This is a genomic window from Cupriavidus necator A5-1 (genome assembly GCF_000744095.1).
Lineage (GTDB): Bacteria > Pseudomonadota > Gammaproteobacteria > Burkholderiales > Burkholderiaceae > Cupriavidus > Cupriavidus necator_A.
This window is the reverse complement of record NZ_JQLI01000004.1, coordinates 172,108-229,778: the sequence shown is the minus strand read 5'-3', so window position 1 is coordinate 229,778 and position 57,671 is coordinate 172,108. Positions and strand designations below refer to the sequence as shown.

Annotated in this window: 47 protein-coding genes and 9 pseudogenes (2 of these 56 only partly in view); 24 read left to right on the top strand and 32 right to left on the bottom strand. The window is 62.2% G+C overall.

Going from position 1 to position 57,671, the window contains the following annotated elements; all coding sequences use genetic code 11:
- Both K307_RS44860 and K307_RS22980 read left to right on the top strand, forming a co-directional pair.
- Nucleotides 1-781 (top strand): annotated as a pseudogene (locus tag K307_RS44860) (alginate export family protein); its annotated part reaches 299 nt to the left of the window's first position; the annotation flags it as partial.
- Nucleotides 782-907: 126 nt separating this feature from the next.
- The gene (locus K307_RS22980) at nt 908-2,236 is read left to right on the top strand and encodes an IS4 family transposase (protein WP_042875593.1); all 1,329 of its coding nucleotides are present in this window, start codon (nt 908-910) and stop codon (nt 2,234-2,236) included.
- A 1,189-nt stretch (nt 2,237-3,425) separates the two neighbouring features.
- Here K307_RS22980 and K307_RS22975 read toward each other — a convergent pair.
- A complete protein-coding gene (locus K307_RS22975) occupies nt 3,426-3,935 on the bottom strand; it encodes a PaaI family thioesterase (RefSeq protein ID WP_042883034.1) in 510 nt (169 codons plus the stop codon).
- 113 nt (nt 3,936-4,048) lie between these two features.
- Between K307_RS22975 and K307_RS46455 the strand changes: the two are divergent.
- Nucleotides 4,049-4,348: pseudogene (locus K307_RS46455) on the top strand (transposase); the annotation flags it as partial.
- Nucleotides 4,349-4,530: 182 nt separating this feature from the next.
- Here the strand turns inward: K307_RS46455 and K307_RS22970 are convergent.
- Nucleotides 4,531-5,637: a porin gene (locus K307_RS22970; RefSeq protein ID WP_042883032.1), complete on the bottom strand. Its 1,107-nt coding sequence runs from the start codon at nt 5,635-5,637 to the stop codon at nt 4,531-4,533.
- A gap of 304 nt (nt 5,638-5,941) precedes the next feature.
- On the opposite strand from K307_RS22970, the gene K307_RS22965 reads away from it, so the two are divergent.
- The 5 genes from K307_RS22965 to K307_RS22945 all read left to right on the top strand — a co-directional run bounded on the left by K307_RS22965 (nt 5,942) and on the right by K307_RS22945 (nt 10,127).
- Nucleotides 5,942-6,628, top strand: a complete 687-nt coding sequence (locus K307_RS22965; protein ID WP_042876013.1) for a hydrolase — start codon at nt 5,942-5,944, stop codon at nt 6,626-6,628.
- A gap of 81 nt (nt 6,629-6,709) precedes the next feature.
- On the top strand, nt 6,710-8,581 hold the full coding sequence (locus K307_RS22960) for an amidohydrolase (protein ID WP_042883030.1): 1,872 nt from the start codon (nt 6,710-6,712) through the stop codon (nt 8,579-8,581).
- A 16-nt stretch (nt 8,582-8,597) separates the two neighbouring features.
- Nucleotides 8,598-9,056, top strand: a complete 459-nt coding sequence (locus K307_RS22955; RefSeq protein ID WP_051975125.1) for a DoxX family protein — start codon at nt 8,598-8,600, stop codon at nt 9,054-9,056.
- A gap of 1 nt (nt 9,057) precedes the next feature.
- Nucleotides 9,058-9,354, top strand: coding sequence for a XapX domain-containing protein (locus K307_RS22950; RefSeq protein ID WP_042883028.1), 297 nt, complete (start codon nt 9,058-9,060; stop codon nt 9,352-9,354).
- A gap of 38 nt (nt 9,355-9,392) precedes the next feature.
- Nucleotides 9,393-10,127, top strand: a complete 735-nt coding sequence (locus K307_RS22945) for a YoaK family protein (RefSeq protein WP_042883026.1) — start codon at nt 9,393-9,395, stop codon at nt 10,125-10,127.
- Here K307_RS22945 and K307_RS22940 read toward each other — a convergent pair.
- The 8 genes and pseudogenes from K307_RS22940 to K307_RS22910 form a co-directional block, all read right to left on the bottom strand.
- Nucleotides 10,086-10,406, bottom strand: coding sequence for an amidase family protein (locus K307_RS22940; protein ID WP_042883025.1), 321 nt, complete (start codon nt 10,404-10,406; stop codon nt 10,086-10,088). The genes K307_RS22945 and K307_RS22940 overlap by 42 nt on opposite strands.
- Nucleotides 10,406-11,083: a DUF2848 domain-containing protein gene (locus K307_RS22935; RefSeq protein ID WP_042883372.1), complete on the bottom strand. Its 678-nt coding sequence runs from the start codon at nt 11,081-11,083 to the stop codon at nt 10,406-10,408. Before K307_RS22935 ends, K307_RS22940 begins: the two co-directional genes overlap by 1 nt.
- Before the next feature lie 83 nt (nt 11,084-11,166).
- Nucleotides 11,167-12,027 (bottom strand): annotated as a pseudogene (locus K307_RS22930) (MFS transporter); the annotation flags it as partial.
- 234 nt (nt 12,028-12,261) lie between these two features.
- Nucleotides 12,262-13,026: a YoaK family protein gene (locus tag K307_RS22925; protein ID WP_063771711.1), complete on the bottom strand. Its 765-nt coding sequence runs from the start codon at nt 13,024-13,026 to the stop codon at nt 12,262-12,264.
- A gap of 4 nt (nt 13,027-13,030) precedes the next feature.
- Nucleotides 13,031-13,330: a XapX domain-containing protein gene (locus K307_RS46450; protein WP_080745178.1), complete on the bottom strand. Its 300-nt coding sequence runs from the start codon at nt 13,328-13,330 to the stop codon at nt 13,031-13,033.
- Nucleotides 13,327-13,749 carry a DoxX family protein gene (locus K307_RS22920; RefSeq protein WP_042883024.1) on the bottom strand — a complete coding sequence of 141 codons (423 nt, stop codon included), beginning with the start codon at nt 13,747-13,749 and terminating at the stop codon, nt 13,327-13,329. The genes K307_RS46450 and K307_RS22920 overlap by 4 nt, the downstream gene beginning before the upstream one ends.
- Before the next feature lie 26 nt (nt 13,750-13,775).
- Nucleotides 13,776-15,090, bottom strand: a pseudogene (locus K307_RS22915) (amidohydrolase family protein).
- 162 nt (nt 15,091-15,252) lie between these two features.
- Nucleotides 15,253-15,936 (bottom strand): hydrolase, encoded by a 684-nt coding sequence (locus K307_RS22910; protein ID WP_042883023.1) that lies wholly within the window; start codon nt 15,934-15,936, stop codon nt 15,253-15,255.
- A 688-nt stretch (nt 15,937-16,624) separates the two neighbouring features.
- Here K307_RS22910 and K307_RS22905 point away from each other — a divergent pair.
- Nucleotides 16,625-16,855 carry a hypothetical protein gene (locus K307_RS22905; protein WP_042883021.1) on the top strand — a complete coding sequence of 77 codons (231 nt, stop codon included), beginning with the start codon at nt 16,625-16,627 and terminating at the stop codon, nt 16,853-16,855.
- Between the two features lie 79 nt (nt 16,856-16,934).
- Here K307_RS22905 and K307_RS22900 read toward each other — a convergent pair whose 3' ends face one another.
- On the bottom strand, nt 16,935-18,209 hold the full coding sequence (locus K307_RS22900) for an MFS transporter (protein ID WP_051975124.1): 1,275 nt from the start codon (nt 18,207-18,209) through the stop codon (nt 16,935-16,937).
- A gap of 51 nt (nt 18,210-18,260) precedes the next feature.
- Complete coding sequence (gene poxB / locus K307_RS22895) at nt 18,261-19,982, bottom strand: ubiquinone-dependent pyruvate dehydrogenase (RefSeq protein ID WP_042883019.1); 1,722 nt, start codon at nt 19,980-19,982, stop codon at nt 18,261-18,263.
- A 358-nt stretch (nt 19,983-20,340) separates the two neighbouring features.
- On the opposite strand from poxB, the pseudogene K307_RS49720 reads away from it, so the two are divergent.
- The 8 genes and pseudogenes from K307_RS49720 to K307_RS50670 form a co-directional block, all read left to right on the top strand.
- Nucleotides 20,341-20,520: pseudogene (locus K307_RS49720) on the top strand (IS5/IS1182 family transposase); the annotation flags it as partial.
- A 391-nt stretch (nt 20,521-20,911) separates the two neighbouring features.
- Nucleotides 20,912-21,421 carry a lecithin retinol acyltransferase family protein gene (locus K307_RS46445; RefSeq protein WP_080745177.1) on the top strand — a complete coding sequence of 170 codons (510 nt, stop codon included), beginning with the start codon at nt 20,912-20,914 and terminating at the stop codon, nt 21,419-21,421.
- Between the two features lie 155 nt (nt 21,422-21,576).
- A complete protein-coding gene (locus K307_RS22880; protein WP_042883017.1) occupies nt 21,577-22,218 on the top strand; it encodes a response regulator transcription factor in 642 nt (213 codons plus the stop codon).
- A gap of 151 nt (nt 22,219-22,369) precedes the next feature.
- Complete coding sequence (locus tag K307_RS22875; protein WP_042883015.1) at nt 22,370-25,309, top strand: FAD-binding and (Fe-S)-binding domain-containing protein; 2,940 nt, start codon at nt 22,370-22,372, stop codon at nt 25,307-25,309.
- 222 nt (nt 25,310-25,531) lie between these two features.
- Nucleotides 25,532-26,389, top strand: a complete 858-nt coding sequence (locus K307_RS22870) for a fumarylacetoacetate hydrolase family protein (protein ID WP_042883013.1) — start codon at nt 25,532-25,534, stop codon at nt 26,387-26,389.
- Between the two features lie 47 nt (nt 26,390-26,436).
- Nucleotides 26,437-27,270: an enoyl-CoA hydratase/isomerase family protein gene (locus tag K307_RS22865; RefSeq protein WP_042883363.1), complete on the top strand. Its 834-nt coding sequence runs from the start codon at nt 26,437-26,439 to the stop codon at nt 27,268-27,270.
- 648 nt (nt 27,271-27,918) lie between these two features.
- Nucleotides 27,919-28,179, top strand: a complete 261-nt coding sequence (locus tag K307_RS48585; protein ID WP_230626019.1) for an alpha/beta hydrolase fold domain-containing protein — start codon at nt 27,919-27,921, stop codon at nt 28,177-28,179.
- Nucleotides 28,067-28,408 carry an alpha/beta hydrolase fold domain-containing protein gene (locus K307_RS50670; protein WP_196251609.1) on the top strand — a complete coding sequence of 114 codons (342 nt, stop codon included), beginning with the start codon at nt 28,067-28,069 and terminating at the stop codon, nt 28,406-28,408. The genes K307_RS48585 and K307_RS50670 overlap by 113 nt, the downstream gene beginning before the upstream one ends.
- Before the next feature lie 108 nt (nt 28,409-28,516).
- On the opposite strand, the gene K307_RS51140 is transcribed toward K307_RS50670, so the two are convergent.
- From K307_RS51140 to K307_RS22825, 8 genes and pseudogenes are all read right to left on the bottom strand, one after another.
- On the bottom strand, nt 28,517-28,771 hold the full coding sequence (locus tag K307_RS51140) for an enoyl-CoA hydratase-related protein (RefSeq protein ID WP_419187173.1): 255 nt from the start codon (nt 28,769-28,771) through the stop codon (nt 28,517-28,519).
- Nucleotides 28,772-28,790: 19 nt separating this feature from the next.
- Nucleotides 28,791-29,078, bottom strand: coding sequence for an enoyl-CoA hydratase/isomerase family protein (locus K307_RS46425; RefSeq protein WP_051975122.1), 288 nt, complete (start codon nt 29,076-29,078; stop codon nt 28,791-28,793).
- 258 nt (nt 29,079-29,336) lie between these two features.
- Nucleotides 29,337-30,268 (bottom strand): annotated as a pseudogene (locus K307_RS22850) (hydroxymethylglutaryl-CoA lyase).
- 6 nt (nt 30,269-30,274) lie between these two features.
- Nucleotides 30,275-31,646, bottom strand: a pseudogene (locus tag K307_RS22845) (biotin/lipoyl-containing protein); the annotation flags it as partial.
- Nucleotides 31,628-32,196 (bottom strand): annotated as a pseudogene (locus tag K307_RS22840) (carboxyl transferase domain-containing protein); the annotation flags it as partial. The pseudogenes K307_RS22840 and K307_RS22845, both read right to left, overlap by 19 nt.
- A gap of 21 nt (nt 32,197-32,217) precedes the next feature.
- The gene (locus K307_RS22835) at nt 32,218-33,954 is read right to left on the bottom strand and encodes an AMP-binding protein (RefSeq protein WP_051975121.1); all 1,737 of its coding nucleotides are present in this window, start codon (nt 33,952-33,954) and stop codon (nt 32,218-32,220) included.
- Between the two features lie 252 nt (nt 33,955-34,206).
- Nucleotides 34,207-35,826, bottom strand: a complete 1,620-nt coding sequence (locus K307_RS22830) for an IS66 family transposase (RefSeq protein ID WP_042883011.1) — start codon at nt 35,824-35,826, stop codon at nt 34,207-34,209.
- A gap of 13 nt (nt 35,827-35,839) precedes the next feature.
- A complete protein-coding gene (locus K307_RS22825; RefSeq protein ID WP_042876292.1) occupies nt 35,840-36,058 on the bottom strand; it encodes a hypothetical protein in 219 nt (72 codons plus the stop codon).
- Between the two features lie 174 nt (nt 36,059-36,232).
- On the opposite strand from K307_RS22825, the gene K307_RS22820 reads away from it, so the two are divergent.
- Entirely contained in the window at nt 36,233-36,910 is a 678-nt protein-coding gene (locus K307_RS22820; protein WP_080745174.1) for a MarR family winged helix-turn-helix transcriptional regulator, read from the top strand.
- Between the two features lie 13 nt (nt 36,911-36,923).
- Here K307_RS22820 and K307_RS22815 read toward each other — a convergent pair whose 3' ends face one another.
- The 8 genes from K307_RS22815 to K307_RS22780 all read right to left on the bottom strand — a co-directional run bounded on the left by K307_RS22815 (nt 36,924) and on the right by K307_RS22780 (nt 47,478).
- Entirely contained in the window at nt 36,924-37,991 is a 1,068-nt protein-coding gene (locus K307_RS22815) for a maleylacetate reductase (RefSeq protein WP_051975120.1), read from the bottom strand.
- Between the two features lie 18 nt (nt 37,992-38,009).
- Nucleotides 38,010-38,894, bottom strand: coding sequence for an intradiol ring-cleavage dioxygenase (locus K307_RS22810; RefSeq protein ID WP_042883009.1), 885 nt, complete (start codon nt 38,892-38,894; stop codon nt 38,010-38,012).
- A gap of 76 nt (nt 38,895-38,970) precedes the next feature.
- On the bottom strand, nt 38,971-40,728 hold the full coding sequence (locus K307_RS22805; protein ID WP_042883008.1) for an FAD-dependent oxidoreductase: 1,758 nt from the start codon (nt 40,726-40,728) through the stop codon (nt 38,971-38,973).
- Nucleotides 40,729-40,929: 201 nt separating this feature from the next.
- On the bottom strand, nt 40,930-41,721 hold the full coding sequence (locus K307_RS22800) for an enoyl-CoA hydratase/isomerase family protein (protein WP_230626015.1): 792 nt from the start codon (nt 41,719-41,721) through the stop codon (nt 40,930-40,932).
- A gap of 40 nt (nt 41,722-41,761) precedes the next feature.
- The gene (locus K307_RS22795; RefSeq protein ID WP_080745173.1) at nt 41,762-43,525 is read right to left on the bottom strand and encodes a CocE/NonD family hydrolase; all 1,764 of its coding nucleotides are present in this window, start codon (nt 43,523-43,525) and stop codon (nt 41,762-41,764) included.
- A gap of 323 nt (nt 43,526-43,848) precedes the next feature.
- Nucleotides 43,849-44,979, bottom strand: a complete 1,131-nt coding sequence (locus K307_RS22790) for a porin (RefSeq protein WP_042883005.1) — start codon at nt 44,977-44,979, stop codon at nt 43,849-43,851.
- A 153-nt stretch (nt 44,980-45,132) separates the two neighbouring features.
- Nucleotides 45,133-46,056 (bottom strand): amidohydrolase family protein, encoded by a 924-nt coding sequence (locus tag K307_RS22785; protein ID WP_051975119.1) that lies wholly within the window; start codon nt 46,054-46,056, stop codon nt 45,133-45,135.
- Between the two features lie 39 nt (nt 46,057-46,095).
- Nucleotides 46,096-47,478 carry an MFS transporter gene (locus K307_RS22780; RefSeq protein ID WP_080745172.1) on the bottom strand — a complete coding sequence of 461 codons (1,383 nt, stop codon included), beginning with the start codon at nt 47,476-47,478 and terminating at the stop codon, nt 46,096-46,098.
- Nucleotides 47,479-47,819: 341 nt separating this feature from the next.
- Between K307_RS22780 and K307_RS22775 the strand changes: the two genes are divergently transcribed.
- The 6 genes and pseudogenes from K307_RS22775 (at nt 47,820) to K307_RS22745 (ending at nt 53,213) form a co-directional block, all read left to right on the top strand.
- Nucleotides 47,820-48,599 carry a TetR/AcrR family transcriptional regulator gene (locus tag K307_RS22775; RefSeq protein WP_051975118.1) on the top strand — a complete coding sequence of 260 codons (780 nt, stop codon included), beginning with the start codon at nt 47,820-47,822 and terminating at the stop codon, nt 48,597-48,599.
- 146 nt (nt 48,600-48,745) lie between these two features.
- Nucleotides 48,746-49,218, top strand: a pseudogene (locus K307_RS22770) (double zinc ribbon domain-containing protein); the annotation flags it as partial.
- Between the two features lie 538 nt (nt 49,219-49,756).
- Nucleotides 49,757-50,881, top strand: coding sequence for an ABC transporter permease (locus tag K307_RS22760; RefSeq protein WP_080745171.1), 1,125 nt, complete (start codon nt 49,757-49,759; stop codon nt 50,879-50,881).
- 2 nt (nt 50,882-50,883) lie between these two features.
- Entirely contained in the window at nt 50,884-51,642 is a 759-nt protein-coding gene (locus K307_RS22755; protein ID WP_042882999.1) for an ABC transporter ATP-binding protein, read from the top strand.
- A 30-nt stretch (nt 51,643-51,672) separates the two neighbouring features.
- On the top strand, nt 51,673-52,563 hold the full coding sequence (locus K307_RS22750) for an MlaD family protein (RefSeq protein ID WP_042882998.1): 891 nt from the start codon (nt 51,673-51,675) through the stop codon (nt 52,561-52,563).
- Nucleotides 52,564-52,565: 2 nt separating this feature from the next.
- A complete protein-coding gene (locus K307_RS22745) occupies nt 52,566-53,213 on the top strand; it encodes an ABC-type transport auxiliary lipoprotein family protein (protein ID WP_042882997.1) in 648 nt (215 codons plus the stop codon).
- Here K307_RS22745 and K307_RS22740 read toward each other — a convergent pair.
- From K307_RS22740 to K307_RS22725, 4 genes are all read right to left on the bottom strand, one after another.
- Nucleotides 53,194-54,435 (bottom strand): thiolase family protein, encoded by a 1,242-nt coding sequence (locus K307_RS22740; protein ID WP_042882996.1) that lies wholly within the window; start codon nt 54,433-54,435, stop codon nt 53,194-53,196. The genes K307_RS22745 and K307_RS22740 overlap by 20 nt on opposite strands.
- A gap of 66 nt (nt 54,436-54,501) precedes the next feature.
- Nucleotides 54,502-55,620: a saccharopine dehydrogenase family protein gene (locus K307_RS22735; protein ID WP_042882995.1), complete on the bottom strand. Its 1,119-nt coding sequence runs from the start codon at nt 55,618-55,620 to the stop codon at nt 54,502-54,504.
- Between the two features lie 60 nt (nt 55,621-55,680).
- Nucleotides 55,681-57,312 (bottom strand): AMP-binding protein, encoded by a 1,632-nt coding sequence (locus tag K307_RS22730; protein WP_051975115.1) that lies wholly within the window; start codon nt 57,310-57,312, stop codon nt 55,681-55,683.
- Nucleotides 57,312-57,671 carry the 3' end of an acyl-CoA dehydrogenase family protein gene (locus tag K307_RS22725; protein ID WP_042882994.1) on the bottom strand. The gene runs 924 nt beyond the window's last position, so the window shows 360 of its 1,284 coding nt (coding positions 925-1,284); its start codon lies off the right edge, out of view — the gene reads right to left on this strand; its stop codon occupies nt 57,312-57,314. The genes K307_RS22730 and K307_RS22725 overlap by 1 nt, the downstream gene beginning before the upstream one ends.

The window sequence follows — 57,671 nt, the reverse complement described above, 5'->3', positions numbered from 1 at the left end:
GACACCTAGGTCATCCAACGCGCGCAGATCAGCGCCGATTCGCGTATTGGCCCGTATTTGCAGGTCTTGCCCAGATCGAGGATGCGAGGCCGTTTGGCAAAGATGCGGTCACGCCCGTCGACAAGAATCCGGTGGACCTGGAGCAGGCCTTCGTGGCATGGGTCAGCCCGTTGGGTCCCGGCATATTCAAGTTTCGCGTCGGACGCCAGGAAATGGCGTTCGATCTGCAGCGGTTCATTTCCGTGCGCGATGGTCCGAATGTACGGCAGGCTTACGATGCGGTCTGGGCAGACTACGAATACGGAAAGTGGCGTTATATCGGCTACCTGACGCAGCCCGTTCAGTATCGCGATGCGGAGGTATTCGACGATGTCTCCAACCATCGCCTGACCTTTAGTGGCGCGCGTTTCGAACGCAGGGATGTCGGACCCGGCGACCTGTCCGGCTACTACTTCGCCTATAAACGCTCCAGCGCCAATTATCTGGATGCGGCGGGCGGTGAGCACCGCGATGTTTTCGATCTCCGCTACTCTGGAAAGGCCGGCCGCATCGATTGGGATGTCGAGACGATGTACCAGTCCGGTCATGTCGGAAACAAATCCATCAATGCGTGAGCCGTGGGCTCCATCGTCGGCTACACGCTTGACATGCCATGATCACCGCGCGCCTGGCGCTGCAGGTCGATGGGGTTTCGGGTGACAAGCATCCAGGAGACGGAAGCCTGGGCATGTTCAATCCCCTGTTCCCCAATGGCTACTACTCCACGCTTGCCGGCTATACGCATCTCCTTATACAGAAGTAGAACGGCCTCCGCAGCGGGGCGGGATAGCTGATGCCGCGAAAACTCTGGGGAAAGGGGTTGTAAACATCCGCAGACTCGCGTTTACTCTCGGATTTTCGAGCGGCAATGAGCAACGAGTCGGGGGCATGGGTGGACGAGGAATTTGAGAGTCTGGATCTTGGTGATCCGCGGCGGGATCGGCGCGCCAAGGAATTGCTCAAGCGGTTTGCGGCCCTGCCTACGGCGAGCATTCCCGGTGCGTGCGATGACTGGTCGCAAACCATTGGGGCGTATCGGTTTCTGGGCAATGAGCAGATCGATTGGCGGGACGTGATGCAGCCCCATTGGGAGCGCACTGCAGCGAGGGCCGCGCAATTTCCGGTGGTGCTGTGCATCGCTGACACCACCGAGCTGAACTTCAATGGCCAGGAAATGGAGGGGCTGGGGCCGTTGAGCTACGAAGCCCAGCGGGGAATGTATCTCCATCCGACCTACGCGGTGACGCCAGACCGGGAGCCGCTGGGGGTGATCGATGCCTGGATGTGGGCTCGGGAACTGAAGGACGCCGATGGCCACCGCAGCGGGATCAAGGAAAGCGTGCGCTGGATCGAGGGGTACGAACGGGTGGCGGAGCAAGCCGCGCTGCTGCCCCAGACAAGGCTGGTGTATGTGACGGACCGCGAGGGTGACATCGCCGAGCTGATGGCGCGCGCCCAGGAACTTGGCCAGCCGGCTGACTGGCTGATCCGCAGCCAATACAACCGCAACCTTGCTGAGGCGGGCAAGCTGTGGGATAGCGTTGACGCCAGCCCGGTGCTTGGGGAAATTACCTTTATCTTGCCAGGGCGTGCAGGCCAGAAAGCGCGCGAGGTCAAACAGGAGCTACGTGCACAACGTGTGCAGCTGCCGGGTACGATTGGAGCGGCGCTCACCTGTGTGGAGGCCAGGGAGATCGGAGCGCCCGCTGGCATCAAGCCAGTGGTTTGGCGCTTGTTGACGAACCGAGAAGCGCAGGACGCCGATGCTGTCATCGAACTCGTCGACTGGTACCGAGCCCGATGGGAGGTGGAGATGTTCTTCCATGTCCTGAAGACCGGCTGCAAGGTCGAAGCGCTACAGCTATCGCACATGGATCGCGTGGAGCGGGCCTTGGCGTTGTATATGGTGGTGGCGTGGCGCATTGCCCGCTTGATGCGGTTGGGCAGAACCTGCCCGGATCTGGATGCGTCACTGTTCTTCGACGCCGACGAGATTCGGGGGGCATACGTGCTCGCCAAAAAAGCCCGCCCGAAGGTACCAGTCACACTCAATCAGATGATTCGGTTGGTGGCTTCCCTGGGTGGGTTCCTTGGGCGCAAGAGCGATGGTGAGCCCGGCGCCAAGACGATCTGGATCGGCATGCAGCGAACCATGGATGCCGCGCTCACCATTCAGGCACTGCGGGAAGAGTCATGACTTCTGTATAAGGAGATGGGCTATACGGGCTATGCAAGCCTCCTTCACTTCAAGCCATCGATCACGGTCGAAGAGTAACCTGACAATCCTGGGGGCAGTCGGATTCCAGTGACGCTTCGGGCTACGCCCTCTGCGCCCTGTGCAGCGGCTCGGAAAACCAACCACGGTCAGGTTAAGTCTAGCCTTTCACAGCTTAACCGCTTAAGAACATCGCCATCCTTGGTGGCATGCTGGTTGTATTCTCGATCGAATTGGCGCGCGCGCAGGTCAAGACGTAGTGATTGGCCCAGCGGCCCAAGGGAACTGGCAATCCGAAGCCAATTCCATTTCTCCGCGACCGGCTATGCCCAGTCCGAGATGACGCTTATCCGGGGGCGCACGGCATCCCGCGCAGTGCCTGTATCCGAGGACCGCCAACGCAGCGGGCTATGGCATGAGCCCGCACGCCGTACGTCTCCCACTCGTCCGTCGGCTCTGCGGCAACCGGAGCCGCTAGCGGACAGTCGCGCTCGCCGCCGCAGACCGCCACATAATGTGCACACCGCACCCTGACATGGCTAGCCTGTTCCGACCTCCCTGCCATAGCCAGGCTCGCTTGACACCCCGCTTGCCCCGACGTCCCCGGACTCTGCGGATCTAGCGAACGCATCAATCGCCATAGCCCAACTCACGGCATCGCTGAACTCCGCGGTTTCCTCCCTTGAGCTTTGATCAACGCCTGCCCGCACGCGCCCCCCGGGCGTCCGGAGCCCAGCAGCCACGGGCACGCATCGAACAAACCTAAACAGAAGCGGAAGTCTGTGAGTTCTCGATCTGATTTGGGAATCCCTTTCGATCCACTCAGGACGGCGGATGCTCTAGCGACCAAGCAATCCATTCTTTGCGTTGGCGCGGAACGATGGATTGCGTAGCAGATCCTCTCATCCTCGAACGCGAACGTGAGCGGTCTCGCATCGGCGCCGACAACGGACATGGCGATCCTTCGTAACGTCGGCAAAGGCGCGTCAGCGCCGTGCCCACCATCATACGTCGTGCACGCAATGGTAGGCACGCTTCCGCCTTCGCTCCTCGAGTTACGGCGGAATAGCCGTTGTAGCGAAATGCAATCGGCCGCTCCTCGGCTATTCAAACTCTGGCGTTCTTGGCGCCAGCGGCATGAGAGTCGCTTTGCCTACCCTCCAATTCAACGTCAGCCTTTCGCGTTCCCCCTCGGAATCTCGAACACAAGGCACGTTGTCGTCGCATGCGCAAGCAGCCGGTCTTTTGCATCGGTGATGCGCGCCTCGGCGGTGGCGACGCGGCGGCCGGCGTTGAGCACGCGGCCCTCGGTGCGGATCACGCCGCTCGTCTCGCTCATGCCGCGCACGAATGAGATCTTGAATTCCAGCGTGGTGTAGCCAGTGCCCGCGGCAAGCGTGCTCTGCACCGCGAGCCCCATCGCGGAATCCAAGAGGATCGCGGAATAGCCGCCATGCACCGAGCCGATCGGATTGTAATGGCGCAGACCCGGCACGCTGTGAATCACGACGGCACCGGGCTCAGCCGTGCAGTCGAACGGCTCGACCGTCTGCATGATCGGCGGCTCCGGCAATCGTCCCGCGAAGATCGCGCGGACAAAATCGAGCCCCGACATCGATGCCATCACGTCGACAGGTACGATGCCGTATTCGATAGTCTGCTTGCCGGATTTATCGTCCATGATCTCTCAACACAACACGTCGTCATGCCGGACCTGATCCCGGCATCTATGATTATTCAGAAAGAGGATTGCCGGGTCAAGCGCGTGCAACTAGTGTCCTGAGTCTGAAATTCGGCACGCACAAGACGGCGTCGATCAAGGCTTGGTTCGCTCGCCATCCACGCTTCCATGTTCATTTCACACCGACCTCCGCCTCGTGGATCAATCAGGTGGAGCGCTGGTTTGCAACCATCACCGAACAATACATCCGCCGCGGCACGCATCGCTCAACCCGACAACTTGAGCAAGCTATCCGCCAATACCTTGACCTGAACAACGCCAACCCCACGCCTTTCGTGTGGACAAAGTCCGCCGATGACATCCTCGCCAGCATCAGACGATTTTGTCTACGAATTTCTGACTCGGGACACTAGGTGTACGCACGCGTACCGAAGCGGTTGTGGTGCGCGCAGGAAAGGACTGCTCTTGCTGGGTCCAGGCTCCTGTGGTTTGTCGCGTTGGATGGCATTCCTGGTATTGTCGTCTACGCTCGCATGACCGTTCCTCCGGCTGTTGATACTGCATAGCTTTCGCACTGGGCCCGCACGCTAGCTCTTCAGAAGTTGTGGCGCATCGCCAGCGCAAAGGTCTGCGGGTCGGCACCGGCTTTTACGCCCAGCCCATTGATGGCAAAGTCGTAACTCGCGTTCTTCCGGTTGTTGATGCGACTGTAGTACGTATAGATCGACGTCCGCTTGGATAGCGGATAGTCGTAGCCTACGGTGATTTGCGTGGCGCCGGTATCCGCGCCGCTGTGGAAAAAGCCGACGGTTTCGGTCGCGTTACCTGCGCCGTTGCTGGCGAGCGCAAAGCCGATCTTTACGCTGCCTGGGCCCAGCTTCTGCACGAGCGACGTGTAGTAGCCATTGCGTGTCAGGTCTCCGCTAGCCGTGCGGTAATGCAGCCGCTCATACACCAGCGCAATCGTCGTGGCAGGAAACCGGTATGACACGCCTACCTTCATGCCATCGTCGTTGCGGCCTGCGGTGTGGTAGTGCTGGTGGATTTCATATGCCAGCGCCACATTGAGTGAACCATTGTCATAGGAACCGGCAAACGAATACAGCGCCGGATTACGAGGCACGCTAGTCTTTTCCTCCGGCAGCCCCCAGGCCATGGCGCCGCTCAGTCCGTGCCACTGTGGCGACTGATAGTGCAGCGAGTTCTGCTGGCGCCGATCGAAGGAACTCGTGTTCTGGACATTGTCGGTGGTGGCGGCTGCGCCGTTGCCCATCAGAGCCATATAACCCGCGGTGGTCGGGTAGTAGGGATCGTAGCCCTTGGTTGCAGTGGTGTATGGGGTGTCCCAGTTGCCCATGAAGACGGTGCCGTAATGGCTTTCCAGTCCCAAACGCGTGTCACGCGCGGCAATCTGCCCGGCTCCAGTGTCAAGCGACACGGTGCTCTCGATCTGCCAGATTGCCTTGAGTCCATAAGCCAGCGGCTCGTCGCCGCGCAGACCGAAGACGGTCCGGTAGTTGGTCAGCCGGCCTGTGCCGCCGAGCCGCGTGCCATCCGTTGCGGTGGTGGCGCTGGAATATTCGAGCGCGGTATTGATCCTCCCGTAGATCACAACCGACGATTGGGCACTGGCCTCACCTACCAGACAGGTCATCGCGACCGCAAACAGAAATACAGACCGCCACACGCCAACCTTTGCCATCTGTAGCCTCGCTATTTTGCTTTGCAGCATATGCCGATCTCGCGTGGTTGATGTGCAAGATGGCTGTTGATTCCCGTTGCCGGGTTCTTTGAGCTCGCAGCGATTTGCGTGCGGCACAAGCGAGTGCTTGCCACAAGCAGCCAGAGTGTTCGCCGCAAGCAAAAAAACAACCCGCCATCCTCGTGACTTTCTATAGTAGTGAAGCGTTGCTTGGCCGACGCTCGTTTTTTGAACTCGCCAATGTCCGTGCCCGCCCGTTTGCCGGCGCGCGACGGTCGTTTGCTGCCGTCGACTGGAGACCATCATGAGCGACCCAAAGCTTCAAGTGCTGACCCCGCAGAACTGCCAACTGATCTTCATTGACCACCAGCCGCAGATGGCATTCGGCGTCCAGTCAATTGACCGGCAAGTGCTGAAGAACAATGTAGTTGGCTTGGCCAAGGCAGCCAAGATCTTCAACATCCCGACCACCATCACCACCGTGGAGACCGAGAGCTTCTCCGGCTTCACATACCCCGAACTGCTCGACGTCTTTCCGGGCCAGAAACTGCTGGAACGCACGTCGATGAACTCATGGGATGACCAGAAGGTTCGTGACGCGCTGGCTGCCAACGCCCGCAAGAAGGTGGTCGTGTCCGGACTGTGGACCGAGGTCTGCAATAACACCTTTGCACTCTGTGCAATGGATGAAGGGGGATACGAAATCTACATGGTGGCCGATGCCTCGGGCGGCATCACGAAGGAAGGGCATGAATACGGCATGCAGCGCATGATCCAGGCCGGCGTCGTACCCGTGACGTGGCAGCAGGTGTTGCTCGAATGGCAGCGCGACTGGGCGCGTCGCGACACGTATGACGCCGTCATGAAGGTGGTCCGGGAGCATTCCGGCGCCTACGGGATGGGCGTGGATTACGCCTACACCATGGTGCACAAGGCGCCACAGCGCGCCAGTGGTACCCATGAGATCGTGCCTGCGGTGCCGGCCAAGTAATCGGCAGCCCTCTCACCCTCATTCGATATCCCCGACTCCGGCCGCGCGGCGTGACGCCGCCGGCCGGCAGGAGCCATTGCGATGTCTCCCTCAGACAAGCCCGATCTGATCCTGGTGAATGGCCGTTTCACCACGCTGGATCCGCAACAACCCCAAGCGCAGGCCGTAGTCATCCGCGGCGGCAAGTTCATGGCCGTGGGCAGCAAGCAGGACGTCATGCCTCTCGGTGACAACTCCGTGACAGTGATTGACCTCGGAGGCCGGCGCGTGATTCCGGGGTTGATCGACAGCCACATGCACATCATCCGCGGCGGCCTGAATTACAACATGGAACTGCGCTGGGACGGCGTGGGCTCGCTGGCCGACGCCATGCGCATGCTCAAGGATCAGGTCTCGCGCACGCCGGCCCCGCAATGGGTGCGCGTGGTGGGCGGCTTCACCGAACACCAGTTCGTTGAGAAGCGCCTCCCGACCATCGAAGAGCTGAACGCGGTGGCGCCGGATACGCCTGTGTTCGTTCTGCATCTGTACGATCGCGCACTCCTGAATGGCGCCGCGCTGCGCGCCGTGGGTTACAACAAGGACACCCCTGAGCCTCCCGGCGGCGAGATTGTGCGTGACGCCCAGGGCAATCCGACCGGCTTGCTGCTGGCCCAGCCCAACGCGACCATTCTGTACGCTACCCTGGCCAAGGGGCCCAAGCTGCCGCCCGAGTACCAGAAGAACTCTACGCGGCATTTCATGCGCGAAGTGAACCGCCTTGGCGTAACAGGCGTGATCGACGCCGGCGGGGGCTACCAGAACTATCCCGAGGACTACGCCGTGGTCGAGGAACTTCACAAGGAGGGCCTGCTCACCGTGCGGCTCGCCTATAACCTCTTCACGCAGAAGCCGAAGGACGAGCTCAACGACTTCCGTACCTGGGCCGCCAAGGTCAAGCCAGGCCAGGGCGATGACCTCTACCGCCAAAACGGTGCCGGCGAGATGCTGGTCTATACGGCAGCCGACTTCGAGGACTTTCGCGTGGCGCGGCCGGAGATGCCCCTGTCGATGGAGGCCGACCTCGAACCCGTGATCCGCCTGCTGGTGGAGAACCGCTGGCCATGGCGACTGCATGCCACCTACGACGAGACCATCTCGCGCGCGCTGGATGTCTACGAGAAAGTGGCGCGCGACATGCCGTTCGACGGCCTGCACTGGTTCTTCGACCACGCCGAGACAATCACCGACCGCAACATGGACCGCATTGCGGCGCTGGGCGGCGGCATTGCCGTGCAGCACCGCATGGCCTACCAGGGCGAGTACTTTGTCGAGCGATATGGCGCAAAGCCGGCAGAGCGCACGCCGCCGATCAAGCAGATGCTTGAGCGCGGCATCAAGGTGGGCGCCGGCACGGACGCCACGCGCGTCGCCTCGTACAACCCGTGGGTGTCACTATCATGGCTGACGACTGGCAAGACGCTCGGCGGCCTGTCGCTGTATCCGCAGGCCAATCTCCTCGACCGTGAGACTGCGCTTCGGCTCTGGACCGAGGCCAATACCTGGTTCTCCAACGAGGAAGGCAAGAAGGGCCGGATTGCCGTTGGCCAGCTTGCGGACCTGGCCGTACTGTCGAGCGACTACCTCACCGTTCCCGGCGATGAGATCCAGGACATCACCTCGGTACTGACCGTGCTCGGCGGCAAGGTGGTCTATGGCGATGGCGATTTCGGCAAACTGTCTCCCGAAATCCCTCCAGCCATGCCGGACTGGTCGCCGGTGCGGACGTACGGAGGTTATCAGGCGCGCCGCCAGGGTGTTCAATCAGCCGCGGCGCTCAGCGTGACATGCGGCTGCGCGAAACGTTGCGGTGTGCATGGCCACGCCCATGCCGCCGCCTGGGCGGCGCAGGTGCCGGTCGCCGACCACCGGCAATTCTGGGGCGCGCTCGGCTGTTCCTGCTGGGCATTCTGACAGCGAGGCGGCAACGATGACCGAGCGTATCCCGCATCCCCATGCAGCGGCGGGCGCCGGGCTGGCCCGTGTGGCCACGCCAACAATCCGGTGGCTGGCGCTCCTGGCACTGTGCGCCGCCTACCTGCAGGGCGGGCTCACCAAGGCGCTGGACTTCCCGGCCGCTATCGCCGAAATGAACCATTTTGGCTTGGCGCCGGCCGCTCCGATGGCGGCGCTGGTCATCGCGCTGGAACTCGGCGCCTCGGCGATGATCCTGACAGGATTTTGGCGCTGGGTTGGGGCGCTGGCGCTGGCGGCGTTCACCTTGATGGCGTCGTTCCTGGCCAATGCGTTCTGGAATGTGCCAATGCCCGACCGGATCATGGTGGAGAACGCCTTCTTCGAGCATATCGGGCTGGCGGGTGGTTTCGTGCTGGTGGCCTGGCACGACCTGCGCCGTCTCGGCCGGGCGGCATCGGAACAGGGGGGCTGAAATGAAGCTCTATCTCGTGTCGTTCGGAGCGGGGATCCTCGTTGGGATCATCTATGCCCTACTGCAAGTGCGTTCACCCGCGCCACCGGCCATCGCGCTGCTCGGTCTGCTTGGCATGCTGATCGGCGAGCAGGTCGTGCCGACGGTCAAACGCATGATAGCCGGTGAGCCGGTCACTGTGGCGTGGTTCCGCACGGAATGCGTGCCCAAGATCTCAGGCGCGCCGCCCAAGGTTGTGGCGGAACTTGGAGGCAACCAGAGCAACGGCACCGTCGAACGGGACGACGTCTCGCGTTGATGGGGAGCCATAGCGCAGACGCGAGCAGAGATAAGCCGATGAAGGAAGTGGGGAGAACATCGTTTCCGGAGAGCCACAAGCACATCAACAACAGCGTGCATGGCTGCGTGCTGTCATATGTTGCGGGCTTTGTGGACGTGGTCGGCTTCATTTCCCTGTTCGGGCTGTTCACGGCTCACGTCACGGGCAACTTCATCATGATCGGGGTGGAACTGACAGGACGCTCCGAGGGGCTGGCGACCAAGCTCCTTGCCTTGCCCGCTTTTGCTGGAGCGGTTGCGACAACGCGGCTGCTGGAGTCGTGGCTGGTGCAGCGCCAGCGTCCGGCCGTGGCCGTGCTGCTTGCCATCGAATGCGTATTCCTGTTGCTGTTTGTGGGCACTGGCTTGTTGGCAAGGGCCGCCCGGGCGGGCCTCAGTGCCGGCTCTTCGCTGACAACGCTGGCCGGCATGTTAGCTGTCGTGGCGATGGGCATCCAGAACGCACTGTCCCGTACCGCGCTGGCCGACCTGGGCCCCACCACTATTATGACCGGTAACACTACCCAGATCGTGATTGACTTAGTTGACCTCTTGACAGCCGGACCCGAGCAAGCGGGCGCGATCCGCGCGCGCCTGCGTAAGATGCTGCCGGCTGTGGCGGCCTTTGCTGCCGGAGCCGTGCTGGGTGCATTGGCATTCGCTGCCATTAGCTTCTGGTGTGTCTTGCTGCCGGTACTCTTGTTAGCGGCGCTATGCCGACAGCAGTGGCAAGCCAAGCCTGTGCCTACCTGACTCTGTCATCAGTTCTTTGCCTGCTCGCGCGTGAAGTGTAGTAAAGAAAACCGGCAGGCCGGCCAGTGGCGACGCCACGTGGCCGGCAGCACGGGCCTGGTCTGCCGCAGCGGCTGCCGCCAGGGCACCCTTGGCATCGACCTCAAGAAACGCCGTGCCGCCCGAGGTGCGATGACTGTCGATGCGCTCCAGCGCCTGTTCGGTCAGCGCGACGCTCGTGGTACGCCCGGCATTCAGGCTGGCGGCCAGTTCGGCGATGGTAGGACGGTCCGTACGCATCAAGGGGCCACCTCCAGGCTTGCCACGCGGTAGGCATGGCATATCGAACGCCGCAATACCGGATCGTGCAGTTCGACTTCGAATGCCGCGCCACCTCCCAGTTCCCCGATCACGGACTGGGTCCCGCAAAACATCGCAGTACCAGGGGGCAGCGCTCCTTCGCCATGCAGACGGCGGATCAGATCGCGCGGGTCAAGCAGGCGTGTCACCAGTCCTTCCTGGTAAAGCTCGCGCACGCCATGCCGAGTGCGCCAGCAGCGTATCTCGAGCCGGTCCCAGTGCACCGCGACATCGTCAAAGCGCCAGACCTCGCTACCGACCGGCTTGGCGCACATCTGTTTGGAGACGGTGACATCATAGGCCTCTACCCTGCGGTCGGTATGGTCCGAGCCCACGCCGACATAGAGCGCGTCAGGGCCTGCCAGCAGCACGAACTCGATCTCACCCGATGAATCGTCCCGCGGCACTTCCAGCAGCGGCGCGGTGGTCAGCAGCGAGGCGGCAAGCGGGTAAAAGCACGGTACGGTCGAAGGCGGCTTCACGCCGATCTGTTCGAGTTCCCGAATATGGTGGTTGACGGCGTCGGCATCGCATCCGGTCCAGCCGGCAATGACGAGCCGGTCGATATGCAGGGCCAGCGGTTCCTCGCCGGCGAGCTGGAATTGCAGAGTAGGCATGCGGTACAAGTGGTTGGGAAGCATGGGCTGCGTGCGGAATGCAGCCGGCAGGCCCCGTCTGACACCGACGGGCCGCGCCCGATCTAGTGCTCAAGCGGCTTGTGAGCCGTCTCGCTGGCAGCCAGCAGCGCAAGCAGCGTCACGCCCAATGCCGCGCAGACGTAGAGCGACACCGCGCCGGTCGTGCCATAGGCCCGGTACAGGCTCGTGATGATGAGCGGAGCGAAGCCGCCGCCGAGGATGCCTGCCAGGGTGTAGGCCAGTGACGAGCCTGCATAGCGCACCCGCGTCGGAAACTGCTCGGTCACGAAAGCTGCCTGCGGGCCGTACATGACGGCATGGATCTGCAGCCCCAGCACAACCGCCAGACAAATCTGCCACGGCTGGCTGCTGTCCATCAGCACGAAGAACACGAACGCCCAGACGATTCCCAGCAGCGCCCCGGTCAGGTAGACCGGCCGGCGGCCGAGCTTGTCAGACAGCGCACCGAACAGCGGCACCGTCAGCGCATTGCCGGCCGCGCCCAACATCGTCGCGGTCAGCGCCAGCGGACGCGACAGGTGCAGCACGCTGGTGACATAGGTCAGCGTAAATACCACGACCAGGGCATAGAGCACGTCCGAACCGATCCGCAAGCCGCCGGCCACCAGCAAACGCCGCCAGTGCGATACGAACACTTCCTTGAGCGGGGTCTTGGCCTGGGCATTGTGCGCAGCCATTTCCTTGAACGCCGGCGTCTCATCCACGCCACGCCGCAGCCACAAGCCGAAAACCACCAGCGCCACGCTCGATACGAACGGGATGCGCCAGCCCCACGCCAGGAAGTCCTCCGGGCTCAGGAACAGCGAGACCAGGGCAATGAAGCCAGTGCCCAGCAGCGTGCCGGCCGACGGACCCACCTGCGTAAAGGACGCGTTGCGCCCACGCTCGTCCTGCCTGCCGTGGACGTTACCGATATTTCCAAGTGGAACAAAAAGCCTTGTCCGTTGTCCGTCGCCTGGGCAGAGTCCATGCGACGGACGAAGCATTGCTTGCGATCATCCTAACGGGACGCTACCTGTCCGAGAATTACAGATTTATGTTGTACCCATCAAGCCGTCGGCTACCCCGACGCCATTTCTCGCCGGACCGCGCCAGCGCAGCCGACGGAGAGCCCTCGTTAGCCAACCCAGGCAGCGCTAGGGGCGATTGCGGAAGATGGTGGATAGCATTCCATTCTCGTGGAATCCAGCTGCCCTGCTTTGCTGCGCGATGCTGGCGCTGACGAACACGAGCGCTCCAATGGGGAGCAGGACGCACCAGAATGAAAAAAGTGAATAGGAGGCGGAGCCTAACCCTGCGCCGATGACGAATCCGACGATAGCGGGAGCGGTCTTCCAGATCCTTTTCGTCAGCACAGACCGTTGATCCTGCGAAGCGCCTTGCAGATCTACCAGATCGATGACCAGCTGGGTGGTGTTTCCTGTCATAACGGTCGTGGCGCCAAATTCGGCGAGTGCAGTCCGGGCGAGGGAATTCTGAATCCCCAGTGCAGCGACAGCGCTCAGGCCTGCCAGAACAGCGACAGGATCATTGGCATTCCTGATTGGGAGTGACAGATAGGCGAGACCCATGAATGTCGCCAGGAGTATGCACTGGACGAGCAGCATCACGGGAACGGGCAGCCTGTTGTTACGTACCAATCTGGATTCCAGGATTCTCGTGCCGGCGACGGCGAGCACGAAAGTCGGGAGCGCCAGGATTTTCGCGAGAAGGAGGGGCGCCGTCGGTGACGATAGGTCGATGCCTATCATGATGAAGTTCCCGGTGACATGCGCGGTAAACAGGCCGAACAATGCGATGAAGCCCACCACATCGACAAAACCGGCGACGAACGAAAGAAGGAACGGTGGGGAAGCACGAACGACCATCGAAGGACGTGCCCCAGAATCGGCTAACGACATGATTTCAATCTCGCGCGGAGGGTTCCTTACCCGTTTCTGCTACGATCACGGGTACTGAATGCTGATCTGATGACTTGGATGGCAACCCGGATATCTTCGGCACACATTCCTGCCGAAACCAGGCTGCAGTAATCGGTGCGCCAGCACGAATTCGATTGATAGGGGCGACGATCTGCTCTCCGACCAGCATCCCAAGCAGACCCACCAGTGCAATCGCTGGCGGCGCCGGCGAACGGACGTTTATTACCGCATAGATGACGCCGACGAGAATCCCTGCGGCCAGGGATACGATATAAGGCTTCATGGTTTCATCTCCATCATGACTTTGCATTGCTGGGTACCGCGCAGGTCTTCCCAGGCCACCAGCAGAAAACCGCCGACCAGCCCCAGATGTTCGAAGAAGGCGTTCGCCATCATGAATTGGCTATCGGGCGGCACCTGCCAGAATGGATTGGCCATGAACGTGGCCGCCAGCGCGCCGAGCCAGCGCCAGATGCCAAGCAGGATCATCGCCGACGCGCCAAGCTCGAGCACGATGGTGGCCGCAGCGATCGGAATCGCCGGTGACAGCTCCGCCACATCGCCGGGGAAGTCGAACAGCTTGACCAGCCCGCCCTGCAGGTAAGCAGCGCATAGCAACAACAGGCCGATCCAGTGAAGCCAGCGCGGCAACCGGCGCGTGGCATCGCCAGTGTTGGCCGGCGAGGACATCGATGTGTACATGGGCGTTTCTCCGTATTCGTCTTGCATCAGAACGCCCAGCACGAGCAGCCGAGCGCGCCCCAGAACGCGCTTTCGTCCGAGGCGGGTACGCCCGAGGTCCACGCCTTCGCATGCGCATGGCCGTGCACGCCGCACGCGCTGGCGCAACCGCAGGCCGTGTTCAATGCCAGCGCCCGGGCTTGCGGACGCGGCTGGTACTGGCCGCCGTGGCGGGCAGGCGACCAGTCCGGCATCGCCGGCGGGATGGCGGGTGACAGCTTGCCGAATTCGCCGTCGCCATAGACCACCTCGCCGCCCAGGATCGTCATCACCGAGGTGATGTCCTGGATCTCATCGCCGGGCACGCTGAAGTAGTCCGCGGACAGCGCCGCCAGGTCAGCCAGTTGCCCCGCCTTGATCTGGCCCTTCTTGCCGACTTCAGACGAGAACCAGGCATTGGCCTCAGTCCACAGGCGCAACGCCGTCTCGCGGTCGAGCAGGTTGGCCTGCGGGTACATCGACATGCCGCCCACGGTCTTGCCCGTGGTCAGCCAGTAAAGCGACGCCCACGGGTTGTACGATGCGACGCGCGTGGCATCGGTGCCGGCACCAACCCTGACGCCCTTCTCCAGCATCTTCTTCACGGGCGGCGTCGCTTCGGCAGCGCGCGCGCCGTAGCGCTCGACAAAGTATTCGCCCTGGTAGGCCATGCGGTGCTGCACGGCGATGCCGCAGCCAAGCGCAGCGATGCGGTCGATATTGCGGTCCGAAATGGTCTCGGCGTGGTCGAAGAACCAGTTCAGGCCATTGAACGGGACATCCTTTGCCACCTTCTCGTAGACGTCGAGCGCGCGCGAGATGGTCTGGTCATAGGTGGCATGCAGGCGCCACGGCCAGCGCTTCTCGGCCAGCAGGCGGATCACCACCGGTTCGAGGTCGCCTTCCATTGACGGCGGCATGTCGGGCCGCTCGACGCGGAAGTCTTCGAAATCCGCCGCCGTGTAGAAGCCGCCCACCACGCGCACCCACTGCGGCGCGAGCGTGCGGGCCACCTGGTCCTTCAGCATGCGCATGGCATCGGCCAGCGAACGCACGCCGTCCCAGCGCAGCTCCATGTTGTAGTTCAGGCTGCCGCGGATGATGTGCATGTGGCTGTCGATCAGCCCCGGGGATGGCCCGCCGGCCATTCAGGTCGACGACCCTGGTCTGCGCACCGGCCAGCTTCATGATGTCCTGGCGCGTGCCGACGGCAACGAAGCGCCCGTCGCGGATCGCCACCGCGTCGGCTTGCGGGTTGGACTTGTCGAGCGTGGTGAACTTGCCGTTGACAAGGAAGAGATCGGGGGTCGGGGTCGGTGACATGGCGAAAAGCTCCGAACGGAGCCGCCGCACCGATGGCGGCAGCGGAAGCGATGTATTGCCGGCTGGCAAGGAAAATGACACAGACGGGATGCCAAGGTTTGTCCTGCGGCCCGGCGGTCCAGTTGAGGGACGCCGGTGGGCGCCAGAGGATTCCGTGGAACGTCAGCGTGCCGGTACAGCGGCCAGTGCCTCGTGCGGCGTGGCGGTGCGCTGCGCAGCCTTGTGGACCATCGTGTACGCGTAGTCGACGCCCATGCCGTAGGCACCAGAATGTTCCCTGACGACATTCATGACTTCGTCGTAAGTGTCGCGGCGGGCCCAATCACGCTGCCATTCGAGCAGTACCTGTTGCCAGGTCATTGGAACGACGCCAGCCTGGATCATCCGCTGCATGGCGTAGTCGTGAGCTTCCTTGGTGGTTCCACCCGAAGCGTCGGAGACCATGTAGATCTCATAGCCGCCCTCGGCCATTGCAGAGAGGGCAAAGGAGGTATTGCAAACCTCGGTCCAGAGGCCGGCGACGACCACTTTCTTTCGCTTGTTGGCGGCCAGGGCGTCGCGCACCTTCTGGTCGTCCCAAGAGTTCATGGAAGTGCGTTCCAGCAGCTTGTGGTTCGGGAACACGTCGAGGAGTTCCGGATAGCTGTATCCGGCAAACGACTCGGATTCGACCGTGGTGATGGTGATCGGGATCCTGAAGATCTTCGCGGCTTTGGCCAGGCCAACCGTGTTGTTCTTCAACGTCTGGCGGTCGATCGATTGCACGCCAAATGCCATCTGCGGCTGATGATCGATAAAAATCAGCTGGCAATTGCTCGGGGTGAGCAGCTCTAACTTCTCGTTCATGACGGAACTCCTGTAATCGGTGTATGGACGATGCCATGGATAGGCAAGGTTGATTCTTTCCAACGCCGATTTCAGGCTTGTGACCAATCAGCGAGACACGATGACATTTGAATTATGACCTGCGTACCGTGATCTTCCCAACCGAGGCCATGTCGCGGCACACGGCGTGACGCTCGCCAGCTTTGGTCCCGATCTGATTGACGCCTTCTGGCTCGATGGGGATGCGGCCACATACACGCCGGCAACCAAGGATGCGCTACCTGAAATTGCTGGACCGGCTGTGCCGCTATCTGGTTGACGTTGGCGTTCGCGAGTCGAACCCCGCCAGCCGAGTTGGTCCGCGCCGGCAGACGGCTCCGGGACGAGCCCGAACCGTTTTACTTGGCAGAGCACGTCCACGCGTGCCTGCATGACTGCGCCCAACCGCGCGCGGGCGGCGCGGCTGGATGCCTGCTCCGGACAGAAGCGATGCAGGGAACAGGGCGGGCTAATGGCCGGGCGGAAAGCCGTGGCGGGACAGTCCCATCCACGATGCCTCCAAGGTAGATCGCCGCCCCGGGGATCGTCAGAGCTACAAACGGTTGCCCACCGCGCCGATTGGTCTGCCCGCTTCATACCCCGGTGTATCGCGGCATCGGCGGGCCTGTCCACAAGTATCCCGGCAGGGCACCGGCACGCGGTGCTGCGGATGCCGTGTTCCAGCGAGAAACTGGATATCGTGGCGGCGGAGTTCTTCGTGCGCCGCCACATCTATGGCAAGCGGGCCTCCCATTGCTGCCAACGCCTGGTGCAAGACCCCGTTGAACCACAAATCATCGACGGTGGCCTGCCTGCAGCCGGGTTGGTGGCGCGCACGCTGATCAGCCGCTTCGTCGATCACCAGAGGAAATGGAAAGCGTTGTGGCGTGGCAGCGCCTGATACCGGCGGTCGAGCCGTACTACGCAGGGCAAATCCGTGAAGTGGCACGTCGCGCGTCAAGCGCGGCAAGGTTTCAGGCTCACGTCGCGCGCGCTCGTGGCCCGGTCTCACGCAGGAACAGCGCAAGGACGAGTGCAAGCACGATACCGCCGAGTAGCCACATGCTTGCTGCGCGGAACACCCCAAGGTTCATTGCGCCGCCATTTGCGATGTGGGCGAGCAACTTGCCGTATGCGGGCGTGAGCAAAGCGCTGAATGTGAACACGAGGAAGTTGATCGCTCCGGTCGCGCTGCCTTTCACGTCGTCCGAATTGACTTCCTTGATTACCGTGTAGGGCAACATGGCCGCGCCCGAGCCGATGCCAAGCAGCAGGCCGAGCACGTAAGGCGGCACCACACCGGGCGGCAGATAGAAAATGCCGGCACCCGACACAAGCATCAGCAGCGCGCCGGCGATCAGCACGGGCTTGCGCCGGCCCAGATGGTCGGAAATATACCCGAGCAGCGGGCAGCCGATCACCCAGCCGAGCGGCACCATGCTCGCGCGGTTGACGGCCTCGGCATAGCTGACGTGGAGACCGTTGTGCAGGAACGCTATACCCCAGATCATGTCGCCGATCGTGGTCGGCAAGAACAGCAGGCCAGCGCAGAAACCGCAAAGATACGACTGCGGGTTGGACAGCACCTCTTTGTACGGCGCGAACATCGTCAGCCATGAGCCCTGGCTTGCGGGGCTGTCGTCATGGCCCGCTGGCGTCGCAATGAACACCAGTACGGCAATCACAAAGATTGCGAGGCCAGACAGCCACCAGAACTGCTGCCACGTGATGAGACCGTGAATCAGCCGGCCGACGGCGAACTGGCCCGCGAACCCGCCCAGCATGCCGAAGCATTGCGTGAACCCGACCGCTGTCGCGAGAAAGCGTGAGGGAAAACCATGCGTGGCGAGATACACGGCCCCGATGAATGCGCACGCCGAGCCCGCGCCTTGCAGCAGGCGGCCGATCTCCGCGGTCACCACGGTGCCCAGGCCGAACAGTGCCGCCCCGACGGCAACGAGAACGATGCCGGCCGGAATGACAGCCTTGCCGCCGAGCCGGTCGAGCGCCGCGCCGACGACGATCGAGAACACTGAATAGCTGTAGTAGTACAGGCCGACGAGCGCGCTCACACCCACCACATCGCGGGCGAACGCCGCGCTCAGCTCGGGCATCATCACGCCCGGCGCGGAACGCAGCGCGTACTGCATGAAGTAGAACACGACGCAAAAGATCCATGCGATCACAAAACCCATGTGTAGGGTCTCGCGGTCTGATGCCTGGTTTGCAGTAGTGCCCGCGACATTGCTGGACATGATTCGATCTCCTTTAGACGACATTGGCCCGTACGCACTTGCGCAACAGCACTACCGGAACAGATTGACCTTTGCGAGGTCGATAAGCTGCTGTCCCCGACCGTCCATCACGGCACGGAGCATGAACAGGCCAAACTTGGCCGCCTGGTCGGCGGTGGTCGTAGGCGGCATCACGAGTTCCTGGCGCGCGCTCACGACGTCAACCAGGGCGGGGCCGGGGTGTGCAAAGGCTTCGCGCAGGGCGCCTTCCAGGTCTGCAGGACGCTCGACGCGCACGCCTTTGATGCCCATTGCATTGGCCATCGTGGCAAAGTTCGGATTCTTCAGGTCACATCCGGTATCCAGGAACCCATTGGCCATCATCTCCATTTCCACGAAGCCTAGTGTTCCGTTGTTGAGCACGACGACTTTGACCGGCAATCCTGCCTGAACAAGCGTCAGGAACTCACCCATCATCATGGTGAATCCGCCGTCACCGGACATCGAAATCACTTGTCGGTCCCTGAAGGCGGCCTGAGCGCCAATGGAATGCAACAGCGAGTTGGCCATCGATCCGTGATTGAACGATCCAATCAGACGCCGCTTGCCGTTCATCTTCAGGTATCTGGCAGCCCATGCGACCGGCGTGCCGACATCGCAGGAGAAGATGGCGTCGTCATCCGCAAGCTCGCTGACGAGCCGCGTCACGTATTGCGGATGGACGGTGTTTCCGTCTGCTTCGGGCTCCGCCAGCGCGTCCAGATGGCTCCGAGCCTTGCGATAGTCTTCGAGTGCGCGGTCGAGGAAGCTGCGGTCGGTCTTCTCCGCAATCAGCGGAAGCAGTTCGCCGAGCGTATCCTTGACTGTTCCCAGCACCCCGAGGTCCAGCGGACACCGGTTGCCGAGCGCCTCCGCCCTGATATCGACTTGTGCGATGGTGACCCCTTCTGGGTAGAACTGACGATAGGGGAAATCGGTACCCAGCATCAGCAGCATGTCGCAGCTTTTCATCGCGGAATAACCGGAAGAGAATCCGATAAGTCCCGTCATACCCACGTCGAACGGGTTGTCGTATTCGATGTACTCCTTGCCTCGCAGCGCGTGCACGATGGGGGCCTGCAGCTTGCGGGCGAGTTCGATGACATCCGCGTGCGAATCCTTGCAACCGGCCCCACAGAGCAATGTCACTCGCGACGACCGGTTCAAAAGATTTGCGAGTTTGGCAACTTCGGCGTTCGATGGTCGAATCGAAGGGGCCGAAGGCGCGCTCCAGTTCGGCACAGGTTTTGTGAGCGGACTGAGTGCTACATTTCCCGGGACGACAACCACCGCGACGCCTCTGCGCGCGATAGCGGCTCGCATGGCACGGCCGAGAATCTGAGGCAATTGGTCCGGACTCGATACGAGTTCGACATAGTGACTACATTCCTTGAACAGCACCTCGGGATGGGTAGCCTGAAAATAGTCGGTGCCGATCTCCGTACTTGGAATATGCGCAGCGATAGCAAGAACAGGAACACCGTTCCGATGGCAGTCAAACAAACCATTGATAAGGTGCAGATTCCCAGGGCCGCAGCTTCCGCAGCAGACAGCGAGCTGCCCCGTGAGATGCGCCTCGGCGCCAGCGGCGAACGCCGCGCTTTCCTCGTGCCGCATGTGAACCCACTCAATCGAACCATCGCGACGCAGGGAATCGGTGAAGCCGTTCAGTGAATCCCCGACCACGCCATACACACGCTTTACGCCCGCCTTTACAAGTGCACCGACCATGTAGTCGGCAGCTATCGTTGCCATGTCGCATCTCCATTCAAGTTGAGCAATTGCTGCAGATCCGCCGCGTCCTCAAAGAGCTGGCTTCAGCAGAATTTTCTGGCTTGATGATAGGTAGCAAGAGTGAATTGCGCCTATTACATGAATCTGGGATCTTGGGATTCCCGGAGCAGAACGGAGAACGAGAACGGCCGCCATCGCGTGTCATCACGGCCAGCAGCCGGACATTTGAACGAAGCGGAGATCGACGCGTTGGGAGGTAGTCACGCAACATGACCAGTGCGATGGAGTGATCAGCATTCACCTGGCGAAGGTCCGCACTAGTCCACTCCTTACGTTGGCGGGATGCTCATCCGAGGAACGATCTGAGCCGGTGCCCTCCATGTCGCAAGCTGAGCTGGGACTGAGTCTTTCGACGAAGCGCACGCACAGGCGCACGTTCCTCGACCAGACGGAGCGGGAGGTTCCGTGGTCGGACTTGATCTTGTTGATCGAACCGCACTATCCCAAGGGCAGGACAGGACGCCCCCGGAATGGCATCGCAATCATGCTGCGCGTCCACTGACCACTCGTCGCCAGGCTTTGAAAGCGGCGCATGAGCGGGTGAAGCGGGGGGATTGTCGGCGTTGAGCGTTGGCATCGTGAAGACATCAAACCGTCCGGCCATGTGCGCCATAGGGCAGTGATCGCGAAGGGCTCGCCCGCTGGCAGGCCTATGCGCCAACGCACTACCTTGCAGTCTCGTGTTGCGCGCGCAGTCCCGTCGCGGACCGCGCACCTCGATGGGGAACGCAGTGGACTACCGGGCGCCGCCGATGGTCCATCGCGGATCCAGTAGCAAAGGCATAGCATAAGGAGAAGCTTATGCCAATTAGAAAAATGTTTAATTGTCGTTAATGCATTGGCGAGCCTACGCTTCAGTCGAATTCATCTGACTGCGTGGACATTCAAAGATGGGCCAGCCAATCTCCGACCAAGGTCGCATTACAAAGGCGCTCCTGACACGATGCTATCCAGATGCCGGCGCGGAACCACCGCTCGGTGCCCATCTCGTCACGCCGCGCCACGGCTACAGCCACCATGGCATCTACGTAGGCGACGGCAAAGTTGTGCATTACGCTGGACTTGCCGGATCGTTGCATCGCGGCCCGGTCGAGGAAGTCAGCATTACGCGTTTCGCCGCCGGATACGAGGTCCTGATCGAACCTAGTGCTGACCCCGTGTACGTCAGGCACGAAGCCGTGCGGCGTGCACGCTCGCGGTTAGGCGAGAATCGCTACAGGCTGCTGACTAATAACTGCGAGCACTTCTGCGCCTGGTGCCTGTATGGGGAAAGCCGTAGCGAACAGGTGCTTGCATGCTTCATCGACCCGCGCGCGGCCCTTCGGACCGCGTTATGCCTGTTCACTGCATTCCTTGCGGCGGCATGTCCGGCGCGGCGCACCGTAGCTTGCGCGAGCTGACGCTCGATTCTTGCTGGCAGTTGTGGGGCTGTCCCTGGCGCATCGCGCTTTGAGCGGCATTTCAATTCAAAGCGACAGGAAATTCTCGTCGCCTCAACCGTTTGTGTCACCACAGCGAGAAGTCAAGCACGCTGATGTAAAGATGGAGAAGGGCCATGGAGTCGGTCAACCAATCTGTGTGCGTAGTCGATGACGATGCAAGCATCCGGGAAGCGCTGACAAGCCTGCTGCGCGCCCATGGAAAAAGCGTGCTGTCGTTCAACTCGGGGAAGCAGTTTCTGGAATCCATTCAGTGGGACACGGTGGCATGCTTGATCCTTGATATGCGCATGCCGGGCATGACCGGCCTGGAAGTCCAGGAGCACGTAATCAATAGCTCTCAAGTTTCCATCGTATTCATCACGGGTAGGAACGATGTGCCTTCCACGGTACGGGCAATGAAGAGCGGAGCCGTTGACTTCCTCGCCAAGCCTATCAGTGAGGATGCTCTGCTCCGAGCCGTCGACATGGCAATTGCCAGGACGCATTCGCAGCGAATAAATGCCGCAGCAGATGCTGCATTACGAGCGTTGTACGAAACCCTGACCCCAAGGGAGCAAGAGCTTCTGCCTTTGCTTGTCGGGGGGTTGTTGAACAAACAGGCAGCGGACGTACTGGGGATCACTGAGTACACCGTGCAGGTGCATCGTGGTCACATTATGAAGAAGATGCAAGCGCGCTCATTTGCCACACTCGTCAGGCAAGCAAGCCGGCTGGAGCTTGAGACGTGCATGCCCTCCAACTGCCACCAGCACTGACGCCTTGCCAAATGAACACGCAATACCTGAGCCAGGTGGTCTACAACTAGCATCAGGCTAAGTCCGCGCTCGAGTCGAATAGCTTCAGGGAAAGCCATCAGGCCTCGGCAGCATTTCGTTTGATTCCACCCCCATCTTTCCCCAACTCAAGATGAAAAAACTCCTTTCCGTGGACCCAGCAAAAATTGGGCGGCCGCCGGGCCAGGCATCTCCGGACGCGATACCCGAGGAACTCTGCGATGGAACACCTGCGCCGTTGCGACAGGCGCTGGAGCAGCTACTTGGTCCAGATCGCGTGTTGCATCGACTGGTTGACCTTGTCCGCTATGCCTCAGATGCCAGTCCATATCGGCTGGTGCCGCAGGTAGTGGTCGTCGCGCATGATGCGGACGACGTGGCAAAGGTTCTTCGATTCTGTGCTGAAACAGGTCGACACACCACGTTTCGCGCTGCTGGGACAAGTCTAAACGGGCAAGCACAATCGGATGAAATTCTCATCGACGTGCGCAAGTCTTTCAGCGGTATCAAGCGCATCGGGAAGGACGGTGTCAGCCTGAAGGCCGGCGCCGGAACCATTCTTTCCCACGCCAACGCTCATCTGGCGGTGTTCGGCCGCAAGATTGGGCCGGACCCGGCAAGCTCCGCGGCGTGTACGCTCGGTGGCGTCGTTGCAAACAATTCAGGGGGCATGCGGTGCACCTTGTCTCAAAATGCCTACCAGACCGTCAACGCGCTGACGTTCGTGCTTGTATCTGGGACGAAGATCGACACATCGGACCCGGACGCTGAACGACACTTCCAGGCAAGCGAACCCGAGCTCGCGGAAGGACTCATGGCGCTTCAGGCGGAGATTCTCGCGGACGACGCACTTGTCGAGCGAATTCGTCGGAAATACTCCATCCGGAACACGCATGGCTACCGGCTTGACGCATTCCTGGACGGTCGCTCTCCCCTTGAGATATTTCGTCGTCTCCTGGTGGGCTCGGAAGGGACGCTTGGATTTATCTCGGATGTGACATTTGATACCGTTGCGATCCCGGCCGCCACGAGCGTCGCATGGATTGCCGTTCCTTCCATTGACGATGCCATCGCGCTTGTACCGGAACTGGTTGCACTCGGTGCCGGTGCCGTTGAATTGATGATCGCACCGGCCCTGCGAGCCGCGGCCGCGGCGTTTCCCGGCACGCCCGAATACTGGAAAACGCTGGACTTGCAGGCTGCGGCACTGCTGGTGGAGCTAGGGGCTAGCGACGAGGAGAGCCTGACGGAAAAGCAGGCTCTCGTCATGCACCTGACCGACCAGGTGACACTGCTGGGAGATTTGACCTTTACGAGTCGCGTGGAGGCCGTGGAGCTTGCCTGGCATGTACGGGAGGGACTTCTGGGCCTGGTTGGAAAGCAGCGACCGCAGGGCTCAATGCTTGTCACGGAGGACGTATGTTTTCCACCCCGGCTTCTGGCAAGCGCAGCGCACGACCTGCAGGCCCTCCTGCAGAAACACGGGTTCATGCCAGGGGTTGCAGGGCATGCCGCCCACGGGAATCTGCACTTCACTCTCATCGCGCGATTCGATGAGGAAAACGACAGGGCGAACTATGCAAAGTTCATGGAGGAACTCGTCGACCTGGTGGTGCGCAAATACGACGGGTCCCTGAAAGCAGAGCATGGAACCGGATTGAACATGGCACCGTATATCGAACACGAATGGGGCGAGCAGGCGACAAGCATCATGTGGCGAGTCAAGGCACTCGCCGACCCGCATGGCGTTCTTGCACCGAACGTCATCCTCACCAGGGACAAGGAGATTCATCTGAAATCTTTCAAGTCGCTGCCTCCGATAGACGGTGTTGCCAACGCCAGCCAGTGCATCGAATGCGGATTCTGCGAGCCGGTATGCCCGAGCCGCAATGTCTCCATGACGCCGCGACAGCGTATCGTTGTGCGCCGGGAAATGGCGCGGCAGCCGGAGGAATCTCCGAACTTGCGACGGCTCCAGGAGCAATATCAGTACGACGCCATCCAGACCTGTGCCGGTGATGGGACCTGCTCGCTGCCTTGTCCCATTGGCATCAATACAGGCGAACTGATGCGCGAGTTTCGCCGGCGTTCGCAGAGCGAAACCTCGGAGAGCGTTGCCCTGTCCGTTGCCAGGAATTGGGCCACTGTCGAGCGAGCCAGCACCGTCGCGCTGAGTGGAGCAAAGTATCTCGGCGATACATTGGGTTGGCGGTCAGTGAAAGCCATTGCAGACACGGCGCGCAAAGTGGTCAGCACCGATATTTTTCCCACCGTGCCAGGACCGATGCCGAAACCGGCCGCAAGCCGTATGCCGGAGACCGCCCGCGAAGGTGCCAATGCCGTCTACTTTACTGCTTGCGTCAATCGGATGTTCGGTCGTGACCCCGACTCCCCTCGCGACGCGATATCGATTCAGGATGCGCTCGTCCGGGTCTCACATCGCGCAGGGAAGACGTTGTGGATTCCGCCGGACGTCAAGGGATTCTGTTGTGCAACGCCGTTCAGTTCAAAGGGTTATGCTGCAGCGCATGATTTCATGGCGACTTCGATTGCGGGTGCGCTGTTGCGGTGGACCGATGAAGGACGTTTGCCAGTTGTGGTCGACGCGGCGTCTTGCACTCACGGCCTGGTGAGCGGGATAGCCCAGCATCTTGACCCTGAACTCCGCGAGCGCTACTCGCGCCTCAGCATTATCGATTCAGTGACCTGGTGTGCAAGCCTGCTGCCCGACCTCAAGGTGAGCACGCCAATGCAGCGCATGGTCTTGCATCCAACTTGCGCGATGTTGCATCTTAATCTGTCCGGGCAACTCAAGCAGGTGGCACAGCACATGGCACAAGAGGTCATCGTTCCGATTGGCGCTACCTGCTGCGGCACCGCCGGCGACCGGGGTCTGCTGCATCCAGAACTGGTAGCTTCGGCCACGCGGGAAGAGAATGCATACGTGGACGCGACGACTGCCGACGCATATGTGTCGGCAAACCGTACTTGCGAAATGGGTTTGAGGCATGTCACGGGACAACCTTACGAGTCTTTTGTCTTCAGTCTGGAGCAATGCACCCGGGAAACCTGAGCGGCGCCTGTTCCCCGTCATCGCGAAACTCGGGCGCCTCCACATTTGTGTAATAGCGGTACGCGAGCCTGCTACCTATCCTGAAGCTAAGGTCGAGCGCTGACTCGAACCCGCACATCGCACGAGACTGTGAGCAAACCACTGGCTTCGCTCCACCAGACGTGTACCCGGGATCGTTGTGACCTCATCTCGTCCAATCTCAATTCAACCAGGAGCCAGACAATGAAATTTGCACGCTTTGCCAAAGACGGCCGTGTGGGGTTGGCTGCAGCCGCAAAAGGAGAGAACTTCCATGGCCGCTTTCTCACCGACATTCCGGAATTCGGTGACCTGAGCGACGCCATAGCTGCAGGCGGCGTGGTACCTGCTTCGCTTGCCGAGTGCCTTTTACAGGGAGAACCTGTGGACTTCGAAGGCCTCGACCATCTGCCCCCACTCACTTCACCAGGGAAAATCGTCTGCATCGGGCTGAACTATCGTGATCACACGAACGAGACCGGGTCGGTACAACCCGATTACCCGGTCATTTTCTCGCGCTTCGCCTCAAGCCTCATCGGACACCGGAAGCCTATCGTACGGCCCAAGGTTTCCAGGAACCTCGACTATGAAGGCGAAATAGTCGTCGTCATCGGAAAGGGTGGACGGGCAGTTCCGAAGGCCTCCGCGTTAGATCACGTCTTCGGATACTCGCTGTTCAACGACGCGACCCTGCGCGACTATCAGATGCGTACGACTCAATGGACCATTGGCAAGAACTTCGACGGTACTGGCTCGTTCGGACCTTACATTGTCACGGCAGACGAGCTGCCCGTGGGCGCAAAGGGATTGAAACTACAGACACTTCTAAATGGAGAGATCGTTCAGGAAAGTAGCACCAACGAAATGATTTTTGATGTCGCAACGCTCATCGAAACTGTCAGTGAAGTGATGACGCTGTCCCCTGGCGACCTGATTGTTTCGGGTACTCCCGCCGGCATCGGTATGGCGCGCACGCCGCCACTATGGATGAAGCCGGGTGACATTTGTGTTGTAACCGCGGACGGACTCGGTAGCCTGACGAATCCAATCACGGATGAATAGTTGGCGCATCCGGTTCTCAACATATGATCACAGAAATGGAGCGCCCCATGCCATATTCTGATTACAAATGTTTCCAGTTCGAATTTGATTCTGGCGTCGCATTCGTCAGCATCAACCACCCGCCGATCAATCTTCTGGATGAAGTGCTATCGCTGGAGTTCGACAAACTCGGCAGGGAACTCGAGGTCGACGACAGCGTCCGGGTTGTGGTTTTGCAGAGTGCGCTTCCGGATTTCTTTATCGCCCACTCTGGCTTGGGCCGGGTTGGAGCCGCACCTAAAGTAGTGTCCCATACGCGCAGCTTTCGTCTGACGCAGATGATCGGCGAACGGTTCAGGAGTATGCCCAAGGCAACTATCGCCAAGATTGAGGGACGGGCCCGAGGCGGTGGCAGTGAAATCGCACTGGCTCTGGATATGTGTTTTGCAGCCGTTGGCAAGGCGGTCTTCGGCCATCCGGAGGTGGCGGTCGGGCTTGTTCCTGGCGGCGGCGCTACGCAAAGATTGCCACGCCTGATCGGGCGAGGACGCGCCTTGGAAGTGCTCCTGGGTTGCAATGATCTCTCGGCGGAGCAGGCAGAACGTTATGGTTATATCAATCGCGCGTTGCCAGCGGACGAGCTAACGCTTTTTGTCGAGCAACTGGCTCACCGCATCGCTTCATTTCCCCCGCATACCATCGCTCATGCCAAGGCGGCCGTGGATATTGGGGCGTTTCACTCCCTGGCAGAGGGCCTTCTGGTAGAAGCTCACGAGTCGGACTTGAGTGTCGCAAGTGAGGTAACGCAAGCGCGAGTGGCCGACGCATTGAAGGTCGGCGCCGAAACTTATGAAGGCGAGCTGGAGATGGCTTTTTTATCGAGACTCTCCCCGATAAGATAACCCCGCGACTGCGGAACACCGCGAGCTGCTTGTCGAGATCGACGTGATAGCTGACCAGCTCGACGAGATCCTCAAAGCCGAGCCCAGCCGCTGAAATGCGAGGTCGATCTGCTCTTCCACGCTGCTGGGCACGGTCCCAGCGGCCCGGATCCCGATCTGGGCGGCAATGAATAGCAGGCCACCCCCCGCAACGGCCGGCGCATAGTTGAACGTCTTGAAGACCTCAGTGCTGCCAAGAACTGGGTGTGGATTCGAGAGGACAACAGCCGTCTTGGAGGATGCCATGGTGATTACCTTGAGAGACAGAAGGGATGCCGAGCGGGCCTGCCTACGAGGCATTCGGCGACCCGCGCCGAACCTGATTCTGCTCCTGGCTTGCAGGATTCGGACGCCCTGCCCTCGGTCAGCGGAAGTCGACCGAGCGGTTGAGACTTTCGTATCCGGCAGCGAGCGCATCGAGCAGGTGGCACACGGCCGGCACCATACCGCGTCGCGTAGGGAAGATCGCGTGAACCAGACCCGGCCTTGCCCCAAGGCCCGGCAGCAGGTGCCGCAACCGACCCGACCGTAGATCGTCTTCCACGAACTCCCGAGGCAACCCGCTGGATCGCTTCCCACGGCGCCGAACTCGGGCTCCCGACAGGACGGATGACAGTGTTCGGCGAATCCGCTGGCGGCAATCTCGCGGCGGTGGTCTGCCTGCTTGCACGGGATCAGCGGGAACCTCGCATTATCGCGCAAGCGCTCGTTTATCCCGCTACCGACGCGCGTCTGCAAGCAGACTCACTATCCACCTATGCGGAAGGCTTCATACAGCGCAAAGCCGATGTGGAATATGCCTTCCGTACCTACACTCAAGCACGGCGTATCGCCGTCCGCATGGGAGCTTTCACCCCTGCTTGCGGCTAGCCATGCCGGCCTGCCTCCTGCCTTGGTCATCGGCGCAGAGTGCGACGCTGTTCGCGACGACGGCGAAGCGTATGCGGCCAAGCTGGCTGACGCTGGTGTTTCCGCGACATGCGTGCGCTACCAAGGCATGCTGCATACGTTCTACAGTATGCGCGGCCTCGTCGATGCGGCCGCAACGGCACAGTATCAGGTGGCCAATTTCCTTCGTGCGGCAGTGGACAACGGGTAGTCAATTCAAGCTTCAGGCACCGGTGGTACGCTCAGGACGTTTTTCGGGCCGCCGTCGGTGCTAATGACGTCTACGTGGCCCCCGGCGCGGAAGCCGGAGGCTGCGAGATCAGGAGGATTGGCCGAACACCGGCTTGCGCTTTGCGATGAATGCGCTGATGCCTTCGATGGCGTCGGAGTTTGCAGCGCAGCGCGCCATGCCGTCGCGCTCGGCACGCAACCTTGCGGCAAGGGCGAAGCCCCGCAGTGGTTTGCAGAGCGATTTGATAACCTTGTTGGATGAGGCCGATGCTTGAGCTAGCTGGCGCGCCAGGTCAAGCGCTTCGCGCTGGATGGCTTCAGTGGAAACGAGTCGATCAACGATTCCGAGTGCGGCACAGTCTTCAGCGTTGAAGCGTACGATTGGTCATGAACAGTGCACAAGCCCGCGCATCACCGACACGCTCCGCCAGAAAGCAGGACGCGCCCGCGTCTGGCGACAGACCAATGGCGGCATAGCCACAACGCATCTTGAGGCTACTCTCGGCGATCACCACATCTGCACTGAGTGCCATGCCTATGCCGCTGCCGAGTGCTCCCTGAACAGCACTGACAACCGGCTTGTCCGAGTTGCGCAGCTGTTCCACCCCGGCATTGAGCAAATCGATGACGTCACTTAATAGCGGGGCCAAGATTCTCGCCAAGAAATGCGAGGTCGCCGTCTACGCTAAAGGCCCTTCCCTCAGCGCGCAGCAGAATCGCACGACCCCCCGCATTATTGACCACCCGAGCGATCTCACGCGCCCACGCGGCCGCAAGTTCGTGATTGATGGCATTGAGTCAATCTGGTCGATTCAGTGTCACGATGCCCACACCTTCGTCTATAGAAGAAATGACTGGCGAACTTGCCTTGAAAGCCATGGAAATGTCCTGTTGCCGGGGCTTCAGCGCTACGCGCAAGGTGCCTCGCTCAAACGGTCCGCCCACTTTGTGAGCAACGCCTTGCCGACGCGCGAGTTGTTAGGTCGTCCAATCCCCTGCGAAATGGAATCGCCGGCGCGCACCACGTCATCGAGTTCGATACCGGTGTACAGGCCCATACCATGCAGCATGTAGAGCACGTCCTCGTGGCCACGTTGCCGGTCGCGCCCTTGGCATAGGGACAGCCGCCCAGATCTGCCACCGATGCGTGGAAGGTACCGATGCCAACTTCCAGGCTCGCGAGGATGTTCGACAGTGCCTGGCCATAGGTGTCGTGGAAATGGCTCGAAAGGCGTTCGACCGAAAACTCGGTGGCCGCGACGCGCATCACATCCTGCACCCTGACGGGCGTGCCGACACCGATCGTATCGGCGATGTCGATCTCATCGCATCCAAGTTCGCGCATGCGACGTACCACTTCGGCCACAGAAGAGACAGGCACCTCCCCCTGGTAGGGACAGCCGAGCGAGCACGAGATGCTGCCGCGCAGGCGCACACCGGCTTCCTTTACCGCGGCGGCAACGGATTCGAAGCGTGCGAGGGATTCCGCGATCGAGCAGTTGATGTTCTTCTGCGAGAATGCCTCGCTGGCCGCGCCGAAAATTACAACCTCATCTGCGCCAGATGAGATGGCGCCTTCGAGTCCCTTCATATTTGGCGTTAGCACCGAATACAGCGTCCCGTGGCGCCGGGCGATGCGTGCCCTCACCTCGGCCCCGTCGGCCATCTGCGGCACCCACTTCTGAGATACGAACGACGCGGCCTCCACGTCGGCGATGCCGGCGTTGGGCAGTCTGTTGACCAGCTCGACCTTGACGTCGGTGGCCACCAGCGTCTTCTCGTTCTGCAGTCCGTCACGCGGACCGACCTCGACAATCTTCACATATTGGGGCATGTCAATGTCCTGCTATTGCGCCAGGGTAAGTGACGCCGCTTCGTCAACAGAGAACGCCAAGAGCTGCGCGCCATCTGCCACCTGCTCGCCCACTCCGTACAGCACCTCGCTCACCACCCCGTCGGCCGGCGCGCTGATGGTGTGCTCCATCTTCATCGCCTCCATCACCAGCAGCGGCGTGCCGCGCGTGACGGTGCTGCCGGGCTCGACCATCACCGCGATGACCTTGCCGGGCATCGGCGCGGTCAGCTTGCCGCCCTCGCCTTCGCTCTCGCCGGCATGTATCAGCGGGTCTTGACCAATGCAGTACCGCGTGGCTGCCAGCGTGGAAGACGTCGAAAGTGTCGGCCTCGCAATGGACCTGCCCTTGCAGTCGACGCGTGCCGAGGTCGACGCGGATGTCGTCGGCCGACCACGTGTACGCAAACGGCGCGGCCTGGTCGGCAGAGTCGCGCGTCGCTTTCGAGCGTCACGTCGAGCGTGTCTTTGCCGCAGGTGAAACGCAGCGCCCGACGGGCGATGCCGTTCAGGCGTCACGCGCCGCGGTGGGTCCATGGCGAATGCTGGTCGGCACTGTCGACCTGGCGCGTGCGGTTCTCGCGCTCCAGCAGCGCCGCCACGGCCAGCGCGATGACGTCCATGCCGGTGGGCGCGGGCTTCGAGGACAGAGCCTCGTGGTTGCGCTCGATCAGGCCGGTGTCGAGGTCGGCAGTGCGGAACGCGTGCGACTTCACCAGCCGCTGCAGGAAGGCGACGTTGGTGGACAGGCCCACGACGTGGTACGCCGCCAGTGTCTGCGCCATGCGGGCGAGCGCCTCCTCGCGGTCCTTCCCCCAGACGATCGGCTTGGCGATCATCGGGTCATAGAACGGGCTGATGGTGTCGCCCTCGCGCACGCCGGCGTCGATGCGGATGCCGGCGGGGCCGTGCGCATCACCCCCCCCGCATGAACTGCACGGCCGGGGGCGTGCGCAGGAAGCGCAGCGTGCCCGTCGACGGCAGGAACTGGTTGTCGGGATTCTCGGCGTAGACGCGCCGCCTCGAGCGCATGGCCGTCGATGCGTAGTTCTTCCTGCGTCAGCGGCAGCGGATCGCCCGCGGCGACGCGGAGTTGCCACTCCACCAGGTCCTGGCCGGTGATCATCTCGGTGACGGGGTGCTCCACCTGCAGGCGGGTGTTCATCTCCATGAAGTAGAACGAGCCGTCCTGGTTGGCGATGAACTCGACCGTGCCCGCGCCCACATAGCCCACGGCCTTGGCAGCCGCCACGGCGGCCTCGCCCATCGCGCGGCGGCGCTCGGCCGTCATACCTGGGGCCGGCGCCTCTTCCAGCACCTTCTGGTGACGGCGCTGCACCGAGCAGTCGCGCTCGAACAGGTACATGCCACGGCGATCTGCGGGATGCCCTGCTTGGAGAGATTCGCCTGGTTGTAGAAGATGCGGCCGAAGTGGTCGCGGTCGGGGAAGACATCGTCCTGGTTCGGCAGGTTGGCGCCGCCTGAGTCGACCCGGTAGATGCAGGGCAGGTTGTTCTCCTGCGCGATCTCCTGCGCCCGCACGTGCTTCTTGACGGTCAACGGGTAGTAGGTGCCGCCCTTGACGGTGGCATCGTTGCAGACGATCAGCATTCCTGCCCGGCCACGCGGCCGATGCCGGTGATGATGCCGGCGCCGGGCGCAGCATCGTCATACATGTCGTAGGCGGCCAGTTGCGACAGTTCGAGGAACGGGGTACCGCGGTCGAGCAGCGCCTGCACGCGATCGCGCGGCAGCAGCTTGCCGCGCGAGATGTGCTTGTTGCGGGCGTCTTCGCCGCCGCCGTCGGCCAGCTTGCTGATCTTCGCCTTGAGGTCCGCCACCAGCGACTGCATCGCCTCGGCGTTGGCCTTGAAGGATTCGGAGCGGGCGTTGAGTTTGGTATCTAGAATCGGCATAGGATGCGGGTCAAGCCCGAGTCAAGCAGTCTTTCTTTCGCTCAGGTTGAGTTCCCGGATCATGCTGTCGCGCATGACGAACTTCTGCAACTTGCCAGTGACCGTCATGGGCATCTCACTAACAAACCGGATATATCGCGGAATCTTGTAGTGGGCGATCTGGCCCCGACAGAATTCGCGGATCTCCTCCTCGGTAGCGCCGTGCCCCTGCCTCAGGACAATCCAGGCGCAAATTTCCTCGCCATACTTGGGGTCAGGTACCCCGAATACCTGCACCGATTGCACCTTCGGGTGACGGAACAGGAATTCCTCGATCTCGCGAGGGTAGACATTCTCTCCGCCGCGGATCAACATGTCCTTTACCCGGCCAACGATATTGCAGTATCCCTCGGCATCAATCGTGGCCAGGTCTCCGGTATGCATCCAGCCGTCACGGACCGATTCGCGAGTGCGTAACTCGTCGTCCCAGTAGCCGAGCATGACCGAGTAGCCTCGTGTACACAGCTCCCCTGTGACGCCGACCGGAACGATCTGACCATCCGCGTCAACCACCTTGCACTCCAGGTGTGGCTGCACTCGACCGACGGTGGAGACTCGCCTGTCGAGCGGGTCATCCGTGGCGCTCTGGAAAGAGACGGGGCTCGTCTCGGTCATGCCGTAGGCTATGGTGACATCCGTCATATGCATGTCGGCCACCACACGCTTCATGACCTCGATCGGACAGGGGGCGCCGGCCATGATGCCGGTGCGCAGGCTTGAGAAGTCGTAGCTTGCGAAGTCCGGATGATCGAGCTGGGCGATAAACATGGTTGGCACCCCGTGAAGGGCGGTGCAACGCTCTTCATTGACAGCGGCCATTGTTGCCACCGGGTCAAACGCTTCGCCCGGGAAGACCATGCAGGCACCCGTGATAGTACACACCAGAGCGGACATGACCATACCAAAGCAGTGGTACAGGGGCACCGGGATGCATAACCGGTCGTCCTCCTGCAGATTCATGGCCATTCCGACGTAGCGCGCGTTGTTGATGACGTTCCGGTGCGTCAGGGTCGCACCCTTTGGTGCACCGGTCGTGCCGCTTGTGAATTGAATGTTGATGGGGTCGTGCGAGTCGAGTACGGCCGCGATCGCATCAAGCTCGCTGATTTCCACGCCCGCCCCGCGCGCGATCACGTCCCGATAGGTCAGCATGCCGGGCGTAGCCACGTCCTCCATGCGAATTATCCAGCGGAGTGCCGGTAGCTTCGCCGCTTGCAGCGCGCCTGGCTCACAGTGCTGCAGCTCCGGGGCAAGGGTCTGCAGCATCTCCACGTAACGCGTTGTCTTGAAAGACTCGGGTGCGATGATCGCCTTGCAACCCACCTTGTTAAGGGCATACTCCACCTCGGCCAGTTGATAGGCCGGATTGATATTGACCAATACCAGGCCAAGGCGAGCCGTAGCGAACTGCGTCACCGGCCACTCAAAACGATTGGGCGACCAGATACCGATGCGATCTCCCCGGCGCAGGCCAAGCATGTGAAGGCCCGCGGCCATCGCATTCACGGCGTCGGAGAACTCCTGCCAGGTCCAGCGAATGCCCTGCTCGCGGAAGACGACCGCAGGCCGTGGACCGTAATGCTTGACCGTCTCCGCGAGCAGAGCCGCTATGGTCTGCTCGCTAAGCGGCGAGGCGGTGTCACCCTTCACATAGGACAGCCCGTTGGCGGGCAGAGTCGCTCCAGTCTCATGCCGGGAAGTCCCAAGCTGCATCGTCATACTTGTCTCCAGAGTACTGCGGGGAGCGTTCGGCTCAGCCGCTAGGTATGGAACCTATGTTATACGATTGTAAAGTACAGCGCCAACAAATGGTCAGCAGTGGAACTACCTTGCTTCGCTCGGGGTTGCTGCGAGACGCCCCCGGGGATCCCTGATTAGTGCACTATGCGCTTCGTCGAGCGAGGGAAATTGCGTACAATTGACCGCGGTAGGTAAGTTCTCAATAAAACGGGGCAAGCGGCGGCACGTCGCTCAGGTCGAGCGAGCGATGCGCTGTTCGAGGAGGTGGGGAAGTCGGGGAATGTGATTGGTGTGTGTGATGCGGTCCGCCAGGTAGTCCCAGAACGAGATTCCCAGCTTTCGACAGGTCTTCTTCAAGCTCGAGAAGGTGTCACGGCATTGACGACCGAGTTCGCTGCGCGTGCCGCCACTGATCTTCTGCTTTTTCAAGTGGTCGCGAATGTCGCGTTCACTGCCGTTGGTATGCAGTGGGATCTCGGGGCGTTCGAGCACCAAGAGCAGTTCGGACTTGTTCTTGTGAAGGCGTCTGAGCAAACGGTCCAGCGTTGCGTAACGGGTCTTTCGAATGAAGACTGCGTCAAAGCGTTTTTGCAGTTCGGCTTTGCGCTGGATCGTCGGATTCTGCTTGTATTCCTTCAGATCCGCATAGAGCGACCAGATTTCGCTGCGCACACGGGCAATATCCTCTCGATGTAGGTCATTGAGCGGCAGCAGCTTGTGCACGAGACGCTCGGCGTGGACCCAGCATAAGCCGTGAATCAACACATTGAACTGTCCCGCATCATCGCTGATGATGGCCAGATCCTGGGCTACGCCACGTCGCCTCAGGCTGCCCACTAATGCCCCTTCGGTAGCGATGTTCCGGTGGCGGGTAACGTCCATGCCCAGGCTGTCCAGATGAGACAGCCACGCACTCTGGTTGGCGAAGCTCGCGCACTCATGCTGACGCAGCCCTTCCACGAACGCCTGTGGGAGCTCATGCTTTTTCATGTAGGAGAGGGCCTCGTCGTTGACCTGGTAGCCATGTCCCGCTGCGAGCAGTTCGAGGAAATTGATGCGACTCTTCGTGCTTGTGCCTTTGAACCAGGCGAAGTGCTCGTTACCGATGTGGGTGACGTAGCCGTTGCGCCCCTGATGCCGCGTGCCGGTGTCGTCGACCGTCACATACGCCGAGAGCGCCAGCCCCGTCGACAGCAGACCCTCCTTTTCCTCGTGGAAGCACTGCTTGTCCTCCTGCAGCAGCGCATTCATCTGCCCGGACGAGATCTCGATACCCCATTCCCGCAACTGCTCGCACAGCAGCGGCTGCGTCACGTGGCAGTGGTGATATTGGTACAGCACGTAACTGACCAGTGTCGCGCCAAAGTGGCTGCCGGCAACGGCCTTGGGCAGCTGCCCGGTCAGCGTTTGACCGTCCGGAGTCTGCCAGCGTGCGAGCCGGTAGCGCGTATTGTGGGTCCCGATCACGAGGTCCTGCACCACGAAATCCCGGTAGCCCTTGAACCGCGAGCCAGACGGGATAGACTCGGCCGGCTGGATGACTTGCTCGCAATCGATCTTCAGCTGCCCCGTCTTGCTCCTGGCGGGCGAACCGCGTCGACTGGCTGGTTTGCCCTGCTGCTGCCGATTGGACTCGCTGGTTTTGCCGGCCTCCTCATGCATGCGGCTTGGCTTGAACGTCGGGCGCTTCTTCTCTCCCTTGAGCACCGCGACCTCGTCTTTCATGTGCCCCGCGTTCTCCACCAGACGATGGATGAGCGCCACGAGATCTTCACCCCAGGCCAGCACCTTCAGCACCGCCGGCGTACGTTCGGCCTCGGCAATGTACGGCGCAACAAGCTTCTTCTTCACGGCCGCAGTCAGGCTACGCGCGCTTTGCAGCTCTTCTCAGCTCGGCGAGTTCCTGTTCCAGTTGCTCCTTCTCCTGCTGCAAGCCATTGGCCATGTCGACCAATCCCTCAACCCATGCCAACACCTCAAGTTCTTTTGGCGTCAATCCTTCTCGCGCGATGTCCGGCAGCGTGATTTTTTGGCAAGTGGTCATGACCTGGGCAGCGTGGATGGCGACGGCGAAAGTTAACATCTCCACCCAGCGTTTACAAGTGGAACTCGTTGCGGCTTACGGCAAGGTCGCGCCGATATTTCCACCCCGACATTCCAGTCACCGGCCACGCCTCACCACCTGGCCTTGCCCCGGCTTATTGAGAACTTACCGCGGTAGCGCATAAACATTTGTCCTTCCAGGGAAGTAGAATCGATGAGCCCCACCATCGCGAAGCAGACTACGCCCGCTCGATTGCGCAAAAAGCCGGCTTCAGCCACCCCGGCCAATTCAACCCGGAAGCCGCGTTTATCTGGCAGCAGTCACATAGAGCTCATTACTCTGCAGTGGCAGCATGCGCGGAGCGACCTCGATCTCTCGAACTTCCTGCTCGCGATCTATTTCATGCGGCTCGGTACGCTCGTCGAACGAGCCTTTGACCGGCTGTGTCAGCGCGAGTGGGACATCAGCGGGTCCGACATGCGCGTGTTGCTTGCATTGCGCCGGGGTGGCCCTCCGTATGCAAAGCGCCCGACGGATCTGTATCGCGCGCTGATCGTAACTTCGGGGGCGATCACGAAGAAGATCGACCGGCTTGCCAGTCACGGCATGGTGGAACGCACGATCGATCCCGGCCATGCCGGCGGATTTATCGTGCATCTTACGAAGAAGGGAATCGAGACCGTCGAGCAGGCGGTGGAAAAGCTCGCCAACGAGTCGTCCGTCGCACCGGCCATGTCACAGTTCCCGGAGCAGGAGCGTGCCGCCGGTCAGGCGTTCTGCCTCCGGACGCTCGCCTTGATGGAAGAACTGGTGCTTCCGCACCTCGAGGATGATGCCGACGCCGAGCCAGCGCCCGCTCGATCCAGGACGACGGCCCGGCAACGGAAATGACTGGCACCATGCCTTAACGGGTTGGCGCCTTTCCTTCGAAGGCATCCTGCAACAACGCGCGGATGGCCTGCCGTTCCAGTGGCCGGGGATTCCAGTAGGCGTTGGTGCAGGCGATGTCGGCGGCATGGTCGAGTTGGCTTTCGTCCATTCCCAGCGCTTTCAATGCCACCGGCGCGCCGCTTTCCCGCGCGAGCGCGTACAAGCCTTTGGCAGCGCTGTCGTGTTTCAGTGCCCTCGCAATGCGCTGCATAGCGGCGGGCGCGGCGTCAGCGTTGTACACCAAAGCGTGCGGCAACACCACTGTGTGCGTCTCGGCATGGGGAAGGTTGAAACTCCCGCCAAGGGTATGGCACAGCTTGTGATGCAGCGCCATCCCGACGCTGCCGAGCACGGCACCACAGAGCCAGGCGCCGTAGAGCGCATCGGCGCGTGCCGCCCGGTCGTCCGCCTGCGCGACGATCCGGGGCAGGCTGCGCGCAAGCGCCGCGATGCCCTCCTCGGCCATGAGGCTGGTCAGGGGGTTGGCGTCGCGCGCGTATAGACCCTCGGCCGCGTGCGCCATGGCGTTGATACCGCTTGTCACGGACAACGCGATCGGCAGCGTCAGCGTGACATCGGGATCATAGACGACGATCCTGGGCAGTACGCGCGAGTCGGTTCCCGTCCGCTTCATGCCGGCATCCGTGATCCCATAGATGGGCGTCATCTCGCTTCCGGCATAGATGGTCGGCATCGCGATGATCGGCAATCCTGATTCCAGCGCGATGGCCTTGGCGAGACCGATGGCGGAGCCGCCACCGATCGCGATCAGGCAATCCGCTTCCAGCGATACGGCAACGGCCCTCGCTTCCGCGACGATGCTCGCCGGCACGTGCATGGTGGCGCGATCGAAGACGCCGGCGGCGGCCGCGCCCAATTCCGTCGCCACCGATTCGACGAGCTTGGCCTGGTCACGGCCGGAAAGGATCAAGGCGCGGCGCACGTTCAGCTCGCGCATCTCGCGCCCGACGTGGACGAGCGCTCCGCTTCCAAACACGACGCGGGAGCCGCGGCCGTTATAGACGAATTCAGAAATCGACACTGTCTCGATGCAGCCGGGTTATTGGCCCTGCCCCACTGGATTGAGAATGAAATCGTAATCAAGCGTATGGAACGCCGAGGGCATTGCGGTGCCATCCGGCGCAATACCGGGAGGATGCTCGACCCAGTCCACGACCAGGGACGAGCGCACGCCGAACACGGCATCCGAGTCGAGGTACTGGTCTTCATTGCGGAACAGGTGCGTGATCAATGGCTCGTACCCCGGCGCCTTGATCCAAAAATGCAGGTGCGCGGGCCGCCACGGGTGCCTGCCGAGCGCAGCGAGCATGCGTCCTACCGGACCGTCATGCGGAATCGGGTAAGCCTCCGGCAGGATGGACCGGAAATGAAAGCGTCCGTCAGGCAGGGCGCGCAGGCGGCCCCGTGCCTGATATCCCGGGACCGGTTCCTGTGAATCGGCGTACTGCACGTCGTAGAAGCCGTCTTCGTCCGATTGCCAGACTTCGATTTCCGCATCCGTCACGGGTTCGCCGTGCAGGCCGCGCACCCGCCCCGAGACAAAGCACGGCCGTCCCTTAGCGCCATTGGACAGGTCCTCGCCATTCTCGTACCTGGGTGATCCGTTGACGAAAAATGGCCCCAGCACCGTTGCTTCCGTACATGCCGCCGGCTTGCGGTTGTTCTGCGTCGTCACGAGCATCGAGAGCCCGAGAACGTCGGACAGCAGCACGAACTCCTGCCGCCGATCGTCGGTGATATGGCCGACGTCGGTCAGGAAGCCGATCGCCTGGTGCCATTCCTCTTCAGTCAGCCTGACATCCCTTGCAAAGGCGTGCAAATGCCGGACCAGGCTGTTCATCACGGCCAGCAACCTCTCGTCCCCGCAGTTCGCCATCGCGGCCAGTACCGCCGGCGTAATGGTGTCTTCGTCGATGTTTCGCATCGTTTCTGCCTTCAGTTCCCGCGAACGATGAGCCCATACCTCGGCTCATCGTTGCATGACGTCGGAATGTCTTCTGTTACTGCCGGGAAAGCACACCCGACATGACCTGCAGCAGTTCCGCGGCCGGGTCCGCCGGCAGGGCAAAGCTGCGCCACGCGACGTGATGGTCCGGCCGCGTCAGCACGCACCCCGTGTCGCCGACCTCGCGGGCGCGCGCCCAGTCGCCGGTGTGGTCCGCATACTGCTGGCGCGGGCCGATGATGCGTACATCGATCTGCAGGCCGAGCTTCTTGCCGACCTTTTCGGCGGCTTCGCGCCAGGCTTCGCCGCCCACCCCGGTCAGGACGGTGAAACGGCCATGTCCCGTCAGGTCCAGCGTGGAATGTTGCCGCCCCCGTGCATCGAAGACCAACGCATGCGGAAGTCGCGCGCCCGGATATGTGGTCGCCTGGTAATACAGTTCCGGATCGCGCTCGAAGGCCGGCTCGGCGCTCCCATCGGTTGCCACGGCGCTGGACTTGTAGCGCTGGTTCATCTCTACCCCATGTGCATCCAGCTCATAGCGCTTGAACGCCAGCGCTTCGCGTATGGCCTCGCGCTGCGTCTCCGCGGCTTTGGTCGCCTGGCTGCGGGCGTGCATATTGGCCTCCATGACTTCGGCATCCGTCGTTTCCGCAATGCCGAGCGCCTCGTAGAGCGGCGCAAACTCCGCGATCGACTGGTTGGCGCGCGTCACCACTTGCTTCGCGATCGGCGCGCGCTCCGTCGAGTACGTCTGCAGCAGGTCCTCGCCAGCCTGACCCTTGATGACTGCCGCAAGCTTCCAGGCTAGGTTGAAGGCATCCTGGATCGACGTATTGGATCCGAGTCCGCCGGAGGGCGGGTGCCGGTGGGTCGCATCGCCCATGCAAAACACGCGTCCATCCTGCATGCGCGTGGCGTACATATTGTTCACGGTCCAGGTATTCGCGCCGAGCAGTTCGATCTCGAGGTCCGGCTTTCCGACCAACTGGCGCGCAATCGCAGTCGCCCTTGCGTGGTCGACCACGGGCGTCGGCTCATTGATGTCGTAGCCCCAGACAATCAGCCACTCATGCCACGGCCGGACCATGCGGATCAGGCCCATCCCGATTCCACCCACTTCGGCTCCTGGCTGCATGATCGGGTATAGCACGGCGGGGCGATGCGCGACCAGTTCGGAGAGATCCGCCCGGAACCAAATGTTCATGGAACCTCGCACGCCCATCTGCCCTTCGAACGGCAGACCCGCGTTCTTTGCGACCCGTGAGTTTCCGCCGTCCGCGCCGACCAGGTATTTGGAGCGGACGGTGAATTCTTCCCCGGTCAGCTTGTCGCGGCATTGCGTGACCACACCATCGTCGGTCTGCGTATGAGACAGGTACTCCGTGCTCATCCGGGCCTGCGTCCCACGGACGCACGCCGTCTTGAACAGTAGCGGCTCCATAAAGGTCTGCGGAAGATCATTCATCTTCGCGGGACTCGACAACCTGCGCTCGGCCCTCGAGCGCGGATGGGAACCCCAGCTCGGTACGCGTCCGATCTCCTCTCCGACGAGACTCTCGCAGAAGACGGTCCCGCCCATCAGGTCCTCGTTTGTCGCGTGGAGGTATGCCTCCTCCTCGACTTCCTTTCCCAGATCGCGCAACACCTCCATCGTGCGCAGATTCGTGATATGCGCGCGCGGCGTGTTGGCCAGCCAGCGATAGTTGTTGACGACCATGTTGTCGATCCCATAGGTGGAAAGCAGCGCGGCACACGCCGAACCGGCGGGACCCGTTCCAACGATCAGCACATCTGTCTTGATTTCCGGCATAACTCATCTCCTACCATCCAAGTGCCGTCACGCGTTTATCGGCGGACAGCGAAATACCTGATTCAGCGGCCATCGGAGATCGGTTCTCCGTGGCCTGAAAAGAAAAAAGGCAGCACATATAAAGGAGCCCGGTTCGTTATGTGCTGCGCCGTACAAAAGCTGCGGTGTTACATGGTGATCCGAAACCTTGATGGCTCGCATTCACTTGCCGTAGAACACCATGTCCGGCGGCACCTTGTCGGCATCGAATGCCTTGGCGGTGCTGGCGAACCCGCGGTTCGCGTCCTCGGTCTCGTACAGACCCATCGTCACGTCCAGCATGACCACATCGGCGGCGGCGACACCGCCGCTTGACCACGCCTTCAGCAGCGTCCGGGTCGCGGCGTAGGAAAGCGTCGGCCCATCGGCGAGCCGCGCGACCAGTTCGCTCGCCACGCGATCGAGCGAATCGGGCTCCGCCACGTGGGTCGCAATCCCGAGTTCTCCGGCCACGTTCCCCGGGATGGGTTCGCCGAGCATGGCGAAGCGGGATGCGCGACTACGTCCCACGCGCTCGGCGAGCCTTTGCAGCGCGCCCGCAATCGGCAACATGGCCGTGGTCACCTCGACGCACTGGAAGCGCGCGTCGCTCGCCGCCACGATGAAGTCGCAGCTCAGCGCCAACTCGAATCCTCCACCGAATGCGGCGCCTTGCACCACCGCCACCGTGGGCACGCGCAGCCCCTCGATCGTGCGATAGGAACGGTTCACGTGTCCGACGAACGTGCGGAACCAGTTCAGGTCTTTGCCCGGCCATTCACGCACCTCACCGCCCAGGCTGAAGTTCGGCCCTTCGGCGCGGACGACCAGCACGCGGATATCGGACTGGCTGGCTTCCCGGACCGCCTCCTCCAGACAGTCGGCGAAGCGTGTATCGAGACGGTTGTAGGGCGGGTTCGCCAGTACGATATTGCCGACCGGCCCCTTGCGTTCAAATCGAATGCTTTTCATCATTTGGTCCTTTAGTTTTCGCGTATTTCCGCCGAATGCAAACTCAGGTGGCCTGCGCCGTCAGCGGAATCAACGGCAGGAGCAAGTGGGATGGGTGGTCCGCGTCCCGGTAGACCTTGTGGGTGACGGTGTTGCTGCTGCAGACGTGATAGGGGATGTACTCGACATCCGTCATGGCGCCGGTTCCGGTCGGCACGTCAAGGCTGCAGATCTCGATGCAGATGCGATGTCCTGCCTTGAACTGGTTGGCCGTCGCCAGCACCTGGATCTCGTATTTGACGATCTCGCCCGGCGTCACCGGCTTGATGGCGTTCTTCGTCAGCTTGTGAAACGGTTCCCCCGGCGTGGACCGGTCGGGGTCGGTTTCCCGATATGACGCCTTCAGCCAGCCACGGGTCAGCTCCCGCTCCGGCAGCGTGTCGGGCACGTTGCGTTCGCCGACGCGAGCGGTGACAACCGATACATCCGGCCCCACGTCTTTCAGCACCACGATCCAGTTCGTGTCAGTCTGGTCGATTTGCGCATGGAGCGTGAGGGAAATTGGGCCGGCAACGAGGACGTCGTGCGGCAGCGGGTCCGTCATGTATCGCAGTCGCTCGACCTTCGTGCTCATCTTGAGCGGCATTTGCGTGAACACATCGGGCTCGCGCTGTGCATTGCCGACTTCGGCCTTTGGCCGGGGCGCGTCGGTGGTGAGCTTTTCCCAGCTCGACAGGTAGTATTTGGTCCATTGCGTCTCAGGCAGCGGCCAGTCACTACCGTTGCGCCATTCGTTGGCGCCCATGACCCAATACCGGACCGGCGGTTCGTCCATGATGCCGGTGTCGATGCCCTTCAACCAATGGTCGTACCAGCGAATCACCTCGTCGTGGTACTGGTGGAACGGCCGCTCCAGATGGGCAGGCCCGGTGAAGACCAGCTTGCGTGGCTGGTCGACATTCCTGAAGTAGTGCTGCGCGCCGAGCCAATGCAGCTTGTATGTATACGCGTAAGCGCCCGATCCTGTGTAGAAGGGAATCCTGATCGACCGGAAGATTTCCTCGGCGCGCTCGAGCGTTCCTTCGGCCTCCCAGGGGTTCGTCATGATGTGGTACATCACCCAGGTACGCTGGCCCTTCTGAGTCAGGATGTTGTACAGGTTGATGTACATCTTGTAGTCGGGATTCGCCATGGCCGCACGCCAGAGCGCTTCCTGTTCCTCCGGCAGCGTGCCCGGCAAGCTGCGCGATTCATGAACGGTACTGAAGACGTCCAGCAGGTACGGGAACGTATGGATCACTCCACCGGGATTGAAATCGCGAAACCCAAACATGCCGCCGTAGGCGCTGCAGGCGTCGTAGGGAAAGATGGCCTTCAGGGCAGGATGCCCCTGCGCGGCGGCACGCCATTGTTCTCCGGCAAAGCCTGAGATACCCACCATCCCGACATTCCCGTCCGACCATGGCTGCTTCGTGATCCATTCGATCATGTCGTAATGGTCGGTGTTCTCCTCGCCATAGTGTCCTTCCGACTTGCCTGATCCGCGCGGCTGGGCGATGACGTGCACATAGCCGTTGGCGATGAATCGGCGCGTGTCGCCGGCCTCAATCGGCCCGAACCAGAGCGGTGCGTGGGCCGGCTGGGGGGGCAGCACGTCGGCGATGTCGGGCCCCTGGATGTCCTTGTTGTGCAGCGCCGAGGCGTACAGCACCGGATACCTGCCCTCGCCATCCGGCCGATAGATATCGACCGCCAGACGAGTGCCGTCACGCATCGTTACTGTGACGTCGCGCTCCTCAACCATGTCTCGCTCCATATTCGTTTGCATGTTTGCCTTCCACTGTCAGCGAACCCGGTGCCTTGGATTCAATGTCGCGCCGATGTCTGTGTCGCTGTTGAAAACACTATATTTCACGCTCGTAAAGTTTTCAAGGTAAACCTTGGCGCCATATTCGAGCCGTTGCCCCGTGGCGATGCCGCCTTCGGTTCCCGAGTCTTCAGGAATATGTCGAATGTGGGGAGGAGCCGCGACGCCTGCGAGAGATACGCTGGCCACCCGTTGCGAGCATCGCAACAGGTAGTCAACGGGGCGCGGCAAAGGGAAATGGGGCTGGCTGAATCCAGCCCCATGAAGGGGAACCCTGGTGGGCTTCAGAACTTGTGCCTGATACCCAGCGCGACGCCGAGCATGTTGGTCTTCGTCGGTGCCAGCGGATAGCCGTTGGAGAATCCGATCGACGCTGTGTCCAGCGCGAGGCCGGCGTTCTTTGCGTACGCCGTGGTCAGGTACACGTCCGTCCGCTTCGAAAAATTGTAGTCGGCGATGAACATGAGCTGCCACGGATTGCCGGGCGGCCGCAGCGCTGGCAACGTCGAGGAGTGAAAGTCCTGGTAGAAGTAGTCAAGCGTCAGCCCAAGCGCGGGGGTGACCTGGTAGGCAACGCCGGCCCAGTATATGTCGTCACGCACCAGCGTCTGCTGCGGCCCACTTGAGCGTCCCCAGCGATAGCCGGCCTCGATCTTTGCCGGCCCGATAGTGTAGCCCAGGGCCGCGGCGGCCTTCCTGACTGTGCCCGTCCCGAGGAAGGCGGCGCCATTGGCGACGCCGGGATTGACCTGGTCATAGGCGATCGTGGCGCTGAGCGCCTGACCAAAGTAGGAAACCTGGGCGCCGTATCCGGAATCGCGACGGAACTGGCCGGGGGCTTCGCCGGCGCCGCCGATGGTGGCACCGCCGACTGTTCCAAAGTTCGCGCCCGTCCCGAAGGACCAATGGGCGCCCACCGTGATGGCGCCGAACGTGCCGGTGTACTTGACCGTGTTGTCTTCGCGGAATGCCGGGCCGACCACCGCAATCACCGGCTCGTACGTGTTCGCGTAATAGGCAGGCGAGAAGTTGGCGAGTGCCTCGTCAAGCGATGTATATTGCCGGCCAAACGTGATCTGGCCGTATGTGGCGCTCTTCAGGCCGACGAAAGCCTGGCGGCCGAACAGGCGCCCGCCTTGCTGCAAGGTACCGGTGTCCACCCCGATACCGCTTTCCAGTACGAACAAGCCGCTCAGCCCGCTGCCGAGATCCTCGGTGCCCCGGAAGCCCCAGCGCGACCCTGACAGGCCTCCCCCATTCAATGCGAATCGGCTATCCGACCCGCCGCTCGCGTTCTTAATGTTCGTGGCAAATTCCACGTTCGAATCCACCACGCCATACAGCGTCACGGCCGTCTGGGCCTGGGCAGCGCCAACCATGCCCAGCATGGCGAGCGGCAATAGTGACTTTCTCATTTTTTTCGTCCCCCCCTGTTCTTGTGCCGGAACCACTCGCCGTGAAGGCGAGCGACGGCAAGGGCTCTCCCTGCCGCCTTGCGGCACGCTCTGTCGCACGGTCCCTCCTCCAGCCGTTGTTATCGGCCCTGGCGGGCCGCGCACGGCTAACAGCTAACGTCGCAGCAGCCTGGCGGCGTTCTGTCCGTACACCCGCGTCATGTCGATGCCCGGGACGTCAAGGGCATCCAGTACCGATCCAAAATTCCGAATTGCGAATGTCGGCGCGAACGGGAAATCTGTGCCGAAGAGGATGCGGTCGGGGTCCGCAACCTGCGCAAGCGAAGCCAGCGCCGGGGTGCCGGCCGAAAGCGCAGTATCGAAGTAGAAGGACCGGATCGCCGCGTGCGTGTCGCCTACGCGCTCGGCCACTTCGTGCATCATGGAAATGGACAGCGCGAGCCGCGGCACGAGAAAGGGCAACGTGCCGCCCGCGTGCGACAGAATGAACCGGACATTCCTGTAACGGCTCATCGCGCCCGACATTACCAGGCTTGTGGCGGTGCGGGTCGTTTCGAAGGGGTACTCGAGCACGGAAGCCGGAGCGACGGACGGGACGTCATGCGGCGGCTGGTTCGGGTGGACGAACACCACTGTGCCGCGCCGGTCGAGCTCTTCAAGCAACGGGACGAAATGCTCGTCGCCCAGGTACTTTCCGTCGTAGTTGGTGAAGAGAATGAAGCCATCGACCTTCAACTGGTCCAGGCAATAGCTGACCTCCTTCAAGGCCGCGTCGACATCCGGGAGCGGCAAGCTGGCGAAGGAACCGAATCGTCCCTTGTACCGGCTGCGGAGTTCCGCTGCGTGGTCGTTGCACTTCCTCAGCAACGTGGTGGCGTCCGGAATGGCCGGCCCCGAGGAGATGGATAGGATGCCTTCGTCGATGCCATTTTCGTCCATCATGGCGATTGCAGCCTCGGCGGACCAGCTTGGGGCGACGCCACCCGGCATCGCTGCGCGCAATACATCAAGCCCCACGGCGTCGACGTACAGTTTCGGCAGAAAATGCTGATGCGTGTCTATCTTCTTCGTTGACATGACGATTTCCTTGGAGTATCGCGGGATGGAATCAGGGTTTCACTCGGCCGCAATTGGCGACTTCGAGCGGATACTTTTGATCGGTTCGACAGCCGTACCGTGCCTTCCCGCCAAAACCCGCGCCATGGCGACCATGCTTGCGCAAGCCAGCATCAGCGGCACCGACAGGACGACACACACGGCGAAATAGGGGAGGTTCGACACGACGATCCAGCCAATCAATGCCGAGCCGATGATCGAGCCCAGCCTGCCGATGGAGACGGTCCAGCCCCCTCCCGCTGCGCGAAACGCGGTGGGATAGAAGATCCCCGGTATGGTGTTGACGCAGATCAGCGGACCGCCGATGGCGAGTCCCGCCAGGAACACCACACTCGCATACCACGGCGCAGTCTCCGACATCCCCAGGGCGACGATGAGCAACGACCCTGCCCCAAACGCGGCCGATATCACGGCGGCGACGTTCAAGCGGCGAACCAGGATGGCAAAGAGGATGGCTCCGCCAAGCGCGCCGAACTGGAACATCGAGGACAATTGCGAGGCCTCATGCATCGAAAGTCCGGTCAGCTTAAGATGCGTCGGCAACCAACTGCCGATCAGAAAGAAGACGAGATATCCGGCGAATTCGGCGAACCATGTCAGCAGGGTGCCAAATCGATAGTCCTTTCCCAGCAATGCGCGGATGCCGGACTGCTTTCCAGCAGGCATCGAAAGAAAGAACTGGGTGGCGGGCAAATCAGCCGTGGGAAAGAGCCTTGCAATAACCCGCTTCACCGCGGCATCGGCCTTGTTGCTTGCCACCAGGTAAAGCGGGGACTCCGGCACCTGCCATGCCAGCAGGATGACCACACCGAGTGGCAATGCGCCGCTCAACAGAAGCATGCCTCTCCAGCCCAGGGGCCCGATGGCGACCGACGTTACGAAGCCGGCCGCAGCGGCGCCGAACAGGAATCCGCAATACATCGAGGCCAGCATGGTGGCGCGCGAGCGTTCCGGCGTGAATTCCGCAACGAGAGCGGACGTGGCGGGCATCGCGGCCCCGATGCCCAGGCCGGTCACGAAGCGCCAGGCGATGAGCTGGGAAATCGATTGCGACTCGCAGGACGCGATGGCGGCAATGCCGAACCATGCGATCGCCACCACGCTCACCGCTTTGCGCCCCACGCGGTCGGCCAGCGTACCGCCGACGATCGAGCCGATCAGCAAGCCGAACAGTCCCAGCGCGACTAGCGGCGAGACCGCGGCGCTCGATAGCTTCCAACTCTGGGTGATGGCCGGCGCGATGAAGCCGATCACAATCGTGTCGAAGCCCTCGATCGCGGTGGCTGCGAAACAGACGAAAAAGACTGCCCATTGCTGCTTCCCCATCGGCATTCGATTGAGGAATTCCCGCATATCGACGCGAACGTCTTCTGTTCTTCCCATTGTCTCTCCTTGCGACTGGATTCACGAAACCTGCGAATAGAGTAGTATTAATTTTTCCGATCGTAAAGCTTTGTGACGATAGGACTATCCCTACGGGCGTTGTGTGCACTTGGGAATGACATGCGGCCCGATGGGAGCCTTGCCTGTAAGCGCTTAACGAAGCGCAGCGTTAGCAGCTTGGGAGCGGAACGCGGAGAATCGCCGCCGCATCCAGGCGGCGGCTGGGGAACGCACGCCCTCCCCCGCCGCCTTATATAATACGGCCGTAAAGTGACCGGCCAGGGGTGGCCAGACTGCCAACGACTGGCGACCCCACGGGTTAACGTTTCGCGGGAGGACCGATGAGTACGGATTCCAGACAGACCCAGAACAGACGGGGCCGGCGGCCGTCTGAGCTCCAGCGCGCGGAACAGCAGCGCGCCCAGGAAACCCGGACTGCGATCCTGAATGCGGCGCTTGCCGAATTCGCTTCGAAGGGATTCGAGGCGGCAAGCATCCGCCGCATTGCCGACAGGATCGGATTGCAGCATCCGTTGATCACTTATCACTACCGGACCAAGGACATCCTGTGGGAAGCGGTTGCTCAACATGTGTTCGATCGGATCCGCCACGAGTGGGAGGGATATCTGACCGTCGAACCGCCGTCCAATGCGGTGGAGGGGATCAGGCTGCTGTACCGTGCTCTGTTCAAGTTCACAGTCGATTTCCCGGAATTCCACCGGTTTATGCTTCAGGAGATACTCGAGTACAGTCCGCGCCTTCAATGGCTGGCGGATACCATACTCGGGCCGATGATCGACAGGCTCCTGCCGCTGATCCGGCAAGCCCAGGACGAGGGGGCCTTGCCTCGCGTCGAACCGGCCATCCTGCACTATCTGATGATCAGCCTGACGTCGACACTGTCGACCTTCGGCGCGGAAATGATGGCGACGAGCAAACTCTCCGCATCCGATACCGCGGTCGTCGGCGCCTACTGGAACACGGTCGAGGATTTGATCTTTGGAGCAAGGCCCGGCACGCTGCGCGTGGTTCCGCCAGTACCGGCCGCGACGGATCCGGCACCTGCCCGCCAGCCGTCCCAGCAAGCCGGCAAGCCGCCCAGGCGTGCAGTGCGAGGCTGACTGCGGACCCCATGGCCCTGCGCTTCGATGGGCACCGCCCGAAGCGCGGGTCTTCCTCACCTGCTCCGCAGCTCCCCCTGGCTTGCCCCGATGGCCGAACGCGTCTCTAATGGTTTAGGACGTGCGACATACGGCGAGGGGGCGACATGCTCTGCGCAAACTGTGGTTTCAAGAATCCCGCGCATGCCAATTTCTGCCAGGAGTGCGGGTCCAGGCTCGCGCGACGGTGCGCAGCCTGCGGCGAAGAGGTCGGCCCGACCGCGAAGTATTGCCAAGCCGTGGCGTTCCACTAGCCGATCACGTGTCCGGGGCATCCGGTGACTCCATCGCCAAGCCGCGGGCTCCTGTCCATTACACGCCGCCCCATCTGGCGGAGCGCATCCTGGCGGAATGGACCGCCATGGAAGCCCGGGGCGGGACCTTCGGCGAACGCAAGACGATCACCGCCCTCTTCGCCGATATGGCCGGTTCGACGGCCTTGATCCAGGATCTGGATCCCGAGGAAGCATGGCGCCTGATCGACCCCGTGGTGACGCTGATGATGGACGCAGTGCACCACTACGAGGGCTACGTCGCGAAGTTCCTGGGCGACGGCATTCTGGCTTTGTTCGGCGCCCCGAAATATTTAACCCGGCATCTCGGATGACGAGATTCGCGCGTTTCTCGACAAATACGGTCTTCCGCCCTCCGACGCCGTTGAGCAGGTACCTGGTGATGGCACGCGGCCGTCCGTTGTGCTGGAATTCAATCAACTTGATCCGGAGACGCTGCACAAGTACGCGGGGCGTATCCATCATATGTTCTGGAAGAGCCGCGAACTGACCGCTCAGGTGCTGACCGACCGCTTTGCCTGACCGCAGGTCGCCGCGATCCGGTATCGAACCGGATCCCGGTGTGCGGCCTCGGCATTCATGAACCTGACTTCTGCTGCGGGGGCTCTTGCCGAAAAGGGCCTTGAATTTCCGGCTGAACTGCGACGCGCCGCAGGAACCGAGCCACGTTGCCGGAAGTCCGGCCGGAAATGCTCGGGCTGCGCCCCGGAAGCCAGCCACACGGCGCTTTCTCGACTATGTTAAGAGGAGCTTCAGGTTCACTTGGCGACCGGCATGCGGCCGGCATGCCGTACGCTACTGGGATGACCGCAGGGAGGTAGTCCGATGGCTGCGTCTGTGTCGATGGAACGTGCCCCGGCCGGACAACCGCACTGGCGTCTCGAGGACAGCACTGCCGTTCTCGAAGGGCTGTGGACGTTCCCCGCGCTGCACGGCCAGATCGACGCCACCGAAAAGGCCCTTCACGCCCTGTCCGCATCGCGCTGGGACATCAGCGGGGTGGAGCGCTTCGATACGGTCGGCCTGCGCCTGCTAGTCCATAGCTGGGACCGCGTCCTGCCGGAGCACCTTGCCTGCAGCGACGCGCAGCGCGCGCTGCTGGAACAGATCATCACGGTCGGCGATGCGCCGCCTTTGCCGAGGCGGCATATCCTCGTCGATACGCTGACGGCAATCGGCGAAGCTCTGCTCAGTCCATTCGGCCATGTCGGGGATTTTCTCCGCCTGCTGGGCGGTTATGTGCTTGCCACGCTCGTCATCGTGCTCAGGCCCCGCCTGATGCCATGGCGCGAACTGTCGGTGGAAAGCTATCGGGCAGGTGTCACTGCGCTGGGTATCACCGCACTGGTCGGCTACCTGATCGGCATGGTGCTGAGCTACCTGTCTGCACAGCAGTTGCTGCAATACGGCGCAAACATCTTCATCGTCGACTTTCTCGGTATCGCGGTCCTGCGCGAGCTTGGCCCCTTGTTGTGCGCCATCCTGATCGCAGGCAGGTCGGGTTCGGCGCTGACCGCGCGGATCGGCGCCATGAAGCTGAGCCAGGAGCTGGACGCCATGAGCGTGCACGGGATCTCCCATACGCTGCGCCTCTACTGGCCGATGATTTCCTCTCTGGCCCTTGCCGTGCCGCTGCTGACCCTCTGGACCACGCTGTTCGCGCTGGCTGGCGGTGCGGTGGCCGCCAGGGCGCAACTGGATATCCCGTTCTCGCTGTTTATCGACCGCTTCCGTGACGTCGTGCCGGTACGGCAGCTCTATATCGGACTGGCCAAAGGCGTCATGTTCGGCTTCGCCATCGGCATGGTCGGTTGCTACTTTGGCGAACGCGTGAAGCCGGACAGCACCAGTGTCGGCACCTCGACCACGGCCTCCGTGGTAGCGTCGATCACCCTGGTGATCGTGCTGGACGCGATCGTCGCGATCGCGCTGTCGCTGACGGGCAAGTAGCCATGCCTGCGCCCGCACAACCGCTCCTTCCCGTGCGCATGACGGGAATCTGGACGACGTTCGGCAGCAAGGTCATCCACAGAGACCTCAGCCTGGAGGTGAAGCCAGGCGAGGTGGTAGCCCTCGTGGGCGGCTCCGGCAGCGGCAAGACCACGTTGCTGCGCCACATGATGGGACTGACCGAGCCGGCCCGGGGCACTGTGGAAGTCTTCGGCGAGCATATCCGTTCAGCCTATTTCCTGCGGCAGCGCTGGCTGCGCGAACGCTGGGGCGTACTGTTCCAGTTCGGCGCCCTGTACAGCGCCCTGTCGGTACTTGAGAACATCATGGTGCCGCTGCATGAACGCGGCAATATGTCCCGCGCCGAGATGATGGACATCGCCTATCTCAAGCTCGCCCAGTCAGGGCTGAAGCCGTCCGACGCGCAGAAACTGCCATCGGAGCTGTCCGGCGGCATGATCAAGCGCGCCGCACTGGCGCGCGCGATTGTCCTGGACCCGGAGCTCCTGTTCCTGGACGAACCCACTTCCGGCCTCGATCCGGTCGCGGCCGGCGAATTCGTCGAACTGATGCTGTCGCTGCGCCACCTGCTTGGCCTGGCAGCCATCGTCGTGACCCATGAGATCTTCAGGCTTGAACCGATGATCGATCGCGTGGCGGTGCTGGCCGACCAGCACGTCGTGGCCAGCGGCACCGTGGACGAGGTCCGCAAGGTCGATCATCCCTTTATCCACCAGTACTTCATGACCGACGCGCCCTGACCGGCGCGAGGCCACTCCACGGGAGGCATTATGGAAAGCAAGACCTATGCGCTCTTCACCGGCATCTTCTTTGTCGTGCTGGTGGCGGCAGGCGCCGCACTTGCCGTCTGGATGGCGCGCAGCCGCGACGTCTATTCCCAGGACCTGACGCTGATTTCCGAAGAATCCGTGAGCGGCCTCAACCGCGAGGCGCCCGTGCTTTACCGCGGCATTCCCGTCGGCAAGGTGGCCGATCTGCGGATCAACTCCAAGAACCAGAAGCAGGTGCTGATCACGGCGCGCCTGTCTCAGCCGCTGCGCCTGAGCACTGCTACCACCGCGAGGCTGGTCAGCCAGGGCATCACGGGCCTGTCGGACATCGAATTGCTGGACAGCGGGCGCGGCGTCCCGCTTGACCAGGACAAGGCTGCCATCCCGGTGGAGCCCTCGTCGCTGCAGCGCGTTGGCGCGTCCCTGCCCGAAGCCGTGGACGACCTGCGGCGGCTCACGCAGGCGCTGATCGAGATCGTCAATCCGGCGATGCGCGAAGACCTGCAGAACACCATGCACAATGTCCGCATCGCGTCGACTGAACTGCCGGACTTGCTCAAGTCTGCCCGCACAAGCCTGGGCGGGGTCGACCGCCTGACGAGCGACCTGCGCGGCCTTACCGCAGACCTGAAGACTGAAGTCGCCGGCTTGCAGCGCGAAGCCACTGGCACGCTGTCCGGCTTCAAGGGCATGGCAAGTAGTTTTGACCGTTCTGCTGCGCGCGTGGACCGTAATATCCTTCCCCAGTTGGAGCAGACACTGCAAGGCGTCGATGAAATGACCAGCTCCCTCAATGAGGTCGCCGTCCAGCAGCGGGACGATCCGCAACGGATCATCTTCGGCAAGCATCCGTCCAGGCCCGGCCCGGGCGAAGTCGGATTCGGAGGCTGATCGTGCTGGCACACCTTCCTCCAGTTGCGCGCGCACGCCTGCTGTCGGGTGCATTGGTCGTATGCCTGCTCTCGGCCTGTGCCTCGGCTCCCACGCAACCGACCCGATGGTCCATTGCCGGCGGGGAGCGTGCCGCGACCGCCGCCGGCACGCTGCCTCCAGGCCTGCAAATCCGCGTCACGGCTGCGCCTTGGATCAACCAGACCGGCTTCCTGTACTCGCTCGACTACAAGGCCGCCCAGGCAGTCGAAGTCTATGCGCAAAACCAATGGGTCGACCGGCCGCCAGTGCTGATCGAAGACCTGATGATGCGGGCCTACGCCCAGGCGCGGCCCTCGCCTCAACCGGCGCGGGCAGCCGGGGAATCACGTCCACTCGCGCTCAGCCTGCGCGTAGTGGAGTTCGTCCAGCATTACGTCAGCGCCACCGAGAGCGAGGCGCGGGTGGTGGCGGTCGCGACGCTGAGCGCATCGAACCCGCCGCAGGTACGCAGCGCGATGTTCCGGGCACAGGTGCCGGCACGCACGCCGGACGCAGCCGGCGGCGCGCAGGCATTCTCGGAGGCCAGCGATCAGCTGATCGAGCAGGTCTTTACCTGGGCGGCGGGGCGGCCGCCCGCCTCGTCCCCGCTTACCTGCCCAGGATGGTGAGGCACGCAACCGCCTCTTCCACGCCGTGCAGGCCGCCGCCGTTCTCGGCAATGGCGATGCGAGCACCATCCACCTGGCGCGCACCGGCTTCCGCCCGCAATTGGGCGACCAGCTCGAAGATCTGCCCCAGCCCGGTCGCGCCGATCGGGTGCCCTTTTGACTCGAGTCCGCCAGACGGATTGACCGGAATCCTGCCACCGATCGACGTTTCGCCACGCTCCGCTACCCAGCCGCCCGCGCCCGGCTCGCACAGACCCAGGGCCTCCACCTGGATCACCTCGCCGATGGCGCTGGCGTCATGCACTTCCGCGACCGAGACATCGGCCGGGCCAATGCCGGCGATCCGGTAGGCATCCGCCGATCCCTTGCGCACGAGGTGCGCGCCAAGGTCGGTCGGCGCGCGATCGCTGCCGCTCACCACCACCGAAGCCAGCACCCGGATCGCGCGGCTGCGGCTACCGGTCAGCCGGGCCATGCCGGCCGCATTGCAGACAATGGCAGCCGCCCCGCCATCGCTGATGGGCGAGCACATTGGCAGCGTCAGCGGGAAGGTAATGGGTGGCGCGCCAAGAACCTGGTCGATCGAGTAGGCTTCGCGGTACTGCGACAGGGGGTTGTGCACCGAATGGCCATGGTTCTTGGCGGATACTGCGGCGAACTGCCGCTGCGTCGTGCCGAACTCGCGCATATGCATCCGCCCCATCGCCGCGTAGATGTCCATGAAGACGCTGTATGGCCTGGGCGAGCTGCTGCCCGGCGGCACGTCGACACCCTGCCCCATCGCCAGCAGGCCGGCGGTGCCGGCGGCTTTCTCATGGACATCCCAGGCGCCATCGAACACGCTCAGCGTGCGTGCCTTGTCCGCCGAAAACATCTTCTCCGCACCGACTGCCAGGGCAATTTCCGCCGCCCCGGCCTTCACGTACTGGATGGCCAGATGCAGCGCCGAGCTGGCGCTGGCGCAGGCGTTCTCGATATTGAGCACGGGAATGCCCTGGATTCCCATGCTCCGCAGCGCAACTTCACCGCGGATCATGTCCTGGCCTTCCATATGCCCCTGCGTGCAATTGGAGAAGAATGCCGCCTGTAGCGCTCCCGCCTCGCACCCGGCATCTTTCAAGGCCATGGTGACCGCTTCGCGCGTCAGGTCCTTGATGCTCTTGTCCATCTGCTTGCCGAACGGCGTCATGCCGACGCCCACGATATACACCGTCTCACTCATGGTATGCCCCGTTGAGGGGGCATCGCACCGGTAGCTCGGCGCTGACGCCACCCTTGCATTCAAGTCTCAGAGGGAAGCCGCTTCCCAGGCGAGATAACCCTGTTCCGCCTGGGCACCAATCAGTTCTCGTGCACCGAACGCACCGGCCGGGGAGGCAAAGCCCACGGCTTTCAGCTTGCCGGACAGGATGCAGCGAGCCGCTTCGGCATTGAAGACGCCGGTCTGCGCGTAGGGCGAGTTGCCCCGCAGCACGACGGACACCGACGCGGTATTGCCACGGCCGTAGCACGACAGCACGCACCGGTTCACATCGGGGTCTTCGCGCGGCGGCTCCACGGTCGTCATGCCCTGGCCCCAGTCATTGGTGACCTGCTCGCGCTGCTCGTGCGGGAGCTGGCGGCACTCGGCTTCGAACTTCTGCAGCAGCCCGAGCACCGCGCCAAAGGCCTCCTGGTTCTTGAACGAAACCAGCGTGCGGACGTTGCGAACACGGCTGTCGCCCTCATACCAGACCGGCTCGCCCCCGCCGCTCCACGGCAACGCGCTCAGGGGCACGTGCTCGCCCGGTACATGGACGCTGTAAGGCGTCGCATACGGCCACTCGACCAGCTCGCGGTTCTGGATGCGATATTGCGGATTGGTGCACATGCGCAGGAACGACATGGTAGAGGCCACGCTGACCTGCGAATCCGCGAGGTACACCGACTCCAGCGTATCGATGCCCGGCGTTTCCAGGGCCAGTTCCGTCGCCAGCACGCCTTCGGCCCACATATACGAGTTCGCGGGGCACAGCAGCAGGTCGCGCTGACGGAATTTCTCGCCGAACTCCCGCTTCAGCCGGAACATCCAGTCCTGCTCGCCCGTGGTGTCCAGATAGTGCGCGCCTGCCTGCAGCGCGGCCGCGACTACAGGCAGGCCCAGCTGCATGAAGGGTCCGACCACGTTGATGACGAGCTTGCGCCCGGAAAACAGCGCGACGAGGTCCGCGTGGTCGTGGCGCACGCCAACGCAGTGATAGTCGTGCCCCTTCAGCTCAGGCACCGCTGCCATCTGCGCCTCGACGCGCGCTTGGTCCCGGCCTGCGGCAATGAAGGGAATCCCGGCAACTGCCAGCTTCCAGGCGATCAGCTTTCCGGTGTAGCCACTGGCGCCATAGACGACAACTTGATAGTGATCGGTAGCCATGGTTTGTCTCCTGCAGTTTGTGTGAATGCTTGGGTGAGGGCCGGCCGACGCAGCTCCGCGTCACGCCCGCATCTCGCGATAAAGCTGGTTGCCTTGCGCGTTGAAGGCCTCCAGCAGGAAGCGCTCCTGCGGCTTCTCCGATGCCGTCTTGGGAATCTCGGCCAGGACCTGCAGGTAGGACGGCACCATGCCTGCGCTCAGGCGCTGCCTGCACCTGGAGAAAACGGCCTGCGGATCGATCTGCCTGCCGGCGGCCGCCACGATGGCGGCTACCACGTCTTTCTCGCCCGGTGCGCCGGACGCGGCAGGCACGCCGTAGACATAGACGTCCGCAACGTCGTCGCACTCGGCAATGACCTTCTCGATCTCGCCCGGCTGGATAAAGTCCCCGTTGTGGCGAATGCCGCCGCCGATGCGATAGTCGAAATAGAGCCAGCCTTGCGCGTCGCGATGTCCGATATCCCCCATGCGCAGCCAACCTCCCTGCGTCTTCCTGCCCGATGCCTCGGGGTTGTGCAGGTAGACCACGTCGGCTGGCGAGCCATTGGCCAGCTGGAAGATCAGCTCGCCTGGCTGGCCTGGCGCCACGTCGTGGCCGTCCTCGTCGACCAGCCGCACATTGAGGAACGGCGGTGGCTTGCCGATGCTGCCGGCCGGGCCCTCGCCCGTATTGATGGTCAGCCCGCCTTCGACCGCGCCATAGAACTCCACGATGCGCACGGCGAAGCGCCGCGCGAACGCATCCCAGATGGCGGCAGGAATGCCGGCGCTGATGACGAAGCGGACCGGGTTGTCAGCATCGTCTGCCCTGGGCGGCTCGCTGTAGATCGCAGTGGTCATGCCGCCGAGCAGTGTGAAGGTCGTGCAGCCGTACTTGCGAGCGATATCCCAAAGGCGCGACTTGGTGAAGCGCCTGCTGAAAACAGCGCGCATGCCAAGCTTGAGGCTCGCTGCCAGGGTCACAATCTGCGCGTTGCCATGCGTCAGGGAGAGGCCCGTATAGGGCCTGTCATCGCGGCTGTACCCGAACAGCGGCCCCCAGCCTGCCGCGGCTCCGTAGCGGGCGTGCCGCATCACCACGCCCTTGGGGTCACCGGTGGTGCCAGAGGTGTACATGATCTGCATGGGGGCCATCGGATCCACGCTGCGGATCTCCGCCACGGGCACCGGCCCGGACAGCACGTCGGAGACACGGCGGCAGCCAGTTCTCGGGGCCGGCACGTCAGGCTCGCCGGACTCCAGCACCCAGACCCATTCCAGCGACGGCACCTGGTCCCGGACCGCCTCCAGCGCTTGCATGGCGTAGTCAGCGCAAATGACCCCCTTGCAGCCCGAGTGGCGCAGCATGTAGGCGAGCTTGTCACCGCGGGTGCGCGGATCGATCGGCACGAAGACCGTGCCGCTGATGGAGGCACCTACCATGGCGTCGACGAACTCGGGGTGGTTCTGCATCAGCAGCGCAAAGCAGTCGCCTGGCGCCATGCCGGCCTGGTCGAGTCCGGCTGCGATCCGGCAGCCGTTCTCCCATAGCTGGCGGTAAGTGCGGACTTCTTCGGTCCCGCCAGCGCTCTCGAAAGTGAGGACGTCGCGGTCCGGTTCCGATTCCACCCGGTTGGCCACCAGATTTGCCAGGATCAGTTCGTCGCGCGCGGCTGCCGTGTCGGCCGGCGCAGCTTGTGCGGTACTTGACATCACAGCCGCTCCTCATCGATCAGGTGGAAGCCGCCCTTGATGGCCAGGACCTCGTTGCAGCCGTCCTCGATGAGCGAAGCGCGCGCATCGCGCAGGATCTTCTCGATCGGGTACTCGCGCGTCAGTCCGTTGCCGCCGAAGATCTGCAGGGCATCGCTGGCGACTTCGAAGGCGTGCTGCGTCGACGTGACTTTTGCCATCATCCCGGCATGCAGCGCGGGAGGATCGTTGGTCAGGTTGTACTCGACCACGCGCTGGGCCAGCGCACGCGAGCATTCGACCTTCCTGGCTAGGTGGAACAGGCGGTGTGCGACGGACTGATGGCGGATGATCGGCACGCCACCCTGCTTGCGCTCATG

Excerpts from the sequence above, each read along its gene's own strand:
- K307_RS22865 (WP_042883363.1), top strand. The coding sequence starts at position 26,437 with ATGCCATATTCTGATTACAAATGTTTCCAGTTCGAATTTGATTCTGGC.
- K307_RS22805 (WP_042883008.1), bottom strand. The coding sequence starts at position 40,728 with ATGCCGGAAATCAAGACAGATGTGCTGATCGTTGGAACGGGTCCCGCC.
- K307_RS22955 (WP_051975125.1), top strand. The coding sequence starts at position 8,598 with ATGACCGAGCGTATCCCGCATCCCCATGCAGCGGCGGGCGCCGGGCTG.
- K307_RS22920 (WP_042883024.1), bottom strand. The coding sequence starts at position 13,749 with ATGTACACATCGATGTCCTCGCCGGCCAACACTGGCGATGCCACGCGC.
- K307_RS22905 (WP_042883021.1), top strand. The coding sequence starts at position 16,625 with ATGCCGTGTTCCAGCGAGAAACTGGATATCGTGGCGGCGGAGTTCTTC.
- K307_RS22810 (WP_042883009.1), bottom strand. The coding sequence starts at position 38,894 with ATGCGAAACATCGACGAAGACACCATTACGCCGGCGGTACTGGCCGCG.
- K307_RS22965 (WP_042876013.1), top strand. The coding sequence starts at position 5,942 with ATGAGCGACCCAAAGCTTCAAGTGCTGACCCCGCAGAACTGCCAACTG.
- K307_RS22870 (WP_042883013.1), top strand. The coding sequence starts at position 25,532 with ATGAAATTTGCACGCTTTGCCAAAGACGGCCGTGTGGGGTTGGCTGCA.
- K307_RS22910 (WP_042883023.1), bottom strand. The coding sequence starts at position 15,936 with ATGAACGAGAAGTTAGAGCTGCTCACCCCGAGCAATTGCCAGCTGATT.
- K307_RS46450 (WP_080745178.1), bottom strand. The coding sequence starts at position 13,330 with ATGAAGCCTTATATCGTATCCCTGGCCGCAGGGATTCTCGTCGGCGTC.
- K307_RS22755 (WP_042882999.1), top strand. The coding sequence starts at position 50,884 with ATGCCTGCGCCCGCACAACCGCTCCTTCCCGTGCGCATGACGGGAATC.
- K307_RS22925 (WP_063771711.1), bottom strand. The coding sequence starts at position 13,026 with ATGTCGTTAGCCGATTCTGGGGCACGTCCTTCGATGGTCGTTCGTGCT.
- K307_RS22750 (WP_042882998.1), top strand. The coding sequence starts at position 51,673 with ATGGAAAGCAAGACCTATGCGCTCTTCACCGGCATCTTCTTTGTCGTG.
- K307_RS22950 (WP_042883028.1), top strand. The coding sequence starts at position 9,058 with ATGAAGCTCTATCTCGTGTCGTTCGGAGCGGGGATCCTCGTTGGGATC.
- K307_RS22875 (WP_042883015.1), top strand. The coding sequence starts at position 22,370 with ATGAAAAAACTCCTTTCCGTGGACCCAGCAAAAATTGGGCGGCCGCCG.
- K307_RS22960 (WP_042883030.1), top strand. The coding sequence starts at position 6,710 with ATGTCTCCCTCAGACAAGCCCGATCTGATCCTGGTGAATGGCCGTTTC.
- K307_RS22820 (WP_080745174.1), top strand. The coding sequence starts at position 36,233 with ATGAGCCCCACCATCGCGAAGCAGACTACGCCCGCTCGATTGCGCAAA.
- K307_RS22880 (WP_042883017.1), top strand. The coding sequence starts at position 21,577 with ATGGAGTCGGTCAACCAATCTGTGTGCGTAGTCGATGACGATGCAAGC.
- K307_RS22825 (WP_042876292.1), bottom strand. The coding sequence starts at position 36,058 with ATGTTAACTTTCGCCGTCGCCATCCACGCTGCCCAGGTCATGACCACT.
- K307_RS22975 (WP_042883034.1), bottom strand. The coding sequence starts at position 3,935 with ATGGACGATAAATCCGGCAAGCAGACTATCGAATACGGCATCGTACCT.
- K307_RS22775 (WP_051975118.1), top strand. The coding sequence starts at position 47,820 with ATGAGTACGGATTCCAGACAGACCCAGAACAGACGGGGCCGGCGGCCG.
- K307_RS22740 (WP_042882996.1), bottom strand. The coding sequence starts at position 54,435 with ATGAGTGAGACGGTGTATATCGTGGGCGTCGGCATGACGCCGTTCGGC.
- K307_RS22970 (WP_042883032.1), bottom strand. The coding sequence starts at position 5,637 with ATGGCAAAGGTTGGCGTGTGGCGGTCTGTATTTCTGTTTGCGGTCGCG.
- K307_RS22800 (WP_230626015.1), bottom strand. The coding sequence starts at position 41,721 with ATGATGAAAAGCATTCGATTTGAACGCAAGGGGCCGGTCGGCAATATC.
- K307_RS22795 (WP_080745173.1), bottom strand. The coding sequence starts at position 43,525 with ATGCAAACGAATATGGAGCGAGACATGGTTGAGGAGCGCGACGTCACA.
- K307_RS22790 (WP_042883005.1), bottom strand. The coding sequence starts at position 44,979 with ATGAGAAAGTCACTATTGCCGCTCGCCATGCTGGGCATGGTTGGCGCT.
- poxB (WP_042883019.1), bottom strand. The coding sequence starts at position 19,982 with ATGGCAACGATAGCTGCCGACTACATGGTCGGTGCACTTGTAAAGGCG.
- K307_RS22940 (WP_042883025.1), bottom strand. The coding sequence starts at position 10,406 with ATGCGTACGGACCGTCCTACCATCGCCGAACTGGCCGCCAGCCTGAAT.
- K307_RS22935 (WP_042883372.1), bottom strand. The coding sequence starts at position 11,083 with ATGCCTACTCTGCAATTCCAGCTCGCCGGCGAGGAACCGCTGGCCCTG.
- K307_RS22735 (WP_042882995.1), bottom strand. The coding sequence starts at position 55,620 with ATGGCTACCGATCACTATCAAGTTGTCGTCTATGGCGCCAGTGGCTAC.
- K307_RS48585 (WP_230626019.1), top strand. The coding sequence starts at position 27,919 with ATGACAGTGTTCGGCGAATCCGCTGGCGGCAATCTCGCGGCGGTGGTC.
- K307_RS22780 (WP_080745172.1), bottom strand. The coding sequence starts at position 47,478 with ATGGGAAGAACAGAAGACGTTCGCGTCGATATGCGGGAATTCCTCAAT.
- K307_RS46445 (WP_080745177.1), top strand. The coding sequence starts at position 20,912 with ATGGGCCAGCCAATCTCCGACCAAGGTCGCATTACAAAGGCGCTCCTG.
- K307_RS50670 (WP_196251609.1), top strand. The coding sequence starts at position 28,067 with ATGCGGAAGGCTTCATACAGCGCAAAGCCGATGTGGAATATGCCTTCC.
- K307_RS22785 (WP_051975119.1), bottom strand. The coding sequence starts at position 46,056 with ATGTCAACGAAGAAGATAGACACGCATCAGCATTTTCTGCCGAAACTG.
- K307_RS22835 (WP_051975121.1), bottom strand. The coding sequence starts at position 33,954 with ATGACGATGCAGCTTGGGACTTCCCGGCATGAGACTGGAGCGACTCTG.
- K307_RS22760 (WP_080745171.1), top strand. The coding sequence starts at position 49,757 with ATGGCTGCGTCTGTGTCGATGGAACGTGCCCCGGCCGGACAACCGCAC.
- K307_RS22980 (WP_042875593.1), top strand. The coding sequence starts at position 908 with ATGAGCAACGAGTCGGGGGCATGGGTGGACGAGGAATTTGAGAGTCTG.
- K307_RS22900 (WP_051975124.1), bottom strand. The coding sequence starts at position 18,209 with ATGTCCAGCAATGTCGCGGGCACTACTGCAAACCAGGCATCAGACCGC.
- K307_RS22730 (WP_051975115.1), bottom strand. The coding sequence starts at position 57,312 with ATGTCAAGTACCGCACAAGCTGCGCCGGCCGACACGGCAGCCGCGCGC.
- K307_RS22945 (WP_042883026.1), top strand. The coding sequence starts at position 9,393 with ATGAAGGAAGTGGGGAGAACATCGTTTCCGGAGAGCCACAAGCACATC.